This is a genomic window from Mycobacterium shinjukuense (assembly GCF_010730055.1).
Taxonomy (GTDB): domain Bacteria; phylum Actinomycetota; class Actinomycetes; order Mycobacteriales; family Mycobacteriaceae; genus Mycobacterium; species Mycobacterium shinjukuense.
The window spans coordinates 3,507,734-3,565,404 of the sequence record NZ_AP022575.1 but is presented as its reverse complement, the minus strand read 5'-3'; the positions used below and the strand labels follow the sequence as shown (position 1 = coordinate 3,565,404).

The window sequence follows — 57,671 nt, the reverse complement described above, 5'->3', positions numbered from 1 at the left end:
GCCCGATGTAAGTGTCGGCGCCCCCGCCATCGGGCCAGCACGGCGCCGACCGCGCCCACGACCAACAGAGCCAGCCACGCCAGGTGTGCCAGCACCGTCGCGCGCCGCCGCGCTGCGGGGGCCACCGGGGTGTCACCGCCGACGTGATACAGGGCAAGCTCGTCGTCGCGGTAGGTCGGGGGCAGCTTGTGCAGGGTGCGTACGGCCGCGCCCAGGTCGCCCGCGCTGTCGGATTCGACGACCAGCCACGCCACGCCGGCCGCGGCCAGCACCGATGGATCCGCCCCGGCCAGCAGCAACTGCTGCACCGCCCGGGCGTGTGCGCCCTCGCCGGGGACGGTCGCCCCGGAGATGACCAGGTCACCGGTGGCCAGCACGTCGGCGCGGATCCAGCGGGGCAGCGGATCGAGCACCGGCGCTGGCCCGGACCAGGAGAAGCGCCGCATGGTGCCGACGGGCACCACCGCCACCGCGCCCGGGTCGGCGTTGATCGCCGCTGCGACGCTGGCCCATCCGCGTGGGTAGTGCACCGGCGCGACCTTGCCGCAAACGCCCCAGGCCAGATCCGGCAGCGCCAGGATCAGCGCCAGGCAGCAGACCGTGGCCGCCACCGCCGGCCGCAGCCAGCGTCGCAGCGTTACCACCGCGCCCGCGCCGGCCAGCCCGTAGCCGGGCACCGCCAGCGCGACCCATTTCTGGCCGTCGCGCAGCACACCCAGGCCGGGCGCGGCGTCCACCACCGCGCGTAGCGCGTGCAGGCCCGGGTCGGAGGCTAGGGCCGCGGGCACCGCCACCGACCCCGCGGCCAGCGCCAGCAACGGCACCGCCGCCGGCCGCCGCGCCGCCGCCGGTGCCCCGACCGCCACCACAGCCAGCAGCACCACCGCCGACAACACCGCGAAAAGCGTTGTCCGCGACGGGGGTACGGCCTCACCGTTCCAGATCCCGCCCAGGCTGGCCAGGCTGCCGACGGTGGCCAGTCCCGGCTCGGCGCGCGGCGCGAACGCGGTGACACCGGCCGCGTTGGCCGCCGTGTCAGCGGTCACCGACGAGCCCAGCCCCGCGGCCGTCAGCCAGGGTAGGGCACCCACCAGTGCGATGGCCAATGCCGTTGTGGCACATAGCCAACGCGGCCGACCGTCGCCGGGTGCGGCCACGCAGACCAGGGCTACCGTCGCGGCGAGCAGCAACCCGGTCGGGGTCAGCCCGGCCAACGCAATCCATAACGCCAGCACGAAAAAGCCCGACGCGCCCGGCCCGCCCCCTGATCTCAGCATCAGCATCGCCGTCGCAACCCATGGCAGGCAGCCGTAGCCGACCAGCAGGCTCCAATGGCCCTGCAAGAGCCGTTCGGCCACATAGGGATTCCAGATCGCCACGGTGGTCGCAAGGAACTGGCCACCCGCGCCCGCCGCCGGCAGCGTCGTTGCGACCAGCTGCGCCGCACCCCACCCAGCCAGCCAGACGCCGAGCACCAGCAGCGCCTTCACCACGATTCCGCCGTCGATCAGATGCGACGCCAGCGCCACCGCGAAATCCTGCGGCGTCGCCCGCGGCGGCGCCGTCAGCCCCAAAGCGGTATCGGACAGATACGACCGCGGCGTGGACACCGCATCCCGCAGCAGCAGGTAGCCGGGCCTCAGCAGTGGCGCGACCACCAGCAGCGCCAGCGCCAGCGCGTACCCCGGCCGGGCCCAGCCCATCGTCGCCGGGTTAGTCCCGTTCGGCCGAATTGGGGCTGGCCGGATCCGGGGGCCCGGATGGCCCGTGTTCGGGTGGCCCGGCCCGCTCACCGGAACCCGACCGGGGTGGATCCGCGCCGCGCGAACCCGCATCACCGCCCAGATCCGGGCGCTGTGTGGGCAGCTTCTCGGTCTCGGCTTCCGCTCCGGGCACCGGTTCCTCGAGTCCGGCGCGACGGAGATAGTCGGTGTCGTCGCGGTCCAGGCCGGGGTCGATGAGCGCGCTCTCGGTTCGCAGGCTGAACGAGGCGAGCACGCCGCCGCCGACCAACCCGATCAGCCCGGCCGCGGTGAACGTGATCGGCAGCACCCGCGACCACAGGGCCAGCCGGTCGCGCTCGTCGCGAGCCGCGTTGACCTGGGTTTCGACGGTCTGTTCGGTGGAGGTGACCTTGTAGTCGGCCATCGTCACCTCGGGCTTCGACGGGTCGCGGGCGAAGTAATGGTTGGCGTGTTCGGTTTCCTTGACGATGGTGCCTGACACCGGATCCACCCAGAAGGTGCGCTGGGCCGCGTAGTAGCGGGTCATGGTGATCTGCTCGCCCGGCTCACCGGGAACGCCCCACATCGCCGCGGTGGCGGTGACTTTGCCGTCCTCGTCGCCGGCGTACAACGACGGGTACTTGATGGGAGCGACCAGCTTGCCCGCGGTGTCGTAGCCCACGTACTGCGTAAACCGGTACGTGGTCAAGCCGTTGACGTCTTCTTCGCCCTCGTAGTCGACGTCGAACGCCTTCTGCGCGATCGGGTCGAAGTAGGGATATGACTTCTTCTCGGTGTGGAACGGAAAGCGGTAGGCCAGCCCGTCGTGTCGCAACGGGATCGCGGTTGGGGGGCTTTCGTCGTTGAACCCGCGGGGCTTCTGGACCGCGCCGCCGGTGTGTGTTTCGTCGGAAACGGCGATCGCCGTCTTCCTGTTGAGGGTGACGGTGTCGACGATCGCCAGCAGCAGCCCGCTGTCCTTCTGCTTGTCGGTGCGCCGGACCGAGGTGCCGACCTGGAGCGTGACCACATCGGCGTTGGCCGGCGACTCGACACTGACCTGCTGCTGGGAGACCAGCGGAACATTTTGGTCGACGACGATGCGCTCACCGGACAGCGACGCCGAATCGAGTGCGGTTCCGGTGCCCTCGCTGATCAACGTGGCGTCGATGTCAAGCGGGATCTTGGTGATCTTGCCGCTGGTATAGGTCGACAGCAGCAGGGCGGCGATCAGCAGGGCGGCTCCGAGTCCGATGGTTCCGCATGCGGCGAACCGCAACATGACTGCTCGGTTCACGGTGCTGGTGACCTCCTTCTCCATCCACGGACTCGTCGGTCGTGACCGGCTTCGACCTGACCAAGCAGCGCGGCAAACCCGTTTGACCCTAACAGCAGAACGCCTGGCCGCGGCGTCCGAATCGGGTGTACCCCGTCGCCCGTCAACGCCGTGCAGGCACACTGTCATCGTGACCGAGGGCCAGCGCGTGGGTGGAACCCGAAGCTTTCTGCCCGCCGTCGAAGGCATGCGCGCCTGCGCGGCCATGGGCGTGGTCGTCACCCACGTCGCTTTCCAGACCGGGCACTCCGGCGGTGTGGCCGGCCGGCTGTTCGGCCGATTCGACTTGGCGGTGGCGGTGTTTTTTGCGCTGTCGGGATTTCTGCTGTGGCGCGGACACGCCGCCGCGGCACGAGATCTGGGGTCGCGCCCGCGCACCGGCCGCTACCTGCGATCGCGGGCGGTGCGCATCATGCCGGCCTATCTCGTGGCGGTGGTCGTGATCTTGTCGCTGTTGCCCGACGCGGACCATGCCAGCCCGACGGTGTGGTTGGCGAATTCGACGCTCACCCAGATCTATGTGCCGCTGACCCTCACCGGCGGCCTGACCCAAATGTGGAGCCTGTCGGTCGAGGTGGGGTTCTATCTGACGCTGCCGGTGCTCGCATTGCTGGCCCGGCGCGTTCCGGTCGGCGCCCGGGTGCCGGCGATCGCCGCCCTGGGGGTGCTCAGCTGGGCCTGGGGCTGGTTGCCGGTGGACGCCGGGCCGGGAATTAACCCGCTGAACTGGCCACCGGCGTTTTTCTCCTGGTTCGCCGCCGGAATGTTGTTGGCGGAGTGGGCCTATGGCCCGATCGAGTGGCCGCACCGGATGGCGCGTCGCCGGGTACTGATGGCCGCGGTGGCGGTGGCCGGCTATCTGGTGGCGGCCTCACCGGTGGCGGGTCCGGACGGCCTGGTTCCGGGCACTGCCACCCAGTTTGCGGTGAAGACCGCAATGGGTGCCCTGGTGGCGTTCGCGCTGGTGGCGCCGCTGGTGCTGGACCGGCCCGACACCCCGCACCGGGTGCTGGGCAGCCCCGGCATGGTGACCCTGGGACGGTGGTCCTACGGCCTGTTCATCTGGCACTTGGCGGCGCTGGCGATGGTGTTCCCGGTGATCGGAGCGTTCCCGTTTACCGGGCGGATGCCGACGGTGCTGGTGTTGACGCTGATCTTCGGCTGGGCGATCGCCGCCGTCAGCTACGCCCTGGTCGAATCGCCCTGCCGGGAAGGGTTGCGCCGCTGGGAGCGCCGCGGGCGGCAGACGTCGGTCGGTGAACGCCAAGCGGACGCGGTCGCAGCCTGACACCGGGCCACGGCGCGAGCGAGCGAAGCTCGGCGGGCTCACTCATAGGCGCCCTGGCGCTCGAAGATGCGGCGCGGGTTGTCGACGAGCATGGTGTGCAGCTGTTCGTCGGTGACGCCGCGCTGCTTGAGCGCGGGGATGACGTCGTCGTGGATGTGCAGGTAGTGCCAGTTCGGCAGGGCCACCGGCACCAGCTCTTCGGGCAGCGCGTCGAAATAGCAGTTGGCGTCGTGCGACAACACCATCTTGTCGGCGTGCCCGCGCTCGCACATCCGGGCCACGATGTTCACCCGGTCCTCGAACGGCAGGATAACGTCGACGCCGAACCGGTCCATCCCCAGGTAGGAACCGGCGGCGATGAGCTCTTCGAGGTAGCCGACGTCGGTGCTGTCGCCGGAGTGCCCGATGATCACCCGGCTCAGGTCCACGCCTTCCTCGGCGAAGATGCGTTGCTGGTCAAGGCCGCGCCGCAGCCCGGCGTGGGTGTGCGTGGAGATCGGCACCCCGGTGCGTTTGTGCGCCTGCGCGACCGCGCGCAGCACCCGCTCCACGCCCGGGGTGACGCCGGGCTCGTCGGTGGCGCACTTGAGGATCCCCGCCTTGATGCCGGTGGCGGCGATGCCCTGCTCGATGTCGCGGACGAACATGTCGGTCATGATCTCCGGGCCGTCCAGCTGCGCGCCCGGGCCGAGGTAGTGGAAGTAGAACGGCACGTCGTTGTAGGTGTACAGGCCGGTCGCGACGACGATGTTCAGCTCGGTGGCCGCGGCCACCCGGGCGATGCGCGGGATGTAGCGGCCGAGTCCTATCACGGTCAGGTCGACGATGGTGTCCACGCCGCGGGCCTTCAGCTCGCTCAGCCGGGTGACGGCGTCGGCCACCCGCTTGTCCTCGTCCCCCCAGGCTTCGGGGTAGTTCTGGGCAATCTCGGTGGTCATGATGAAGACGTGCTCGTGCATGAGCGTGACACCCAGATCAGCGGTATCGATGGGTCCGCGAGCGGTATTGAGCTCTGCCACGTCACCGATGCTAGGGCGACTCGGTGATTGGCCAACAGTGCCGTTTTGCCGGCACCTCACACACCGGCCGTGCCATTGCAGTACCGTCACCCTCGTCGTGATCCGAACCCGCTGGGAGCCACCTGATGCTGCTCAATCCCAACCGCCTGCAACGCAAATACCCGGACAGCCGCTCGGCGGAGATCATGGCTGCGACGGTGGACTTCTTCGAGTCCAGAGGGAAGGCGCGGCTCAAGCACGACGACCACGAGCGGACCTGGTACTCCGACTTCCTCGAGTTCATCGGCCGGGAGCGTATCTTCGCCTCCCTGCTGACGCCGGCCAAGTACGGCGCCGGGGATGAAACCGGGGCCTGCCGCTGGGACACCTACCGAATCAGCGAGTTCGCCGAGATCGTCGGTTTCTACGGGCTCAGCTACTGGTACCCGTTTCAGGTGACCGCCCTGGGCCTGGGCCCGATCTGGATGAGCGCCAACGAGGACGCCAAACGCAAGGCCGCCGCGCAGCTGGAGGCCGGCGAGGTGTTCGCGTTCGGCCTGTCGGAGCAGGCCCACGGCGCCGATGTGTATCAGACCGACATGATCCTGACGCCGACGGGCGGTGGCTGGACCGCCAACGGGGAGAAGTACTACATCGGCAACGCCAACGTGGCCCGGATGGTCTCCACGTTCGGCAAGATCGCCGGGAGCCCGGAAAGCCAGGATTACGTGTTTTTCGCGGCCGACTCCCAGCATGAGCGCTACCACCTGATCAAGAACGTGGTGAATTCGCAGAACTATGTGGCCAATTACGCCCTGCGGGACTATCCGGTCACCGAGGCCGACATCCTGCACCGCGGCCCCGAGGCCTTCCACGCCGCCCTCAACACCGTCAACGTCTGCAAATACAACCTGGGTTGGGGCTCCATCGGCATGTGCACCCACGCGCTCTACGAGTCGGTCACCCACGCGGCCAACCGGCATCTGTACGGGACCGTCGTCACCGACTTCTCACACGTGCGGCGGTTGCTGACCGACGCCTACCTGCGACTGATCGCCATGAAGTTGGTGGCCACTCGGGCTTGCGACTACATGCGCAGCGCGTCGGCCGCCGACCGTCGCTACCTGCTGTACAGCCCGCTTACCAAGGCCAAGGTCACCAGTGAGGGCGAGCGAGTGATCACCGCGCTTTGGGATGTGATTGCCGCCAAGGGGGTAGAGAAGGACACGTTTTTTGAGACGGTGGCCCGCGAGATCGGTCTGCTGCCTCGGTTGGAAGGCACGGTGCACATCAACATCGGGCTGCTGGGCAAGTTCATGCCCAACTACCTGTTCGCGCCCGATGCCGCGTTGCCGTTGATCCCGCGCCGCGACGACGCCGCCGACGACACCTTCCTGTTCGCGCAGGGACCCACTGGGGGCCTGGGCAAGGTGCGGTTCCACGAGTGGCGGGCGCCGTTCGACCGTTTTGCCCACCTGCCCAACGTCGCGCTGCTGCGCGCACAGGCCGACGCGTTGGCCGAGATGCTGGCCAGCGCCACCCCCGATGCGGCGCAGCAGAAAGACATCGACTTCGCCTTCGGTGTGGGACAACTGTTCGCGACGGTGCCCTACGCCCAGCTCATCTTGGAGGAGGCGCCGCTGTCGGGAGTGGACGAGGCGTTGCTGGACGAGATCTTCGGGGTGCTCGTCCGGGATTTCAACAGTTTCGCCGTCGAGCTGCACGACAAGGCCGCGACGACGGACGAGCAGGCGCGTTGTGCGATGCGAATGATCCGCCGCCCGGTGCATGACCCGTCACGGTACGCGCAGGTCTGGAAAGAACACGTGCTGCCCGCCAACGGTGCCTATCAGATGCGCCCGTGATTTGTGTCCGTAGACCGTTGCTGCGCGCGGTGTGATCTCGCCTGAGCCGTCGCCGTTGACGTTGACTGTGCGGCGGCGCACAGTAGTATGACCAGTGGTCATCGATGTGAGGAGACGCCATGCCGACGGTGACGTGGGCGCGGGTTGACCCGGCTCGTCGGGCGGCCATCGTGGCGGCCGCCGAAGCCGAGTTCGGGGCGCATGGATTCTCCAACGGCAGCCTGAACGTCATCGCCCGGCGCGCCGGGGTCGCCAAGGGAAGCCTGTTTCAGTACTTCGCGGACAAGCGCGATCTCTACGCCTACATCGCCGACGTGGCCAGTCAGCGGGTGCGTGACTACATCGAAGAGGCCATCCGTGAGCTTGACCCGACTCGGCCGTTCTTCGAGTTCCTGACCGAACTGCTCGACGCCTGGATTACCTATTTCGCTGAGCATCCACACGAACGTGCACTTCATGCCGCGGCGACGTTGGAGGCCGACACCGACGCCCGCGTCAGCGTGCGAAGCGTCATGCATCGGCACTACCTGCAAGTGCTGCGGCCGTTGGTGCGTGACGCGCAGGCGCGGGGTGACCTGTGCGCCGATGCTGACACCGAGGCGTTGTTATCGCTGATGTTGCTGATCTTCCCGCATCTGGCGTTGGCTCCCTATGTCCGCGGTCTGGACCCGATCCTGGGGCTCGACGACCCCACGCCGGAGCAGCCGGGGCTGGCCGTGCGCCGGCTGGTCGCCGTGCTGGCCGCCGCTTTTTCGCCGACACTCGCCGGCAACACCGAGGAGGTCAGATGACACGTTCGGGCTCGCTCACTGCACGGCTTAGCCGCGAGCAGACGCAAAAGCCCCCAAAACCACTGGTTTTCGGGGGCTTTTGCGTCTCTTCGCGAGCGGAACGCTAGCCGACCCAGACGGTCTTGATGTTGCAGAACTCCCGGATCCCGTGCGCCGAAAGCTCCCGCCCATAGCCTGACCGCTTGACACCGCCGAATGGCAGTTCGGGGTAAGACACCGTCATCCCGTTGATGAAGACCTGCCCGGCCTCGATGTCGTCGATGAAGCGCTGTTGCTCGGCCTCGTCGCGGGTCCAGGCGTTGGAACCCAGCCCAAAGGTGGTCGCGTTGGCGATCTCGATGGCTTCGTCAATGTCGGCGGCCCGATACACCGAGGCGACGGGGCCGAACACTTCTTCGGTGTACAGCGCCATGTCCGTGGTGATGTCGGTGATCACCGTCGGCGGGTAGAACCAACCCGGCCGGTCGAGGCGCTCACCGCCGCAACGGATCACCGCGCCGGCCGCGGCCGCGTCCTCGACCTGCTTGGCGATCTCGTCGCGGCCCTGCTCGGTGGCCAGCGGACCGACCTGGGTCTGCGGGTCGGTCGGGTCGCCAACCTTGAGTGCCGACATCGCCTCGACAAACTTCTCGACGAAAACGTCGTAAATGTCGGCGTGGACGATGAATCGCTTGGCGGCGATACAGGATTGGCCGTTGTTCTGTACCCGGGCGGTGACCGCCGTGCTGACCGCGGCGTCCAGATCCGCGGACGGCATCACGATGAACGGGTCACTGCCACCGAGTTCCAGCACGGTGGGTTTGATTTCGTCGCCGGCGATGGCGCCGACGGATTGGCCGGCCGGCTCGCTGCCGGTAAGGGTGGCCGCCGCGACCCGCGGATCGCGCAGGATGCGCTCGACGGCGTTGGAGGTCACGAGCAGTGTCTGGAAGCAACCGTCCGGGAAGCCGCCGCGGGCGATGACGTCGGCCAGGTATAACGCGCACTGCGGTACGTTCGAGGCGTGCTTGAGGAGGCCGACGTTGCCGGCCATCAGGGCCGGCGCGGCGAACCGGACGGCCTGCCACAGCGGGAAGTTCCAGGGCATCACGGCCAGCACCACCCCGAGTGGTTGGTAGCGGCTGTATGCCCGGGACGCGCCGACTTTGGCCGTGTCCACCGGCTCGTCGGCCAGCAGTGTCTCGGCATTGTCAGCGTAGTAATGAAAACCCTTGGCGCATTTGAGTGCTTCCGCCTTGGCCGACGCCAGCGTCTTGCCCATCTCGAGGGTCATCAGCGCGGCCGCTTCGTCGGCCTCGGCCTCCAGCAGGTCGGCGGTGGCGTGGGCCCACCGGGCCCGCTGGGCGAAGGTGGTGTTGCGACGGTAGTCGTGGAACCGGTGGTAGGCGCGGGCTATCGCGGCGTCGACTTCCTCGTCGGTTGCCGCGGTGAAGGTCTTGACTGTCTCCCCGGTGGCCGGGTTGATCGTGGCGATGGGCACGCTGACGTCCTTACGCTCGGGTGGGTTCGTGAAACTTCCCTATCCAGCCTGCCACCAGCCTCGCGGGAGGGAGGTGCCGCATCAATACTGCCGCTGGGCCGATGACCTAGTGGATGGATAACGACGGTTATCTGTCTCCTCGGGCTACCCGGCGGCGGCGTTCATCGCGTTGCTGGTCGGGCGCTCAGCGCAGGTCGGCCGGGATCACGGTACCCGGAGTCCCACCAGAATGTCGACCTGGTGTCGATGTTTGGTCCGATCAGCAATGCGTTCAAGCGTGGCTCTGATGCTGAAATCACTTGTGCCACTGTGGTTTCAGCCGTCGCAGGGCGCGCCCGCCGCAGCGCCGAGGCCGCCGAGTTGGGCCGCGGCGCGCGCTGACCGGCCAGCCGCTGGCGCCGGTGTTGGCGGCCAGCGCCGCCGCCCACCGCGCCGGCACGTTGGGCACCGGCCAGATCGGGGTGATTCGCCGGTTCTCCCACCGGCTGCCCGGCTGGGTCGATGCGCCCACCCGCCACTGCGCGGAGGCCACGCCGGCCAAAAAGGCACCCGGTTTCGCCCCGAACAACTGGCCGGGCTGGCCGACAAACTCGCCGACTGCCGCAACCCCGACGGGAATTACCGTGATGAGGACCGGGCCCGCCGGCGCGGCATCACCCTGGGCGCACAGGGCGCCGATGGCATGTCGGGGCTGCGCGGCTGGCTCACCCCGCAAGGCCCGGGCCACCGTGGAGGCGGTGTGGGCCAAGCTGGCCGCCCCCGGCATGGGCAACCCCGCCGACCAGGCCCCGTGCGTGGACGGCACACCGTCGCAGCGGGCCATCGACTCCGATACCCGCAGCACGGCCCAACGCCACCACGATGGGCTCAACGCCGGGCTGCGCGCTGTTGGTCTGCGGCAAGCTGGGCCAACACAACGGCCTGCCGGCCAGCATCATCGTGACCACCACGTTGGCCGAGGCGGAGGCCGCCGCCGGCACCGCCCTGACCGGCGGGGGCAGCCTGCTGCCGATGAGCGATGTGATCCGGCTGGCCCGCCACGCCCGGCACCATCTGGCGGTGTTTGATCACGGTAAGGCGCTGGCGCTGTATCACAGCAAGCGGTTGGCCTCCCCGGCCCAGCGAATAGTCTTGTACGCCAACGAGCGTGGGTGCAGCGCCCCGGGCTGTACGGTGGGCGGCTATTACTGCGAGGTCCATCATCTGTCGGCGCCGAAGCCGTCTTCTATCAAAAGTACTGCGCGACGGGAGATTTCCGGGGAGCTGACCGATCACCCGTGCCGGACCTTCCGCAGCGACACCGGCGGGACATAGTGCCCAACCAGCGTGCGATGCCACCATGCGTGATCGCGCCGCAGCTCGGCTGCCGTCGTGAACCGGTACTCGTAGAGCTGGGCCCGCACATACCGGGGCGGGGCGTCGGGGAACGGATTGTGGCGCAGCAGGCGCAGTGTCGGTGGATCGTTGCGCAATAGCCGCGTCAGCAGCGGCGTCATCCACGGCAGCGCATACCCCGGCGAGATGGCGGCGAACCACATCAGCCAATCCAACCGCAGATGATAGGGGGCCCATTGCGGTGGCAGCCGCCGCACGGCACCGGGCTTGCCCTTGAACCCGTACTCCTTCCACACCGTGTGCTCGGTGATCTCAGCCTCATCGGTGCCTTCGATCACCACCTCATGACGGATCCGCCCGATGCTGCCGAATGCGCCATAGGTGTTCACCAAATGAAAGGGGTTGAACGACATGTTCATTCGCTGGCGCGACGACGCCATGTTGCGCACCGGCCAATAGCTCAGAACCAGCACCGTCACCGTGAACGCCATCACCAGTACGGCGAACCACAGTGGCGGGCCCGAAACAGGCGAGTGCGTCGGGATCGGCACCAACGCCGCGGCCGACGCGTCGTCGATGGTGCCGCACGCCAGAATGATTGTCAGCCAGTTCAGCCAGGCGAAGTTTCCGGACGCCACCAACCACAGCTGGGTGACGATGACGATCGCCGCGGCCACGCTCGCCACCGGTTGCGGAGCAAACAACCCAAACGGGACTACCAGCTGGGCAAAATGGTTGCCCGCCACCTCAATCCGGTGCAGCGGCTTGGGCAGATGATGGAAGAACCAGCTCAGCGGCCCGGGCATCGGCTGAGTTTCGTGGTGGTAGTACAGGCATGTCAGGTTCCGCCAGCACGGGTCGCCGCGCAGCTTGATCAGTCCGGCGCCAAACTCGACCCGGAACAGCAGCCAGCGCGCCAGCCACAACGTCAGCAATGGTGGGGCAATTCGGCCGTTGCCCAGGAAGATCATCAGGAATCCGGTTTCGAGTAACAAGGACTCCCAGCCAAACCCGTACCACGTCTGCCCGACGTTGACGATCGACAGGTAGAGCACCCACAGCGTCAACCACATCAGCATCGCCGCCCACAACGGCGCAAGGTCGGCGGCACCGGCGACGATCGCCGCCGCCACCGCCGCGCCCAACCACGAGACGCCTGCGAACAGCCGATCGGAGTAGTGCAGATGAAACAGGCTCGGAGTTCGCCAGAAGGATCGCCCCTCCAAATACGCTGGGACCGGTAGCATCCCGCGTTCCCCGATGAGTGGTCGGAACTGCCGAGCAGCCGCGACGAACGCAATCAGATAGATGGTCGCCGTGCCGCGCTCCAGCAGCCATCGGCCCAGCCAGTAGTCGGGTGCCGAAAACCATCCCATGGCCGCAACTCCTCGGATGACGGCGTCTCCATGTCAACCCGCACGTCCAGTCAACCAGCCGGAAAACCGGTAGCCAAGATCGATTCAGTCCTCGCTCGAGCGGTCCACCCGACGGGCGCGCAGCACCACGGATGCGGCCACCGCCGCGAGCGAAATCAGTGCCAGCAGTTGAACGCTCGCCCAGTGCCCGGCGTAGCCCTCGACCGAACGCCATGGATGGCGGGACAACACCGCCCCGGCCAAGATCAGCCCACCCGCACTCAGCACGGCGGTCACCCCGTCGCGCAGCCGCTGTCGGTGGCGCAACGCGTACTGCAGACCAAGCGCCGCGCCGACCACCACCACCCCGGCCACGCCGGCGATCGCCGCACCGGCACCCAGCACCGCTGCCACGGCCCAGTAGCCGGGCGTCCAGGGCCGTGAAGGTGGGTCGTCGGCCTGGCGCCGCCCCCGCCACAAGGTCAGCAACGCAAGCAGCGGCAGCAGGGCCAGCCCCACCGCCAGACCCGCCCGGTACAGCGAGTTGGAGGCGAACGTCAGCGTGATGATGCCGGGGTCCCCCGCGGGCACCACCCAGCCCTGCTGCCATCCGTTGACGGCGACGGGCGTCAGCCGAACCCCGGTGCCGGTGCGCGCCACCCAACCCGGGTTGATGCTCTCCGGTATCACCAGCACCCGGGCGGTGGCCGACGCGGCCGCCCGTACCTCGCGGTGGGACGGACCCCATGCACCGGTATCAGCGGGAATAGGTGTGGCACCGGGAAATTCGTCCGCGCCTACTACAGAAAGCCGGACACCGTCCACCACAAACTCCGCGCCCGGGCTGATCAACAACTCCTGCTGCCCCGCGGGCAGCGCGATCGGATCGCCGTCGCAGGTGACCGCGGGCACCGGCTCACCGTCCAGCAGCGCGCCGACCGTGGTCCGGATCCAGGTGTGCACAAACCGGCCCGACATCGCGATGACCGGGCCGTGGTCGCAGTCGACGGTGATCTCCCGCGCTCGGTTACCGGCGGCGTCGGCGGGTGCCACCGGATTGCCGTCGGCGCCCAGCACCTCGACCTCGGCTAGCCCGGGCGGCTTGAGCTGATCGAAACCCAGCGCGTTGCGGTCGATGACGTCGTCCCAGTCGAGCAGGCTGAGCGAGACCGTGTCGGTGACGCGCGGCTGCAGAGCCAGGGTCTGAGGTCCGGAGTTCGGATTCACCGCGCGCACCTGGGGCCCGCCGCCCAGGTCGACGGCCAGCATCGTGGGGTGGGCGGGCACGGCCGACCGGCTGGGGAGCACGCGCAGTCCGGTCACCTCGGTGCGCCGGGGGAGTCGGAGCGTCAGCGTCGGCGGGGTCTTGCGTTGCACCACTCGTTGCGGCGCGGTCCACGCGGTGGCCGGGTCGCCATCGGTGGCCGCGTACGCGGAGCCGAGGATGTCGACCAGGTCGGAATCACCGTTGGCCCGGGTCGTGTCGGGCTCGGCGATCAGATCGGCCAGCTTGGGGCCCTGCCGCGGCCGCACCCACACCGTCGGGGTTACCGATACCGGGGTCGGCACGGTCAGCGTGCGGCTGAGAGTGACCGGCTCTTCGGGTGCCAGGGCCATCGACGCGGCGCAGCGCACGCTGTCGGGTCCCGGCGCACAGCCTGGTCTGCCCAACAGTTCCGAGCCCAGGTCCCAGCCCGCGATCGCCGAGCCGGGCGGCGGCCCGGGAACCAGCGCGGTATGTCGCAGCTGGACCGGATGGGCGAACCCGGACGCATCGTATTGGGTGATCGCCAGATCGGTGATACCGAACTGGACACCGGCGGACCCGTCGTCGGTGGCGGCCGCGGTGACGCGCACCCAGGGGGTTTCGCCGTACGGCAGCGCCGCGGTGAGCGGTTTGCCGGTCTCGTCGAACCGCAGGGTGGTGCTGCCGTTGGCGGTCTCGATCAGGATGCGGCGGACCTGGGCGCCGACGGCGGTCGCGCTGGGGGTCACGGTGATGACGGCGTTGCTCACCGGATGGTCGAAGTCCACCCGCAGCCACTGCCCGACGGCGGCCTGCAGCGCATTGGACACCCACGCGGTCGCCGGGTCCCCGTCGACGGCGGCGGCGGGCGAGGTCGCCGGCGCGACATCGGGCATGGCGGTGGCATCCGCGGACGAGCTGGACGCCGTGATCCGGCCCCCGGACCACCCGCCGACGACCAACGTCGCGCCCGGCGCCGGATAGTCGGGGACCCTGTTGTAGGTGTGCCGGGCGTCGCCGGGCGCCCGGATCGCCGACGAGTGCTGATCCACCCGGCCGTAGTCGGTCTCGCGGGCCACCGGGGTGTCGGTGACGGTGACCAGGGGGGCCGGCAGACCGGAGGCCCGAGCATCCGCGGTCATCAGCACCGGCCCCAGCGCTGGCTGGCCCAGCAGCCGGCGGCGTTCGTCGAGACGCAGCAGCACCTCGGGTCCGCCGTCGACGCGGGCCAGCTGGTCGACGTCGGCGAAGTAGGGCGCCCCAGGGTTGCCCGTCACCCGCACCCGGTAGATCTCGACGGCCGGATACCGCGGGCGCAGACCGCTGTCGGCCACAAAACCCGCCAGCGAACCGGGCCCGACCGGCGTGCCGAACTCGGCCTCCTTCGCCAGCCCCGGCGATCCGGCGATCGCCCTGTGCACCAGGATCGGACGCGCCGACCGCGAGGATTCGGGATCCAGGTCGTTGCGCACTACGACATAGGAAATGCCTTGGCGGGCAAGGGTATCGGCCAGCCCCGCCGACGGCCGGCCGGCAGCGAGCAGCCGTTGCACCGAGTCCAGCGCGCGGATGGTCTGCGGCGGGGTCAGCGGAATGGAGTCGCGCACGCCCCACGGGCCGTCGCCCAGCACCTGCAGTGGCTCGTCGTGGCTGGTGCCCCACACCTGGGTGGCGAACGGCGCGCCGGGGACCACCAGCACCCGCCCGGGAGTGGGCTTCGCCGCATTGTGTGCGCTGAGCCAGTCGGCGGCGTCACGCCAATATCGCGGTATCGCGCTGAACGTGCCGGGCGGGGTCAGCCGACCGGTCCACGCCAGCGAAGTGCTCACCATCAACGCCGTCAGGGCTACCACCGCCACCGCTACTCGCTTGTCGCGCTCAGGGTGAGCGAACGCACGCAGCCACACCGACCTCGGCGCGCTCCCCGGCAGCGGTATCCGACCCAGCAACCCCGCGAACCCCAGCGCCAGCGGGAGCCGGATCACCGGCCCCACCTTGTGCACGTTGCGCAGCGGAGTGCCGCCGGCGTCCAGGAATGCCTGCACCTGGTGGGCGACCGGCGACCCAAGCCCGCCGCTGTAGCCGACGGTGAGCAGCACCACCCCGGTCAGCAGCATCGTCACCAGCCGCCCGCGCGCCGGCATTGCGGGGATGGCCAGCCCGGCCAGGCCGGCCGCTGCGACCAGGCAGGTGCCTAAGACGGCCACCGATCCGGTGACCAGCGGCGCGCCCGCGGTCGCATTCGGCGCCACGAACGGCGTCCAGCTGTCGGTGCCACGTAGCACCTCCACCAGCGACGACCACTGTGTGGTCACGCCGGAGGATTCGATGAAGTCCAGGAACGGCGGGCTGACGTCGCGCAGCAGCATCAGCGCCACCACCCACCACGATGTGGCCAGCGCCAACGCCGCCAGCCACCACCCGGTGTAGCGCCACCACGACCGATTCGGCCGGTGACCGGCCCACCAGATCACCGCGGGCAGGCAACCGGCCAGCGTCGCGATGGCGTTGACCGCGCCCATCAGCGCCACCGCCAGCCCGGCTTGGGCCGCCAGCGCCCGCACCGGGCGGCCCGAAGTCCCGCGCAGCGCCAGGATCGTGGGCAACAGCACCCACGGCGCCAGCATCATCGGCAGGGTTTCCGACGAGATCGATCCCAGGGTGGTCAGCACCCGTGGCGACAGCGCGAACGCCACGGAACCGACCACCCGCGACGACGCGGTGCCGACGCCCAGCGCCTCGGCGACCCGCAGCAGGCCCCAGAAACCGGCCGTGAGCAGGACCGCCCACCACAGTCGCTGAGTGACCCACCCCGGCACTCCCAGCAGATGGCCGACCACGAAGAAGGTGCCATGTGGAAACAGGTAGCCATAGGCCTGGTTCTGCGCTTGGCCGAATGGCAGGTCGCTGTTCCACAGGTTGGTCGCACGCGCCAAAAACCGCAGCGGGTTGGCGGTGAGGTCCAGCTTGGTGTCGGGGGAGACGTGCCCGGGCGATTGGGCGAACGTCAGCGCCAACGCGACGGCGCCGACCACCAGCAACCACGTGCGTGACAACGGCGCCACCCGCGACCCGGGGGCCGCGTCTGCCTGCGGCGCCCTGGTCGCGGGGCTAGCTACGGTTGCCGTACTCGACCCGGTTGAGCACTGACGACGACGGGTCGCCCCCGGGAAGTGGCGGCTTCGTGTCCTGCTGCACCATCAGGGTGACCCCGAACGTCGCGGCCGCGCCCAGCAAGAGGCCAACCACGACGCTCGCGGCGGCGGGCACAACGATCCGGTTCATCAAGGCTCCTTCAAAGCTCCTTCAGGGCCCCGTGGCGGCTGAAAGTGCGGCAGTAGCGTCAACCTAGCAGAAGCCAAGCCACCGCCGGCGCTGCGCGTTGCACCCAGGCTCGGCCGCGAAACAGCACCGTGACAGCATGGCCGGATGGCTTTTCGACGTATTCGGGGCGCACTGGCCGTGCTCGCCGCGGCATCGGCGCTGCTGACCGCCTGCGGCCACGGTGGCACACGCGGGGCGTCGTCGACCGCCGGCGGTCCGCCCCCCGCCGGCCCCACCCCGGCGGCGGCCCCGGTGCCACGGATCTGCGCCGACCCGACGGCCGTGCCAGCGGCGCTGCCCAATCTCCGCGAAAAGCTGGCCCAGTTGTTGATGGTGGGGGTGCAGGACGCCGCCGACGCCGAAGCCGTGGTCGACACCTACCACGTCGGCGGCATCATGATCGGTAGCTGGACGGACCTGTCGATGCTGGACAACGGTGCGTTGGCCGGCATCGCCAACAGCCCTGGGCCGCTGCCGCTGGCCGTCAGCGTCGACGAAGAAGGCGGCCGGGTGTCGCGGCTGAAGTCGGTGATTGGGCATGCGCCGTCGGCGCGGGTGCTAGCCCAGACCCACACCGTCGCCCAGGTCCGCGACCTGGCGCGGGAGCGTGGCCAAGCGATGCGCAAGCTCGGCATCACGATCGACTTCGCTCCGGTGGTCGACGTGACCGACCAGCCCGACGACGACGCGATCGGCGACCGATCGTTCGGCTCGAACCCGGATGTGGTGACCGCCTATGCTGGCGCGTTTGTCGAGGGCCTGCAGGCCGCCGACGTGCTGCCGGTGCTCAAGCACTTCCCCGGTCACGGGCACGCGTCCGGCGATTCGCACAACGGCGGGGTGGTCACGCCGCCGTTGAGTGACCTGCAGCACAGCGACCTGGCGCCGTACCGCCAGCTGATCGGCAAGGCGCCAGTGGCGGTCATGGTGGGTCACATGCAGGTTCCCGGTCTTACCGGTGACCAGCCGGCCAGCCTGAGCCCGGATGCAGTGCGGTTGCTGCGCACCGGCTCCGGCTATGGTGCCCCGCCGTTCGACGGCCCGATATTCAGCGACGACCTGTCCAGCATGGCGGCGATTTCCGACAAGTACGGTGTGGCCGAGGCGGTGCTGCGCACCCTGCAGGCCGGCACCGACATCGCACTGTGGGTCACCACCAAAGAGGTGCCCGCGGTGCTGGACCGGCTAGAGCGGGCGGTGAACGCCGGCGAATTGCCGCTCTCGACGATCGACCAGTCACTCGTTCGGGTGGCCAGGATGAAGATGGTCAACCCGACGTGTGGCCGCTGACCCACCCGGAACCGCATTGCTTACTCTAGAGTCAGATTGGCGAGAGAGGCGCGCGGCGATGGCAGGTGGCACCAAGCGACTACCGCGCGCCGTCCGTGAACAGCAGATGCTCGACGCCGCCGTGCAGATGTTTTCCGTCAACGGCTACCACGAGACGTCCATGGACGCCATTGCCGCGGAGGCCAAGATCTCCAAGCCGATGCTGTACCTGTACTACGGCTCCAAGGAGGATCTGTTCGGCGCGTGCCTGAATCGTGAGATGAGCCGGTTCATCGATGTGCTGCGCATCGACATCGACATCGACCAGAGCCCCAGGGACTTGTTGCGCAACGCGATCGTGTCGTTTCTGCGTTACATCGATGCCAATCGGGCGTCCTGGATCGTGATGTACACCCAGGCCACCAGCTCGCAAGCGTTCGCCCAAACGTTGCGCCAGGGACGTGAGCAGATCATCGAATTGGTGGCCGGGCTGGTGCGGGCGAGCACCCGCAGGCCGATGTCGGACGCGGAGATCGAGATGATGGCGGTGGCACTGGTGGGTGCGGGAGAGGCGGTGGGCAACCGGCTCAGCACGGGCGACACCGACGTCGATGAGGCGGCCGAGATGATGATCAACCTGTTCTGGCGCGGCCTCAAGGGGTCGCCGGCGGATCGGGACACCGGCTCCAACCTCGCCGCGGGCTAGGGCGCATGGCGTTGCCCGCCCATGGCCGCAACCTCGACTTCTCCTGCGCGGTCGTCATCGTCGGCTTGCTGGCGGGGATCGCCGGGCTCTCGACGACGGTCGTCCTGCGCTTCGTCGAGCACCTCACCTACCACTACACGTTCGGCTCGCTGCTGGCCGGGATCACCGGCAGCGGTCCGGTACGCCGCGCGGTCGGGCCAATGGTCGGCGCGGCTCTGGCGGGGTTGGGCTGGTGGATCCTGCGGGGCCGAACCGAGGTGCCGCCGCTGGCCGGGACCATCGCCCGTCGGGAGCGGATACCGCGGCTGCCATGGAGCATCGACGCGGCGCTGCAGGTGGTGTTGGTCGGCTCCGGGGCGTCGCTGGGCCGCGAAGGTGCGCCGCGCCAATTCGCTGCGGCCCTAGCCGATGTGGGTACCCGATGGTGCAAGCGTCTGTCGCCCGCCGACCGCGAGATCCTGCTGGCGTGCGCGGCCGGGGCCGGGCTGGGTGCGGTCTACGCCGTCCCACTCGCCGGTGCGCTCTTCGCCCTGCGGGTCCTACTGAACAGCTGGCATTTGCGCGCAGTGGGAGCGGCGTTGATCACCTCCAGCCTGGCCGTCGCGGTCGGCTCGGCCATCACCCATGACCGCCCGGAATTGGATTGGCCCAGTGCGGAATCGACATATCTGCTCAGCGCGCACGCCCTGGCGTTGGCGCCGGTGGCCTTCGGGGTGGGATGGGTGTTCGACCGGATCATGGCGGCGGCGCGTCCGGCGCGCCTGATGCGGTCTGCGGTGGTGATTCCCGGTTTAGCCGCCGCGGGGTTGTTGACCGGCGTGTGTTCGCATTGGTGGCCCGAATTGCCCGGCAACGGCGAAAGCATCCTGACCGTCAGCCTCGCCTCCGACATGGGGGGAATGACACCGTCGGCGGCGGCCGTGATCCTGGTGTTGAAACCGCTGCTGACCGCGCTGTTTCTGAGGGCGGGCGGAGCCGGCGGGATGTTGACGCCGTCGCTGGCCACCGGGGCTGCGGCGGGCTCGTTGCTGGTGCTGACACTTGACGCGGTGGCCGGGACGCACCTGCACGGGCCGGTGATTTCGCTGGCCGCTGCCGCCGGGGTGCTGGCGGTCACCCAGGGCTCACCAATCTGGGCCGCGATCTTCGTCTGGGAGCTCGCCCGCCCTCCGATCTGGATGCTGGCGGTGTTTATGGTCACCGCGGTCGGCGCCCATGGATTGACGACCCTGGCCATGGGGCGTCGGCTTCCCCAGCTCGACCATCGGGCGGGATAGCGGTTACAGCGGTCGTACGGTCGCGGTCAGGTGCGGGTACCCCTTGGTGATGTTGCGCACCGCCAGATCCCAGCCGCCGTCGCCGGTAGCGATGTAAAGCCCCACGCTGGCCGGTAGCACCACCGGCTTGGCGAACCGCACCGAATAGCGCACCGCATCCGGAAGCCGAGCTTCGATGTTCGCCAATACCGCCGCGGCGCTGAACATTCCGTGCGCAATCACGGTGGGGAAGCCGAACAACTTTGCGGCGAGCGGGTTGGTGTGGATGGGGTTGTGGTCGCCGCCGACGACGGCGTAGCGGCGGATCCGTCCCGGGGTGATCCGCAGCACGGCCGCGGGTGGGGGTAGCTTGGGCGGCTTCGGTGGCGGCGGTTTGGGTTGGTCGGACAGGCTGGTGCGTTGCTGGTGCAGGAACGTCGTCACCTGGTGCCACGCCAGCTCGTTGCCGACGCTGACGTCGGTGACTAGGTCGGCGAGCAGCCCCTTGCGGTGCTCGCGCAGGTTTTCCGCGTGCACCCGCACGCTGACTGTGTCGGTGACCGCGATCGGCCGGTACTGGGTGATGTGGTTCTCGGTGTGTATCGCTCCCATCGCCGAGAAAGGGAAGTCGAACCCGGTCACCAGCGCCATCACGGACGGAAAGGTCAGGGCGAACGGGTAGGTCAGCGGCACGTTGTTGCCGTAGCGCAGACCGGTGACCGCGGCATAGGCCGCGACGTTGCCGTGGTCGATGGGCAGTTCCTCGACGGTCACCGTTCGGGTGGGCAGCCGGTCACCGCGGGGCACCCCGGGCAGCGCTCCGGCCGCCGCCCGCAGCATGTTCCTCAGGCCGCTCGGTTGGTTCACTGTGTCCTCCTCGCGCTGTGTTGGATCACGCCCCGATCATGGCTTGGCCGCAGACGCGAATGACGTTGCCGGTCACCGCGTTTGACGCCGGGCTGGCGAAGTAGGCGATGGTTTCGGCGACGTCGACGGGCTGACCACCCTGCAGCAGCGAGTTCAGTCGACGGCCCACCTCGCGGGTGGCCAGTGGGATGGCGGCCGTCATCTGGGTTTCGATGAATCCGGGTGCGACGGCGTTGATCGTGATGCCCTTCTCGGCGAGCACCGGGGCCAGCGCTTGGGTGATGCCGATCATCCCGGCCTTGGTGGCGCCGTAGTTGGTCTGTCCGCGATTGCCCGCGATGCCGGCGATCGACGACAGCCCGATCACCCGGCCGCCCTCACCGAGCGTGCCGTTGCCGACCAGCCCTTCGGTAATCCGCAGCGGCGCCAGCAGATTCACGGCGATCACGGCGTCCCAGCGGGCGTCGTCCATGTTGGCCAGCAACTTGTCGCGGGTGATTCCGGCGTTGTTGACCAGGATGTCGGCCTTGCCGCCGTAGTGGTCGCGCAGGTGCTCGGTGATCGTGTCGACCGCATCCTCGGCGGTGACGTCGAGCCACAATGGGGTGCCGCCGATTTGGCTGGCGGTTTCGGCGAGAGCCTCGGCGGCCGACTCCACGTCGACCGCGACGACACGCGCACCGTCACGGGCGAACACCTCGGCGATCGTCTTGCCGATGCCGCGAGCCGCTCCGGTGACGACGGCGACCTTGCCGTCCAACGGGCGGTCCCAGTCGGACGGGGGCGTGGCGTCGGCGGCCCCCACGTAGAACACCTGGCCGTCGACGTAGGCCGACTTGGCCGACAGCAGGAACCGCATCGTCGACTCCAGTCCGGTCGCGGCCGGCTTGGCGTCCGGCGACAGATACACCAGCGACGCGGTGGAACCCCGGCGCAGCTCCTTGGCCAGCGAGCGGGTGAAGCCTTCCAACGCCCGCTGCGCGATCCGCTGGTGGGTGCTGGCGGCAGCTTCTGGAGTGGTGCCGACAACCACCACGCGCGCACAGCGGTCCAGATTGCGCAGCACGGGCGTGAAGAATTCGAACAACCCCTTCAGTCCGGTCGGCTCGGTGATACCGGTGGCGTCGAACACCAGCCCCCCGAACGAGTCGGCCCAGCGACCGCCCAGGTTGTTGCCCACCAGGTCGTAGTCCCCGTCCAGGGCTGCGCGCAGCGGCTCGACTACCCTGCCCGGCTGGTCTGGGGGGCCCCCGATCAGCAGGGAACCAACCAGGGGCGGATCGCCCGGCCGATAGCGGCGAAGGGTCTCGGGTTGCGGAACACCGAGTTGCTTGGCCAGAAATGATCCAGGACCGGAGCTGATGACCTGGGACAACAGGTCGGACGAACGCTTGGGAGCCACTGAGCTGCCTTCCGTGTCGGGAGTGCCTTGTAGAGCAACCGTATCCACGACAAACTTACTTCAGAGTAAGAACAGTGGGTAGTATGGCCCCGACGGCCGATCCCCCAAGATCACGGAGAAGCAAAGTGGCCCCTGCTGCTCAAAACAGCCCCCAACCCAGGCGGCGGGTCGCCGTGCTGGGCGGCAATCGCATCCCGTTCGCTCGATCGGACGGCGCCTACGCCGAGGCAACCAACCAGGACATGTTCACCGCGGCGCTAGCTGGGCTGGTGGACCGGTTCGGCCTGGCCGGCGAACGGCTGGGCATGGTGGTCGGCGGCGCGGTGCTCAAGCACAGCCGCGATTTCAATCTGATGCGCGAATGCGTGTTGGGGTCGCAGCTGTCGCCGTACACGCCCGCGTTCGACCTGCAGCAGGCGTGCGGGACCGGGCTGCAGGCCGCGATTGCGGCGGCCGACGGCATCGCTGCGGGCCGTTTCGACGTGGCCGCCGCGGGCGGGGTGGACACCACCTCGGACCCGCCGATCGGGCTGGGTGACGACCTGCGCCGCACCCTGCTGAAGCTGCGCCGGTCCACGTCCAACGTGGAAAGGCTTAAGCTGGTGGGTGCGCTGCCCGCCAGCCTCGGGGTCGAGATCCCGGCCAACAGTGAACCCCGCACCGGCTTGTCGATGGGCGAGCACGCCGCCATCACCGCCAAGCAGATGGGCATCAAACGCGTCGACCAGGACGAACTGGCCGCCGCCAGCCATCGCAACATGGCCGACGCCTACGACCGGGGCTTCTACGACGACTTGGTCACACCCTTTTTGGGTCTGTACCGCGACGACAACCTGCGGCCCAACTCCAGCGTCGAGAAGCTGGCCACGTTACGCCCGGTGTTCGGGGTGAAGGCCGGTGACGCGACCATGACCGCGGGCAATTCGACCCCGCTGACCGACGGCGCCTCGGTCGCGTTGCTGGCCTCCGAGCAGTGGGCGGCCGAGCATTCGCTGGCCCCGCTGGCCTACCTCGTCGATGCCGAGACCGCCGCGGTCGACTACGTCAACGGAAACGACGGCCTGCTGATGGCACCGACCTACGCGGTGCCCCGGCTGCTGGCGCGCAACGGGCTGACCCTGCAGGACTTCGATTTCTACGAAATCCACGAGGCGTTCGCGTCGGTGGTGCTGGCGCACCTACAGGCCTGGGAGTCCGAGGAGTACTGCAAGCAGCGGCTGGGCCTGGATTCCGCGCTGGGCGCCATCGACCGGTCCAAGCTCAACGTCAACGGTTCGTCGTTGGCCGCCGGGCACCCGTTCGCCGCCACCGGGGGTCGGATCCTGGCGCAGACGGCCAAGCAGCTCGCCGAGAAGAAGGCCGAACACAAGGGTGAGGGACCCGTTCGCGGGCTTATTTCCATCTGCGCGGCCGGAGGCCAGGGCGTGGCTGCGATTCTGCAGGCCTGAACGCCGACACCGAATCAACTTCTTCACTGCAGGGTTAGCGGCGCGACCGGATGGGTATTTGGTGGTTCGGATAGCCCCGCGTTGTGGTCTGACCCGACCCCGACGACAACGCGGGGCGATCCCCAGATCGACCCCCGGTCACGTGACGGACGACGAAGGTACGGAAAGGGCCGCCGCTGGAGCGAGGGGATCCAGCGGCGGTCTTTTTGGGCCACACGCGAGATTCCCCCGGTTCAACCCGGAAACCGGGGGGATCTTGCGGTTGCGGTTGGTGTTAGAAAGCGGTCTCGTCGAGTTCCATGATGTCGTTGTCCAGCGTCTCGATCACCTCGCGAGTGCTGGTCAGCAGCGGCAAGAAGTTCTTGGCGAAGAACGAGGCCACCGCGACCTTGCCCTCGTAGAAGGACCGCTCGTCGCCGCTGGCGCCGGCGTCGAGCGCCTCGATGGCCACCGCGGCCTGACGCTGCAGCAACCAGCCGATGACCAGGTCACCGACGCTCATCAGGAAGCGCACCGAACCCAGGCCCACCTTGTAGAGGCTGGTGACGTCCTGCTGCGCGGCCATCAGGTAGCCGGTCAGCGCGGCCGCCATCGCCTGAACATCGGTCAGCGCCTTGGCCAACAGGGCGCGTTCGGTCTTCAGCCGGCCGTTGCCGGACTCGCTGTCGACGAACTGCTGAATCTGGCCCGAAACGTGGGTCAACGCCACACCCTTGTCGCGGACGATCTTGCGGAAGAAGAAGTCCTGGGCCTGAATCGCGGTGGTGCCTTCGTACAGCGAGTCGATCTTGGCGTCCCGGATGTACTGCTCGATCGGGTAGTCCTGCAGGAAGCCGGAGCCGCCCAGGGTCTGCAGGCTCTCGGTCAGCTTCGCGTAGGCCTGCTCGGAGCCGACACCCTTGACCACCGGCAGCAACAGGTCGTTGATCTTGACGGCCAGCTTGGCATCCACGCCGTGCACCGCCTCGGCGACCGCCGGGTCCTGGAATGTGGCGGTGTAGAGGTAGAGCGCGCGCAGACCCTCGGCGTAGGCCTTCTGGGTCATCAACGACCGGCGTACGTCGGGGTGGTGGGTGATCGTCACCCGCGGCGCGGTCTTGTCGGTCATCTGGGTCAGGTCGGCGCCCTGGACGCGCGACTTGGCGTACTCCAGCGCGTTCAGATAGCCGGTGGACAGCGTTGCGATGGCCTTCGTGCCGACCATCATCCGGGCCTGCTCGATCACTTCGAACATCTGCGCAATCCCGTCGTGCACCTCGCCGACCAGCCAGCCCTTGGCCGGTACGCCGTGCTGGCCGAAGGAAAGCTCACAGGTTGCCGACACCTTCAGGCCCATCTTGTGCTCGACGTTGGTGACGAACACGCCGTTGCGCTCGCCCAGCTCACCGGTCTCGAAGTCGAACAGAAACTTGGGCACGAAGAACAGCGACAGCCCCTTAGTGCCGGGGCCGGCGCCTTCGGGGCGGGCCAGCACCAGGTGGAAGATGTTCTCGAACAGGTCGCCGGAATCACCCGACGTGATGAATCGCTTGACCCCGTCGATGTGCCAGGAACCGTCCTCCTGCTGGGTGGCCTTGGTCCGGCCGGCACCCACGTCCGAGCCGGCGTCCGGCTCGGTGAGCACCATCGTCGAACCCCACTGGCGCTCGGCGGCGATCACCGCCCACTTCTTCTGCTCCTCGGTGCCTAGGTGGTAGAGGATGTTGGCGAAACCGGCGCCGCCGGCATACATCCACACCGCCGGGTTGGCGCCCAGAATGTGCTCGTGCAGCGCCCACACCAATGCCTTGGGCATCGGCATGCCGCCCAGCGCCTCGTCGATGCCGGCCTTGTCCCAACCGGCTTCCATGAACGCCTGCACCGACCTCTTGAACGACTCCGGCAACGTCACCAAGTGGGTCTGGGGGTCAAAGGTCGGCGGGTTGCGGTCACCCTCGACGAACGAAGCGGCGATCGGCCCCTCAGCCAACCGGCTGACCTCGGCGAGCATTTCGTGGGCGGTGTCGACGTCCAAATCGCTGAACTCGCCGGCACCCAAAGCCTTGTCAACGCCCATCACCTCGAACAGGTTGAAAATCTGGTCGCGGACGTTGCTGCGGTAGTGGCTCACTACGTTCCTCCTCGTTGAGAATGCCACCTGATGGTTGGGTACTCGGGCTAAGTTACCCACCAGTAACGCCGCTAAAATATATCGGCGAGATACGTCAACGCAAGTCAATGTGAGCTAACTAACCAACCGGTTGGGCTGGTGTTGATCGGCGTCCCCGGCATCCCCTTTCACCTGCGACGATGAGGGACGAACGACGGGTGTGGGCGGGACCACGGCGCGGGTAGTCGACGAGTAGGGTCGGGGACGGGAAACCCGTCCTCGGCTCAAGGGGCGACTGAAGTCCGGTGAACTCACACAGCAGGCTGACCCCGTCCTCACTGCGTGAGGCGTTCGGCCACTTTCCGTCCGGTGTGGTGGCCATCGCCGCCGAGGTCGACGGTGTTCGGGAGGGGCTGGCGGCCAGCACCTTCGTCCCGGTCTCGCTGGAGCCTCCCCTGGTCTCGTTTTGCGTGCAGAACATTTCGACCACGTGGCCCAAACTCAAACGCGTGCCGATGCTGGGCATCAGCGTGCTCGGGGAGGCTCACGACGAGGCCGCGCGCACCTTGGCCGCGAAGACCGGCGACAGGTTCGCTGGCTTGGAAACGGTTTCCACCCAATCAGGAGCGGTCTTCGTCAAGGGCACCGGTCTGTGGCTGGAAAGCGCGATCGAACAACTGATCCCGGCCGGCGACCACACCATCGTGGTACTGCGGGTCAGCCACGTGACGGTGGATCCGGAGGTGGCGCCGATCGTATTTCACCGCAGCGAATTCCGCCGGCTAGGCGTTTGAATCCGGCCTGCCCTCGTCGCCATCAGCCGCGTCACCGCACTTGCATCGATCGCCAGCTAAATCGGCGTCCCGGCGGGCCAACTTTGGATCGCCCGCCGCGCCGAGCCGGCTGTGCGAAATGTCGCTCATCGGTCAGCTCGTCATCGGCGCAGGCTTGGGTTAGCCGGGTGCTGGGCCTCATCACCCAAGTGCCCGATGCGGTGTGGCCGGTGGTCATCCTCCTGCTGCTCAATCTGGCTGCCGCCTACTCGGCGAAGCGGCTTGCTCCCGCAGACGGACAACCGAAACTAACTAGCGGCGGAACAACTTGTTGCCCAGCCACACGATCGGGTCGTATTTGCGGTCGGCGACCCGCTCTTTCATCGGAATCAGCGCATTGTCGGTGATCTTGATCTTCTCCGGGCACACCTCGGTGCAGCACTTGGTGATGTTGCACAAGCCCAGGCCGTGCACCTGCTGCGCCTGCTCGCGCCGGTCCCGCGTGTCCAGCGGATGCATCTCAAGCTCGGCGATACGCATCAGAAACCGCGGCCCGGAGAACGCCTGCTTGTTTTCCTCGTGATCGCGAACCACGTGGCAGACGTTTTGGCACAGAAAGCATTCGATGCATTTGCGGAATTCTTGCGAGCGTGCGACATCCAGCTGCGCCATCCGGTACTCACCCGGCTGCAGGTCCTTGGGTGGTGCGAAGGACGGGATCTCCCGTGCTTTCTGGTAGTTGAACGAGACGTCGGTGACCAGATCGCGAATGACCGGAAAGGTTCGCATCGGCGTGACGGTGACGATCTCGTCCTCGGCGAACGTCGACATCCGGGTCATGCACATCAGCCCGGGCTTGCCATTGATCTCTGCCGAGCAGGACCCGCACTTGCCCGCCTTGCAGTTCCAGCGCACCGCAAGATCTGGAGCCTGCGTCTGCTGCAGCCGGAGAATGACGTCGAGCACAACCTCGCCCTCGTTGACCTCGACGGTGAAATCGCGGAGATCGCCGCTGGTCTGGTCGCCGCGCCAGACCCGCATGCTCGCGTTGTAGGTCATTTGTCTCTCCGTCCTGGATGCTCGGCCAACTCCTCTTCGGTGTAGTACTTCTCCAGCTCGGAGATGTCGAAGAGTTCCAGCAGGTCGGCCCGCATCGGCACCTGCGGCTCGCGCGTGATGGCGACGTGGGAGCCGTCGGCGCCCTCGGTGGCGCGGCAGACCAGCAGGGTTTTGCGCCAGTTGGGATCCATGCCGGGGTGGTCGTCGCGGGTGTGGCCGCCGCGACTTTCGGTGCGTTGCAGCGCGGCCCTGGCCACGCACTCGCTGACCAGCAGCATGTTGCGCAGGTCGATGGACAGATTCCAGCCTGGGTTGTACTGGCGGTGCCCTTCGACGTGCACCCGTTCGTATCGCGTCCACAGCTCGCTCAATAGGGTCAACGCCCGGGAGATCTCCGCCTCGGTGCGAATGATGCCGACCAGGTCGTTCATCACGTACTGCAAGTCCATTTGGAGCGCATACGGATTCTCCGGTGCGGAGCCGTCTTTGGGCCCCTCGAAGGGGCGCAGCGCCTGCGCGGCCGCGGCGTCGACGGCCTGCTGGGATACCACCGGGCGGCTGTTCAGAGCCCGCACGTAGTCGGCGGCGCCCAGGCCCGCCCGCCGTCCGAAAACCAGTAGGTCGGATAGCGAATTGCCGCCCAGCCGGTTGGAGCCGTGCATACCGCCGGAACACTCGCCGGCCGCGAACAGCCCGGGCACTTTGGCCGCGCCGGTGTCCGCGTCGACCTCGACACCACCCATCACGTAGTGGCAGGTAGGCCCCACTTCCATTGGCTGCGCGGTGATATCGACCTCGGCTAGCTCCTTGAACTGGTGATACATCGACGGCAGCCGCCGCTTGATCTCGTCGGGCGTCAGGCGCGACGCGATGTCGAGGTAAACCCCGCCGTGGGGTGTGCCGCGGCCGGCCTTGACTTCGGCGTTGATCGCGCGGGCGACCTCATCGCGGGGCAGCAGGTCCGGGGTGCGCCGGGCCGAGTCGTTGTCCTTGAGCCATTGGTCGGCTTCTTGTTCGGTTTCGGCGTACTGGCCTTTGAACACCGACGGGATGTAGTCGAACATGAACCGGGTTCCCTCGGAGTTCTTCAGCACCCCGCCGTCACCGCGGACACCCTCGGTGACCAGGATCCCCTTCACGCTGGGCGGCCACACCATGCCCGTCGGGTGGAACTGGACGAACTCCATGTTGATCAGCGAAGCGCCGGCCCGCAGCGCCAGGGCATGCCCGTCGCCGGTGTACTCCCAGGAGTTGGATGTCACCTTGAACGACTTGCCGATTCCGCCGGTGGCGAGCACCACCGCTGGAGCCTCAAACACGATGAACCGGCCACTTTCCCGCCAGTAGCCGAACGCTCCGGCGATCCGTCCGTCGCTTTCAGGGCCGTCCTTGATCAGTTCGGTGATCGTGCATTCCGCGAAGACCTTGATCCGCGCCTCGTAGTCACCGAGTTCGGCGTAATCTTCCTGCTGCAGCGAAACGATCTTCTGCTGCAAGGTGCGGATCAACTCTAGGCCGGTGCGGTCGCCGACGTGCGCCAACCTCGGATACGTGTGCCCGCCGAAGTTGCGTTGGCTGATCCGGCCGTCTTCGGTGCGGTCGAAAAGCGCGCCGTAGCTCTCCATCTCCCAGACCCGGTCCGGCGCCTCCTTAGCGTGCAGTTCGGCCATCCGCCAGTTGTTCAGGAACTTCCCACCTCGCATCGTGTCGCCGAAATGGGTCTTCCAGTTGTCTTTCGGGTTCACGTTGCCCATCGCGGCCGCGCAGCCGCCCTCGGCCATCACCGTGTGCGCCTTGCCGAACAGGGATTTGCACACCACCGCGACCCGCAAGCCGCGTTCGCGCGCCTCGATGACCGCGCGCAATCCCGCGCCGCCGGCACCGATCACGACTACGTCGTAGGAGTGCCGCTCGACCTCAACCATGAAACCTCACTCAGCTTTTCGGTAATGACTCGATGTTTGCTGCTGGAGCTGATGGGCTGTTCAGCCGATGAACCTGACGTCTGTGATGTAGCCGTTTGACACCAGCATGATGTAGAAATCGGTGAGGGACAGCGTTCCGAGCGTGATCCACGCGAATTGCATGTGCCGGGTATTCAGCTTGCTCACCTGTGTCCAGATCCAATACCGCACAGGGTGTTTGGAAAAGTGCTTGAGCCTGCCACCGGTGACGTGCCGGCAGGAGTGGCACGAGACGGTATACGCCCACAGCAGGAGCACATTAAGCGTCAAAATGACGTTGCCCAAACCGAATCCGAAGCCAGTCGGTGAGTGAAACGCCACGATTGCGTCGTAGCTGTTGAGCAACGAGACAGCAAACGCGACGTAGAAGAAGTACCGGTGGATGTTCTGGACGATCAAGGGAAACCGAGTTTCACCAGTGTAGCGGGCACGCGGTTCAGGCACCGCACAACTCGTCGGCGACTGCCAAACCGACCGGTAGTAAGCCTTGCGGTAGTAGTAGCAGGTGATCCGGAAACCAAGCAGGAACGGTAATACCGCTGCTCCCAACGGAATCCACCACGGAAAATGGCCTAGCCAGACGCCCAGGTGGCTGGCGCCCGGTGCGCAGGACGCGCTGATGCACGGTGAGTAGAACGGTGTCAGATAGTGGTATTTCTCCACCCAGTATCCGCTGCCCCAAAATGCCCGGGTGGTGGCGTAGAGGATGAAAGCCAAGAACCCGACGTTGGTCACCAATGGGGCCCACCACCAGAGGTCGGTGCGCAGGGTCCGCTCCGAGATTTGTGCCCGGGTGGGTGAGAAAACGCCGGTTGCAGGACGGTTCGCCGTAGGTGCGCTCATCTAGTGTGATCCTCTTCGACTGTTACCTCGTCGAAGGGTACACAGCTAGCGGAAGTATCTTTCCGCCCGGGTTTGGTTGTCAGTACCGGCTGTGACCTCCGACACCTTCGTCGTCGACATCGCGCCAGAAATCGCGATCGTAGTCGGTGTCGGGGATGGCGATTTTCTCGCTGGATTGCTGCACTGTGGCGCGATCCAGGTCCAATTCGGACACGTCGGTATCGAGCAATTGGATGTCGGTGAGGATCCGATCGGCGTCGATGACGATGCGCCGCATCGCCGGGCTGTCGCCATATCGCGCCTTCAGCGCGGTGACGCAACGCCGAAGTCCGCCGACGAGGTCGTGCAGTTCGGCGAGTTCGGCAGTGGTGGACAACGCAGGCTCCCTTGGGCTGAGGTGTTATAGATCACAATACGCCTGTCGATAGTATCCACGGCCTGCGTGCCGGATCCGTGGTGGCTCGAGCGGCAACGCACCATGCTATGGCTCCGCCGGCCAGGTCGAACCCAGCTAACAGCGCCCGGATTGTGCTGGCGCTAGCTCAACCCAGTAACCCAGGTGGTCCAGCTAGCGGTGTGGGACGCCCTGGTCGGCGCGACTGGCTTGTCCTGCGCCGAGTTTGTCGCACCCACCGTGGGCAGTCATCCGTTGGCCGATTCGATCGGCAAAGCCGACAACGCTGGGCTTAGGTCCCGAACAGGGTTGCGACGGCCGCCGACACCTCATCGGCGGCCGCCGCCATTACCCCGGTGGTAGGGGGCCGCCGCAGCCACGTTGGCCGCGGCGATCATCGACCTAATCCCCGCCGACTCCGAGGCCGCCCCCACCATGTCCGGTGTCGCGGTCACAAATGACATGCGCTCTGTGCTCCCATCAACTCCGGATGGTCGGGCTGAAGCACATCGTATCCGTATCCTTTCGGCGCCCCGAGCCTTTTCAGCAAACACCGTTGTTCCGGCTGCTGCTGGTTGGGTGGTGCGGGTGGAGCGGGCGCGGGGCTCTGGGGCTTCGCCGCACGGAGGTGTCGCCGCGTGTGCCGACACGGATGTTCTCGGCCGCTGGAGACGATGATCCGGCGGGGCCAGCGGGGCCCGCCGGATCAGCACGGTCTCGAACTACGACTTCGTGATCGCGATGCGCTGTGCCGGCGTTCCAGAGTAGGCGCCGGCAACCCGGACGGTCAGCACACCGGCGTCGTAGGTCGCCGCGATGTGCTCGCTGGTGACGTGCGCGGGCAGCTGGAACGACCGGCGGAAGGACCCGTAACGGATCTCACGCAGACCGCGGCCGTTGCGCTCTTCGGCGCGCTCGTCGCGGTGTTCGCCGAAGATGACCAAACGGTCCCGGTCCAGCTCCACGGTGACGTCCTTTTCCACGTCAACGCCGGGAAGTTCGACGCGGACCACCGCGTCCTCGCCGTCCTTGACGATCTCGGCAGCCGGGTAAAATCCGCTGGTCACCGGGGCATACCAGTCAGCGATGGCAGCAGGACCGAAGAAGTCGCGCAGCCAGCGGTCGATGTCCCAGGCCGGACGCGACCACAAGGCGAGGTTACTCATCGATTTCTCCTTCTATGTCGTTGTGAGTTAACTGTGTCCGGTGCTGTCAGCGGCCGGCCACTAGGAAGAACATGAGTCGACCACGCTTAAGTTCCACCTGGGCGTTCGCGGGAAGCGAACGCCGTCACACAGATTGTTCACAGACCGTGAGGACGACGTCATGCGGGCGTCACATTGGGCGATTTCTCGGTAATTTCCCGCTTTTACCCTCGTCTTCATGGCCCCAGCCGGAACGACGCGCGCGCCCGCTGCGGCCCGCCAGGTCATCGTGGTCGGGCACGGCATGGTGGGCCACCGCTTGGTCGAAGCGCTCCGCGCCCGGGACGCCAACGGGGCTTGGCGGATCACAGTGCTGGCCGAGGAGGCCGACGCGGCCTATGACCGTGTCGGCCTGACCTCCTACACCGAAGGCTGGGATCGCAGCCGGCTGGCGCTGCCCGGCAACGATTACGCGGGTGATGACCGGGTTCGGTTGCTGTTGAACAACGCGGTCACCGAAATCGACCGCGCGACAAAGTCGGTGGTCACCGCCGACGGGCAGCGGCACCATTACGACATCCTGGTGCTGGCCACCGGCTCCTATGCCTTTGTCCCGCCGGTGCCCGGCCACGACCTGCCCGAGTGCCATGTCTACCGGACGCTGGACGACCTGGACGCCATCCGTGCCGGCGTCCAGCGTATGTTGGCTGCCGGTCACGTGGAGGCGGGGGTCGTCATCGGCGGTGGGCTGCTCGGACTGGAGGCCGCTAACGCGTTGCGCCAGTTCGGATTGCAGACCCATGTCGTCGAGATGATGCCGCGGTTGATGGCCCAGCAGATCGACGAGGGCGGGGGCGTGCTGCTGGCCAGGATGATCACCGACCTTGGCATCTCGGTTCACCTCGCGACGAGCACTAAATCGATTGAGTCCGTTGTGCATTCGGATGGGTCTAGATGGGTGCGGGTCTTGCTGAGCGACGGCGAGGTGATCGATGCCGGCGTGGTCATCTTCGCCGCCGGCATCCGGCCACGCGACGAGCTGGCTAGAGCGGCAGGGTTGACGACCGCCGAGCGTGGTGGCGTGCTCACCGACTTGTCTTGCCGGACAAGCGATCCCGATATCTACGCGGTCGGCGAGGTGGCCGCGATCGAGGGCCGGTGCTACGGTCTGGTCGGTCCCGGCTACACCAGCGCCGAAGTGGTGGCCGACCGACTGCTCGACGGTGCCGCGGAGTTCCCCGGGGCGGACCTGTCAACGAAGCTCAAGCTGCTGGGCGTCGACGTCGCCAGCTTCGGTGACGCGTTGGGGGCAGCCGAGAACTGTCTCGAGGTCGTCGTGAACGACGCGGTCAAACGCACCTACGCCAAACTGGTGCTTTCCGACGACGCCAAGACGCTGCTCGGTGGTGTGTTGGTGGGCGACGCCTCCTCGTACGGGGTGTTGCGGCCCATGGTCGGCAGTGAACTGCCCGGGGATCCGTTGGCGCTGATCGCCCCGGCCGGGTCCGGTGACGGCGCTGGGGCCTTGGGGGTTGGGGCACTGCCTGATTCGGCGCAGATCTGCTCGTGCAACAACGTGACCAAGGGCGAGCTGAAGTGCGCCATCGCCGACGGTTGTCACGAGATTCCCGCGCTCAAATCGTGCACCGCGGCCGGCACGTCGTGCGGGTCGTGCGTGCCGCTGCTCAAGCAGCTGTTGCACGCCGAGGGCGTGGAACAGTCCAAGGCGCTGTGCGAGCACTTCAGCCAGTCGCGGGCCGAACTCTTCGAAATCATCACCGCCACCGAAATCAGGACCTTCTCCGGGCTGCTGGAGCGCTTCGGCCGCGGGAAAGGTTGCGACATCTGCAAGCCCGTGGTCGCGTCCATCCTGGCGTCCACCGGGTCCGACCACATCCTCGACGGCGAGCAAGCCTCGCTGCAGGATTCCAACGACCACTTCCTGGCCAACATTCAGAAGAACGGCAGCTACTCGGTGGTGCCGCGAGTGCCTGGCGGCGACATCAAACCCGAGCACCTGATCCTGATCGGGCAGATCGCGCAGGAATTCGGGCTCTACACCAAGATCACCGGCGGCCAGCGGATCGACATGTTCGGCGCCCGCGTGGAGCAACTCCCGCAGATCTGGAAGCGGCTGGTCGACGCCGGCATGGAATCAGGCCACGCCTACGGCAAGGCGGTGCGTACCGTGAAGAGCTGCGTGGGCAGTGACTGGTGCCGCTATGGGCAGCAGGATTCGGTGCAGCTGGCCATCGATCTGGAATTGCGCTACCGCGGTCTGCGGGCACCGCACAAGATCAAGATGGGCGTCTCGGGCTGCGCGCGGGAATGCGCCGAGGCGCGCGCCAAGGACGTGGGTGTGATCGCCACCGAGAAGGGCTGGAACCTCTACGTCGGCGGCAACGGTGGCATGACTCCCAAGCACGCCCAGCTGCTGGCCAGCGACCTGGACACCACGACGCTGGTCCGCTACGTCGACCGGTTCCTGATGTACTACATCCGCACCGCGGACCGGCTGCAACGCACCGCGCCCTGGATCGAATCGCTCGAGGGCGGATTGGACCACGTGCGCGAGGTCGTGTGCGAAGACTCACTGGGCCTGGCCGAGGAATTCGAGGCCGCGATGGAGCGGCATGTCGCGAACTACAAATGCGAGTGGAAGGGCGTGCTGGACGATCCGGACAAGCTGTCGCGGTTCGTCTCCTTCGTCAACGCTCCCGACGCCGTGGACTCGACGGTCACCTTCACCGAGCGTGCCGGGCGCAAAGTGCCTGTGCCCATTGGTATCCCGCGGGTCCGATCATGAGCCACCACGGCTACGACGATGCCGGCTTGCCCGGGATCGCGCGCGGCCTGAGCAAGGAGGAACGGTGACACTTCTCAACGACGTTCAGGTATGGACGACGGCCTGTAACTACGACTACCTCATTCCGGGCCGTGGCGTTGGTGTGCTGCTCGACGACGGCAGCCAGGTGGCCTTGTTCCGGCTGGACGATGGGTCGGTGCACGCCGTCGGCAACATCGACCCGTTCTCCGGTGCGGCGGTGATGTCACGTGGCATCGTCGGTGATCGCGGCGGGCGTGCCACCGTCCAATCACCTATCCTCAAGCAGGCTTTCGCGCTCGACGACGGATCCTGCCTCGACGATCCGCGGGTTTCGGTGCCGGTGTACCCGGCGCGTGTCACCCCGGACGGCTATATACAGGTGGCCCGGATCACGACGTAGTCGATCGCCGGCCGGCATCGTCGCGGGGCTTGAACCGGATTGCCCCGCTCCTTCTCAGGCCGTTCCGGCCTGCATCGTCGCGGGGCGTCATTGGCCGATGTCGCCGACAAGGTAGCGCTGCATGGTCGGGCCGATGGCGTCGACGAGCGCGTCGACCGACAGGGAGTGCAGCGGCTCCGAGCGCACCCCGTAGCGCATGATGCCCAAACCGACGAGCTGAGAGGCGCACAACGACGCCCGGATGGCGATCTTGTCGGCACCGAGCATCTTGAGCAGCGGGTTGAACACCGGCCCGATGAACATCGCCTGCACGATCTCGGCGGTCTTGGCCAGGCCCGTGGATGCGATCGCGCTGGCGGCAAATGGGCCGCCTCCGGCAGCGTCCCAGGTGGTGATCAGCAGGTAAAGTGTGCGACGGCCTACCTGGTTGACGCTTCCGGTGACGATTTTATCGATGAACTCCGGTGTGCCGAAGGGTAACCGCAGCATCTTCGCCACCGGGTCGAGGAGCCCGCGCGAGGGCTCTTCGTAACGGGCCATGGTGTCAGGATTGCGTGGATGTGATCAAAGATCAAGCGTGGCTGGCCTCGGCGTGCCGCACCAGCAAAGCCTTGTGCTCCACGCAATTCGGCACGTGCTGCATTGCTTGGCGGCCGCATCGACGCGGCGGGACGCTGCGGAATCGGTCTGCGATCAGCCGGGCCAATCCGGGATGGGTGGCCAGCGGCGGGGTCACCAGATCGGCGCCACTGGCCCGTAGGCGTTCTTGAAAAAGGCCTTCGGCCAGCAGATAAGAGGCAACCACAACGCGACGTCCGTCCCGTCGGCGGGCGATATCGACCGCCGTTCGCACGTCTGGACTTCCGGTGGCCGCGAATCCCAGATCCACACGTGATCCGGTCAGCCTGCACAGCATCGCCCCAGTGCTGTCCAGGTCGGCGAGTGCCCGTTGATCGGATGTTCCCGCCGCCGCGAGGATCACCGAATCGTCCGGACGCCAACCGCATTCCACTAGCTGTTGGCAGAGAATCGCGGTGATCGCCCGGCTTGGCCCCAGCGGGGGCGTGACGATGACCCGGGGATGTCCACTGGCTACCACGTGAGCGGGTAGGTCGGTGCGCACATGGTAGCCGCGGGCCAGGAAGGCCGGAACCACGATGGCGGTGCGCCCCGTCCTCTGGGGCGACAGCCTGGCAAGCACCTCGCTGGGCGTGGGTCCCAACACGTCGACAAACGCAACCTGCACCGCGTGGTCGACGAGCGCGCCCACCTGCGCGGCGAGGTCACCGATCATTGCCACCCCGGCCGGTCTGCGGGTGCCGTGCGCCGTCAAGATCAGGCTCACGTGCCACCCGGCCCGGTGTCCACGGCCAGTCGGTAACCACGCTTGACCACCGTCGCAATGATGTTCCGGTCGCCCAGGGCGGTTCGCAGCCGCAGCACCGCGGTGTCCACCGCATGGGTGTCGTCGCCGTTGCCGGGCAGCACGCGCAGCAGGTTGCCGCGCGAAACGACGTCGCCCGGACGCTGGGCCAACACCCGCAGGATCGCCATTCCGGAGCCGGAGGGTATCTTGACCGAGCCGTCGACCAGCACACAGGTCCCGCGAATGTCGATCACGTGGCCGGCGGCCTTCACGCTGAATGACCCCAGCACCGGTAACTCCTCGGCAATGTGCCGGGCCAAGGCTCCCAACCGCATTCGCTCGGGCGATGACGTCGGGATGCCCCGTCGGATCAGCGGCCGCGACGTCACCGGTCCGACACACATTGCGTGCACACCGGTGCGCAGGGCTTCCACCAGCTGCTCCTCAATGTCCAACTCGCGGCCACGTTCTAGGACCGCCGCCGCTGCCGGGGCCGAGGTAAAGCTGACCGCGTCGAATTGCCGCCGGGCAATCCCGATCACCAGCTGGTCGAAGTCTCCGCCTAACGGCGTCGGCTTCCAGCGGTACACCCGGATCGGCACAACTTCGGCCCCGGCGGACCGTAACCCGCCGATGAACTCCGGGAACGGATCCCACGCGTCGGCGGCGCCATGCAGCTGCACCGCGATGCGCGACCCGGATACCCCGGATTTGAGTAGATATTCCAGAACTTCCTGTGACGATTCCGATTCGGGGGACCACTCCTCGTGCAGGCCGGCGGCGCGCAGCGCACCGGTCGCCTTCGGTCCGCGGGACACGATCCGGGCCGACGACAGCGACGCGATGAGCTGACTCGCCAGCCCCCATCCCTCGGCCGCGGCCAGCCAGCCGCGAAAGCCGATGCCGGTGTGCGCCACCAGGATGTCGGGCGGGTTGGCGATCAACGCCTCTGTGTTGCTGTGCAGTTCATCGTCGTCGGGCAACGCGATCATGTTGATCGCCGGTGCCCTGCAGACCTCGGCGCCCTGGCGGCTCAGCAACGCGCACAACTCCTCGGCGCGGCGCGCCGACGTCACCGCAATCCGATAGCCGGTCAGTGGCGCAGCGTCGGTCTGGGCCATAGGAAATGTCTATGCCGGAGAAATTTCCGCAGCGTTACAGCACAATTGCTGACGCATTGCCCTCGTTGGGGCGTCGGTAACGCGGGCACCATCCGGGACGCTTTCGGCCCCAGAACTGCGGTGGCCGCGGCCGGACGGCGAACATGCATCACCCACGTCAGAAACGCCGCAACGACATAGGAAGCCAAGAAGATCCAGTACGCGGAGGTCTCTGTGCCGCTTCTGAGGCAGGACGCGCGCAGCGCCAGGTTGATGCCCACGCCGTCGAGTGCGCCGACCGCCGAGCAGATGCCGACCAACGATCCGACATGGCGCGCGACCAATGGCGGCGTTCGGTTGCGGTGGCCTCCAGCGAGCGGCTGCGAGCCTCAAACACCGACGGGATCAGTGTGAACACCGATCTGTTGAGCGTCCCGGAGAGGATGAACAGCACGACGAAACCAACCACGTAGCCGTTCAATGTGATGGAACCCATGCCGGCGTGGCTGTCATCGGCGGCAGCCATTTCCGCTACCACGCCAACGCCGCCGCCGAGCCGGTGCTGGCGCCCAACGATCGGTCGACTGCTGTCGTGCCTCCACAAAGCCAACACCGGGGCGGTATGAAATCTCGTGTGTCACTGTGGTTTCAGCCGTCTCATGGCGCGCCCGCCGCATCGGTGAGGCCGCCGAGTTGGGGCCGCGGCGCGCGCTGACCGGCCAGCCGCTGGCGCCGGTGTTGGCGGCCAGCGCCGCCGCCCACCGCGCCGGCACGTTGGGCACCGGCCAGATCGGGGTGATTCGCCGGTTCTCTCACCGGCTGCCCGGCTGGGTCGATGCGCCCACCCGCGACTGCGCGGAGGCCACGCCGGCCAAAAAGGCACCCGGTTTCGCCCCGAACAACTGGCCGGGCTGGCCGACAAACTCGCCGACTGCCGCAACCCCGACGGGAATTACCGTGATGAGGACCGGGCCCGCCGGCGCGGCATCACCCTGGGCGCACAGGGCGCCGATGGCATGTCGGGGCTGCGCGGCTGGCTCACCCCGCAAGGCCCGGGCCAGCGTGGAGGCGGTGTGGGCCAAGCTGGCCGCCCCGGCATGGGCAACCCCGCCGACGAAACCCCGTGCGTGGACGGCACACCCAGCCAGCAGGCCATCGAGTCTGATACCCGCAGCACGGCCCAACGCCAGCACGATGGCCTGAACGCCGGGCTGCGCGCGCTGCTGGCCTGCGGCAAGCTGGGCCAACACAACGGCCTGCCGGCCAGCATCATCGTGACCACCACGCTGGCCGAGGCGGAGGCCGCCGCCGGCACCGGACTCACCGGCGGGGGCAGCCTGCTGCCGATGAGCGATGTGATCCGGCTGGCCCGCCACGCCCGGCACTACCTGGCGATCTTCGATCACGGCAAGGCGCTGGCGCTGTATCACAGCAAGCGGTTGGCCTCCCCGGCACAGCGAATCGTCTTATACGCCAAGGATCGTGGGTGCAGCGCCCCGGGCTGCGCGGTGGGCGGCTATTACTGTGAGGTCCATCATGTCACCCCGTATGCCCAGTGCCGCACCACCGACGCCAACGCGTTGACGTTTGCCTGCGGCGCCCACCACCGCATGCTGCAACCCGGGGGTTGGAGCACCCGCAAAAACGCCCGCGGCGAGACCGAGTGGATCCCACCGTCGCATCTGGTCCGCGGCCAACCCCACATCAACCGTTCCACCACCCCGAAAAACTGCTCCGCGACGGGGACGACGAGGACGACGACCCGTAGCCCGAATCCGCGGCTGGGCCACCGGCCTACGCTACGACAATACGAGTCCTAGATCGCAGTGGTCCACAATCAGCCACCCAACCGCGCAAACCTCGGGCGGCCTGACCCGACCGACAAGTCCCTGCCCACACCGCCAACCCAGGCCAGAACCTAGGAATCGGGACAAGCTGGCATAGGCCAGCAGATCATGCACGCCCAACCACTTCCACCGGCGTCCATGCCCCACCAACCTTCCCGACGCCCACACGCTCTTGGCTAAGAACTTTAAACGTAAGCCAAGCTCGCACGCGAAGCGCACTCAGGTGCCAGCGGGACAGGGACCGCGAGCGGCCGGCGCACGTAGATCGCCCAGGTCAGTATCGAGGCGGCGACGTAGGTCGCCACGAAGGCCCAAAACGCCGATGTCGCGGTGCCACTGCTCAAGTAGGACTGGCGCAGAACGAGATTGACGCCCACGCCGCCGAGCGCACCGATCGCGCCGGTAAGGCCGATCAGTGCGCCCGACATGGACCGTGACCATTGCCCACGCTCGACTTCGCTGATCGGCAGCGAGCGGCTGCGTCTTTCGAAGATTGACGGAATCATCTTGTACACAGAGCCATTGCCGATTCCAGACAGGATGAACAGGGCGACGAAGCCAACGACGTAGCCAACCATGGTCGCGGCGGGGGCCGGCCCGGCCACATGGTCGGTGAAAGTGCTAGCGCTGACCAGGATTCCAGCCGCAAGGATCATCAAGCAGAAGACGGCCAGGGTAACACGGCCGCCGCCGATGCGGTCGGCTAGCCGGCCGCCGTACACCCGAGACAGCGACCCCAATAGTGGCCCCAGGAAGGCGATCTGGGCCGCGTGCAAGGACGCCTGCGCCGCGGTCTGACCGTTGGCGATGAAGTTGATCTGCATCACCTGACCAAATGCGAAGGAGAACCCTATGAACGAGCCGAACGTGCCGATATACAGCAGCGAGATCACCCAAGTGTGCGGCTCTACGAGCACCGCACGCATGGTGCGCATTTCGATGCGGTACTCCCGCAGGTTGTCCATGTACAGCGCCGCACCGATGCCGGCGACCGCCAGCAGCACCAGGTACACGGCACACACCCAGTAGGGTTGGCGGTCGCCGACCGTTGCGATGACCAGCAGGCCCACCAGTTGAACCATCGGTACACCGAGGTTGCCGCCGCCCGCGTTGAGCGCCAACGCCCAACCTTTGAGCCGTTGTGGATAAAACGCGTTGATGTTTGTCATGGACGAAGCGAAGTTGCCGCCCCCGAGGCCCGCTAGCGCAGCACACCCCAGATACGGCCATAGTGGCAAACCGGGATTGGCCAGCAGCAGGATGGTGCCGACGGTGGGAATCAACAGCACCAGTGCCGAAAAGATAGTCCAGTTGCGCCCGCCGAATTTCGCGGTGGCAAAGGTATAGGGGAATCGCAAACACGCCCCGACCAGGGTCGCGGTGGCCCCGAGCAAGAACTTGTCGCCGGCGGAAAAGCCGTACACCGACGCGGGCATGAAGAGCACCATCACCGACCAGATGGACCAGATCGAGAACCCGATGTGCTCGGCGATCACCGACCAGAGCAGGTTTCGACGGGCGATGTACTTATTTCCGGCTTCCCAGGCCGCCACATCCTCAGGATCCCACTGCGAGATCGTGTGCGAACGGCCCACAGACGACTCCTATCCTCATTCGGTGTTATCGCCCACGCTAGGAATCCTTTGTTGCCCCGGCGCTTCTGGCAGTGACCCGGGCGTGAACTTCCGATCACCCCAGGGCCGGTGCGGGTGTGAGGGCGGGGCGGGGGTCGGTCCGTGTGGCGGGCATCACGATGACGGCTCGGCGCAGCCGCACCGATTACCAGACGGCCCCCGCGCGCCAATCGCACATCAACTCTGCGGAGGTGTCCAGGTCGACCTCGACCGGCAGCACGAACACGGTTCCGTCGTCGTCTGGCGTGCGGATCGGACCGGCGGGACTCAGCACCGACGTCGGGCCACGCCAGGGCAGCCAGCCGCGCGCGGCGTAGAGCCTGCGGGCCGGTACCGAGGAGCTGAGCGCTCCGAGCTGATAAGCCCCGCGCAGCACTTGTTCGACACCGTCCAGCAGCGCATGCACCAGTCCCTGACCGCGCCAATCCTCCCGTACTGCAACGGCTTCAAGGTAGCCGCAACGCAACGCGCTGCCCCGGTACATCAGCCGCCGCTGGACCACAGCGGCGTGCGCGATGATCGCGCCGTGATGCCAGATGAGGGCGTGCATCCCGCCCAGCGCGTGCTCCCAGTCGGCCTCGGTGAAGTCACCGGCGAACGCAGCGGCGACCATCTCACGGACACGTTGCCGGTTCTCGCGGTCGAGATCGGAGGTGTGGACCAGGCGAGCCGTGTGTACCTGGGTGTGCACGAAACCCTGTCTACCACTCCGGCTGCCGAGCGTGCGCCACAGCCTTACCGGCGGAGCGAGGCCGCGCCCAGTGCAGCCGCACGTACTGGCCCGGACGTATCTGGGCGACCTTGTCGATGTCCTCGTCGATCACCACGCCGACAACCGGGTACCCGCCGGTGATCGGGTGGTCAGGACCCAGGATCACCGGTAATCCGTTGGGCGGCACCTGAACCGCGCCACGGGTGACTCCTTCGCTGGGGAGCTGCCGATCCGGCCAGCGATGCTGGAGCGGGCGGCCCTCCAATCGCATACCCACCCGGTCGCTGCGGTTGGATGCCATCCAGATCGTGTGCACCAACGCGTCGGGATCGACAAGCCAGTCATCGCGCGGCCCCGGCACCACCAACAGCTCCACGATATGTTCGGCGATGGCGGCGACCGGGGCCTGGTCGAGTTCGGGGTAGTCGTCGGTGTGTTCGCCGATCGGCAGGACGTCGCCGGCCCGCAGCGGCGACGGGCCGATCGCCGACATTACGTCGTAACTGCGTGATCCCAGCACCGGCGGAACGCCGATGCCACCGCGCACCGCCAGGTAGCTGCGCAATCCGGCGTGCGGACTCCCGAGCGAGATCACCTGGCCGTCCCGGACATGTTGAATGCTGTTGGTGCCGAACAACTTTCCGTCGACCGAGGGGTCGGTGTCGGCGCCGGTCACCGCAATATCGACGTCGCCGCCGCGGACCCGGGCCGAGAAACCACCGAACGTGACTTCGATGGTCGCCCGGTCGTCGGGGTTGGCTACCAGCCGGTTGGCCAGGGTGTGCGAGCGACGGTCGGCGGCGCCGGACCGGCCCACCCCGAGGTGGGCGAGCCCGGCCCGGCCGAGGTCCTCTACGACGGCCAGTGGGCCGGTGCGCAGGATCTCCAGGGTGGTCACGGTTCCTCCCTACGCCGCCCGGAACCGGACCCGCATGCCCGGCGTGAGCAGCGCCGGGTTGGGTCGGTCGATATCCCACAGGACCGCATCGGTGTGGCCGATGATCTGCCACCCGGCGGGCCATCGCCGCGGATAAATACCGCTGAATTCGCCGGCCAGGGCGACCGAGCCGGCCGGCACCGACGCCCGCCGCTCGGGGCGACGCGGCACCCGCAGTCGCGGGTCGCCGTCGATCAAATACGCAAAGCCGGGCGCGAACCCGCTGAAGGCCACCCGCCATGGCGTGGCGGTGTGGGCGTTGATGACCTGTGCGGTGGTCAGGCCGGTAAGGTCGGCGACCTCGGCGAGGTCTGGGCCGTCGTAGATGACGTCGATCACCAGGTCGCTCACCCGGTTGTCCGGGCGATCCGCGGGCGTGGTCGCGGCCGCGTCGGTGTCGCGGGCGACCCGCAACTTGCGCAGTCGGTGACGGGTGACCCCTTGCAACCGCGGCCCGTCGAGCTTGACCAACACGGTGCGGGAGGCGGGGACGATGTCGACCACCCCGGGCAGCGCCGCGGCCTGCAGCGCGTCCGTCCAGGCCAATACCTCCGCGGTGCTGTCACATTGCAGCAGCAGCGCATGGTCGCCGTAGTCGAAGATCGTGCGGGCCGGCCTGTCCGCTACGACGTCCATGGAGAGATCGGTCACGCTCATTCCTCGACGGTAGCGCCGGATTTGGGAGCTGGGCCAGGGATTTTCGAGCACTGCCAGAGGTGCCTTAGCAAACGCTCATGCGCCGCTCTCAGGTGCCCCCGCAAGCGGGCGGTGCCCCCGCGCCCCCGCAAGCGGGAGGTACCCCACATCGCTTCGTCCCCCGCAAGCGGATGGTGCCCGCTGCATCCTCGCCAGCGCGGGCTCATGCGCCGCGCGATCAGCCCAAGATCTTGCCGATCTGTGGGGGTAGTTGATCGGCGACCACGGGATAGCTGAGCGGCGAGGAGAAGGCAATCGCGCCGGCCAGCTCCTTGGTGGTGAAGATGTGGCGGTCTGGCGTGGTCGCCTGCGAGACTTCGGGGTCGGCCAGCAACGCCTGCTGCTCCTCGGGGCTCTCGGTGCACCAGATCAGCAGGTCGGCAGAATCCAGGACCGATTTGATGTGATCGCGGGGGATGACGGCGCGTTGATCGGCGGCGAAAGGCTTGATGCTGTCGGCGATGACCAGACCCATGTCGTTGAGGAAGTCCGTTCGCCAGCCAGCCATGGTTGCGACCACGTTGCCTTGCCAAAGCCTGCCCTGCAGCAGCAGCGCCCTCTTGCCCATCCAGTGTGGATACTGCTGCGCCACGGCGGCGAACATGTGGTCGACGGCACCGATCAGCGATGTCATCCGATCGGCCTGAAAGACCGCCTTGCCGATCGTGGTGGCCTGGTCCTTCCAGGGCTCAAAGAACGCGTCGCCGCCCGATTGCGCCACGGTCGGGGCGATCGCCGACAGTTTCTGATAAGTATCGGCGTCGACGCCGGCGTTGATCGCCACGATCAGATCGGGCTTCAAGGCCGCGATCCGGTCGATTTGAATTCCGTCGTCCAGGTTCAACACCACCGGTTGCGCACCGCCGAGCAAGGGCTGGGCCCACGGCCACACCGCGAACGGCTGGTCGCCGAACCAATTGGTCACCGCGACGGGCACCACACCCACCGCAAGCAGGTCGTCCTGCTCGGTGTATCCGGCGCTGACGACGCGCTGGGGCGGCGCCTTGATGACGGTCTGGCCGAACAGGTGGGTGATCGTCACCGCCCCGCCGCCAGGCGTGCCCGGCGCGGGTTTGGGTGACGAGCACCCAGCCGAGACCCCGGCGGCGAGCAGTCCCGCGGCCCCGGCGACCTGCAAGAATCCCCGCCGATTCCATCCCGGTTGCATGGCGTGACAGTATCGCGCGCCCACGCGCTGCGAGCGAGGTTCCTAACCGGGGTCGGCCGGTGGGCCGTACCCACCGCCGCCGGGGGTTTCGATGACCAGCACGTCACCGGGCTGGACTTGCGTCGAATCGCAGCCGGCCAGCTCGACGGTGCTGCCGTCGGCGCGCTCCACATGGTTGCGTCCCAGGGCTCCCGGTGCGCCGCCGGCCATCCCGTACGGGGCGACTCGTCGATGACCGGACAACGTGCTCACCGTCATCGGCTCGATGAACTCGATGCGCCGGACGGCGCCGTCACCGCCGCGCCAACGACCGGCGCCGCCGCTGCCGCGCCGAATGGCGAACTCCCGCAGCAGCACCGGATAGCGCCACTCGAGCACTTCGGGATCGGTGAGCCGGGAATTGGTCATGTGCGTCTGCACCACGGACGCCCCGTCGAACCCGTCACCGGCTCCTGAGCCCGATCCTATGGTCTCGTAGTACTGGTGCCGGTCGTTGCCGAACGTGACGTTGTTCATCGTGCCCGCCCCCTCGGCCTGCACCCGCAGCGCAGCGAACAGCGCGCCCGTGATCGCCTGCGACGTCTCCACGTTGCCGGCGACCACCGCGGCTGGGTAGGCGGGTGAGAGCATCGTGTGGTCCGGAATGACGATGCGCAACGGGCGCAGGCAGCCGTCATTGAGCGGGATGTCGTCGGCGACCAAAGTGCGGAACACGTACAGCACCGCGGCATTCACCACCGAGGAGGGCGCGTTGAAGTTCGTGTCCAGTTGGGGCGAGGTTCCGGTGAAGTCGATGGTGGCGCTGCGGGCGGCGCGGTCGACGCTCACCCGGACGGCGATCGTCGCACCGGAATCCATCTGGTAGCGGTAGTGACCGTCGTCGAGCCGGTCGATGACCCGACGCACAGCCTCCTCGGCGTTGTCCTGCACGTGGCGCATGTAGGCCGACACGACGTCGAGGCCGAAGTGGGCGATCATCTTGTTGACCTCGTCGACGCCCTTCTGGTTGGCGGCGACCTGCGCGCGCAGATCCGCCAGGTTGGTGTCGGGATTGCGCGACCCGAACGGCGGTTCGGTGAGCAGCCGGCGGGTTTCCGCCTCGCGAAACCGCCCCCCGTCCACCAGGAGCCAGTTGTCGAACAGCACGCCTTCCTGGTGGATTTCGCGGCTGGTGGCGGGCATGGAGCCGGGGGTGATTCCGCCGATCTCGGCGTGATGCCCGCGCGAGGCCACAAAGAAGAGGACATCGCGGCCCGCGGCGTCGAACACCGGGGTCACCACGGTGATGTCCGGCAGGTGAGTGCCGCCGTGGTAGGGGTCGTTGACGGCGTAGACGCTGCCCGGCTTGATCTGACCGGCACGCCGGCGGACCACCTCCTTGACGGTGGTTCCCATGGAGCCCAGATGCACCGGGATGTGCGGGGCGTTGGCGACGAGGTTGCCGTCCGAATCGAACAGGGCACACGAAAAGTCGAGTCGTTCACGGATATTCACCGACTGGGCGGTGGATTCTAGCCGAAAGCCCATCTGCTCGGCGATCGACATGAACAGGTTGTTGAAGATCTCCAACAGCACCGGGTCGGCCCGGAAACCGGCCCGAGCGCCGGCGTGTGCCGCGGGCGCTGTCACGCGCTCGGCGAGCAGGTGTCCGGTGGCGGTGAGTCTGGCCCGCCAGCCGTCGTCGACGACGGTGGTGGCGTTGGCCTCGGCGATGATCGCCGGGCCGGTCACGGTGTCGCCGGGCCGCATCCGCTCCCGCTGCCGCAGGGGGGCGTGGCGCCACCGCCCGGTGGAGTAGACCCGAACGGATTCGGTGGTGTGCGGGCCGTCGGCCGACTGGTCACCCAGGTGGGACAGGTCGGGTTGGTCGGTGAGCCCGGTCGCCTCGACCGAGACCGCTTCCGCGATCAGCGGACGGTCCAGCAAGAACGAGTATGTCCCGCGGTGGCGGTCTTCGAACGCGGCGGTCATCGCGTCGAGTTCGGCCAGTTCGACGGGGATCGCGGTGTCGGTGCCCTGGTAGCGCAGATGCACTCGGCGAACCGCCCGGATCCGCTCGGCTCCGATGCCCTCGTCAAGCAGCTCGGCGCGGGCGGTCCGCTCCAGGGCGTCGGCGACCCCGGCCAACCGCGGTAGGGCGGTGGTCTCGAGCCGGATCTCCACGGCCTGCTCGCGCATCACCGTCGTGTCGGCCAGGCCGATGCCGAGTGCGGAAAGCACCCCGGCCATCGGCGGGACCAGCACTCGTTGGATTCCGAGCGCGTCGGCGACCGCACACGCGTGCTGCCCGCCGGCGCCGCCGAACGTGGTCAGCACGTACCGGGTGACGTCGTGTCCCTTTTGGACGGAGATCTTCTTGACCGCGTTGGCCATGTTGGTGACCGCGATCTGCAGAAACCCCTCGGCGACCTGCTCGGGCGAACGGTCATCGCCGGTGCGTGCCCGGATGTCGGCGGCCAGCTCGGTAAAGCCGCGCCGCACGATCTCGTCATCCAGTGGCTGGTCGCCGTCGGGGCCGAACACGGCGGGGAAGTGCGCCGGCTGGATGCGGCCGAGCATCACGTTGGCGTCGGTGACGGTGAGTGGACCGCCGCGGCGATAGCATGCCGGGCCCGGGTCGGCCCCGGCCGAGTCCGGGCCGACCCGGTAGCGGCTGCCGTCGAAGTGCAGGATCGACCCGCCGCCCGCGGCCACCGTGTGGATGTCGAGCATCGGAGCGCGCAAGCGGACCCCGGCCACCTGCGTGGTGAACACCCGCTCGTAGTGGCCGGCGTAGTGTGACACGTCGGTGGAGGTGCCGCCCATGTCGAAGCCGATGACGTGGTCGAAGCCGGCTAGCGCCGACATCCGCACCATGCCGACGATGCCCCCGGCCGGGCCGGACAGGATCGCGTCCTTGCCGCGGAAGTGCCCCGCCTCGGCCAGCCCCCCGTTGGACTGCATGAACATCAGCCGCACACCACGCGTCTGGTCGGCCACCTGGTCGATGTAGCGGCGCAGCACGGGAGACAGATAGGCGTCGACCACGGTGGTGTCACCGCGTGGGACCAGCTTCATCAGCGGGCTGACCTGCGACGACAGTGAGATCTGGGGGAAGCCGATCTGCTCGGCCAATTCGCCGATCGCTCGCTCGTGTGCCGGGTACAGGTAGCTGTGCAGGCACACCACCGCGACCGCGCGGAACCCGTCGGCGTAGGCCTGGCGCAGGTGTGTGCCCAGCGACTCGAGGTCGGGCGCACGCAGCACGACGCCGTCGGCGGTGATCCGCTCGTCGACCTGCACCACCCGCTCGTACAGCAGCTCCGGCAGCACGATCTGCCGGTCGAAGATGCGGGGACGATTCTGGTAACCGATTCGCAGCGCGTCGCCGAAACCGCGGGTGATCACCAGCAGCGTGCGCTCCCCCTTGCGCTCCAGCAGCGCGTTGGTTGCGACGGTGGTGCCCATCCGCACCGCGTCCACGTGCTCGACCGAGACGGGCATATCCTCGGCGGTCCCGAGCAGCGCACGGATGCCGGCCACCGCGGCGTCGCGGTATCGGGCGGGGTTGTCCGACAGCAGCTTGTGGGTCAGCAGCTTTCCGTCCGGCCGGCGGGCCACGACGTCGGTGAACGTGCCGCCCCGGTCGACCCAGAACTGCCACCGCGCGCCCGCCACCTGGTCCCGCCTTGCGGATCGTCCGTGGAGCGTCATACGCCGACGACGTCGACCAGGTGCTCGATAACATCGTCGACGTTGGACCGCTCGTCGCCGTCGCCGGTCGCGTGGGCTGGCTTGGCCATCGTCAGGGCGCTGGGTGCCAAGTGGGCGGGAAGTCGCTCCGCCGTGGGCGGTGATCTTTTGGCGGGCCGCATGGCCAAGGTCGGCTCGCCGACGGGAACGCCGCATCTGGTGGCGGCGAAGCACTGCCCCCGGTCCAGCCGGCGCAGGATTTCGCCGCTGCTGTTGCGCGGCCCGCGTTGGCTGGTCTCGGTGTTCACCCGATCACTGTAGCGACCTGGAAGAATGCTTCCCGTGGGCTTTCGAGTGCCGGGAAGGGAACCGTGGTGATGGACGCCGCGACCGAGCATGACTGGGTCAAGGAGGGCCTGCAGGGCGGCAGCCTCGCCGGTCCACAACCTGCGTCGGCGGCAGCACCACCGGCGGATGTCCCACCTGCGGTGGCGGCACCGGCAGCGGGGCCGGGTGCCCCGACGGCGGCAGTTGCGGCGGAGGGCTGATCAGCGGCGGAGCATACGGGGTGTGGATCTTCCTACCTGTGCCGTCGGGATACCAGACGTCGAGGGTGTCACCCCAGCCTTTGCCGCTTTGGCGCAAGCCGATCTCGGTGCCGTCGGGCAGGACACGTACTGGCCCGTCATAGTCCGGTGGGCCTGGGCAATCGGTGGCATTGCGGGTCAGGTAGTCCCACATCCGCTTGACGGTGGCGGCATCCCACAGCTCCTTGACCTTCGGTTTCGTGCCCACCCCGTCAGGGCCGCGTTTCCCCCCGTCTTGCAACGGGTCCAGCACCTTGCGGACGTCTTCGGCGTTGTTGATCAGGCGGCAGCGGACCCGGCTGCGGGTCGGGCGGGATGGGTTGGGCGGGGCGTCTTTCCACGTGTGGTTGTCGACGAGTTGGATCCCGTCGTGCTCGTCGTCACCGACGACGGTGTCGTCGATGACGCGTTCCTCCGGAAAGGTGAGGTCGTCGACGCCGCTGGTGGCGGCGGTGATCTCTGCGGTCAGCCGGTGATCGGTGGCCAGCAGGGCGCCGACCCGGTGGCGGATGAAGCTGGCGTGTCCCTGGGCCGCGGCCACACGCGCCGCCCGGTACTCGGCCGAACCGCCGCGCGAGCGGTCGGCGACCGAATAGTCCTCACCGACGTCAAAACCCTCCGCGCGGGCCTCGTCGACCGCCTCCACCACCCCCGCACTGCAGGCCCGCAGCTGCTCATCTCCGCGGCGCGCGATCCTCGCGGCCTGGTGCAACTGATCGACCCGCGGCGTGCTCTCACTGCGGCCACGGGCTGTAGTCGGCGATCAGCTGCTCCTGCGGTGGGCGCTGGTCGGTCGGGACGTGCTGGAGGTTGATCCGGATCCGGTACCAGATCGAACTCGGCCCGCGCATGCCGTCGACGAGGATATCGGCGGGCTGCAACCAGGCCGCGGCGCCGGGATACCGGCCGCGCCAGGTGTCCAGCGCCGCCATCGCCTCATCTCTGGTCTTGGTGCGGGCGATCTCGATGAGCGGCTTCGAGGACCGGCGCCGACCGTCGACGCTCCGGCCCGACCCTGTGGGTGCCTTCTGCGGCGGACCCAATTCCTCGGCCAGCGCCAGCAGCAGGTCGAGCCGGCCAACCGCGTCATCCATCCCGGCCCAGGGGTCACCCAGCTCGGCGAACCGGCCCGGCACGGTGGCCAGGGTGTACGCCGCCGGGTCGCAGTCGGCCACCTCATCCCAGTGCAGCGGTGTGGACACCCGGGCATCGGGTGTGGCCCGCACCGAGTAGGCCGAGGCGACCGTGCGGTCCTTGGCGTTCTGGTTGAAGTCGACGAACACGCCCTCGCGTTCTTCCTTCCACCACCGGCTGGTTGCCGCCCCGGGCAGGCGGCGCTCGACCTCACGCGCCACGGTCTGGGCGGCCAGGCGTACCTGGGGGAACGACCAGCAAGGGGCGATCCGGGCATAGACGTGAAAGCCCCGCGCCCCCGACGTCTTCGGCCACGCGGTCAGCCCGTAGTCCTCCAGCACCTCCCGGGCCACCAGCGCGACCTCGACGACCCGTCGCCACCCGACGCCGGGCATCGGGTCCAGGTCCACCCGCAGTTCGTCGGGATGGTCGAGGTCGGCGGCGAGCACCGGATGCGGATTGAGGTCGACGCAACCGAGGTTGATCACCCACGCCAGTCCGGCGGCGTCGTGAATGACGGCTTCGGCGGCCGAGGTGCCCGACGCGTAGCGCAGCTCGGCCACGTCCACCCAGTCCGGCCGGTTCGCGGGGGCGCGCTTCTGAAACACCGCTTCGGCCGAGATGCCCTTGACGAAACGCTTCAAGATCATCGGGCGGCCGGCCACCCCGCGCACCGCACCCTCGGCCACGGCGAGGTAGTACCGGACTAGGTCGAGCTTGGTGTGGCCGGGGCCGGGGAATACGACCCTATCGGGATGAGTGATGGTGACGCGGCGTCCGGCAACATCCAGTGACACCGGACGCGACATGCGTCCATGGTAGGGCCGAGGCATTTTCTGGCCGCGCTGCGATCCGAGTCTATTGTGAGGTTCATGCCGAACCTCAGCGACCTGGTTGGACCGACGCCAGCCAAAATCGGGGCCAAACTGCAGCAGTACATCGAACGCGGCACGGCCGAATTGCACTATCTGCGCAAGATCATCGAATCAGGCGCCATCGGGCTGGAGCCGCCGCTGAACTACGCCGCGATGGCAGCCGATATCCGCAAGTGGGGCGAGTTCGGAATGCTGCCGGCACACAATGCCCGGCGTGCGCCCCACAAGGCGGCGGTGATCGACGAAGAGGGCACGCTCACTTACCAGCAGCTCGACAACGCCGCCCACGCGGTGGCCAACGGGCTACTGGCCAAGGGGGTCCGCGGCGGCGACGGTGTCGCCATCCTGGCGCGCAACCACCGCTGGTTCCTGATCGCCAACTACGGCGCGGCCCGGGTCGGCGCCCGCATCATCTTGCTCAACAGCGAATTCTCCGGCCCGCAGATCAAAGAGGTGTCCGAGCGCGAGGGCGCCAAGATCATCATCTACGACGACGAGTACACCGAGGCCGTCAGCAAGGCCGAGCCGCCGTTGGGCAAGCTGCGGGCGCTCGGTGTCAACCCCGATGCGGATGAGCCGTCGGGCAGCACCGACGAGACGCTGGCGGAGCTGATCGCGCGCAGCAGCACCGCGCCCGCTCCGAAAGCCAGCAAGCACGCGTCGATCATCATCCTGACCAGCGGAACGACCGGCACGCCGAAGGGGGCGAACCGGCGGACCCCGCCGACGCTGGCGCCGGTCGGTGGCATCTTGTCGCACGTCCCCTTCAAGGCCGGCGAGGTGACGTCGTTGCCGGCCCCGATGTTCCACGCGCTGGGGTACCTGCACGCCACCCTCGCGATGTTCCTGGGCTCGACGTTGCTGCTGCGGCGGCGGTTCAAGCCGGCGTTGGTGGTGGAAGACATCGAGAAGCACAAGGCGACCGCGCTGGTGGTGGTGCCGGTGATGCTGTCGCGGATCCTCGATGCGATCGAGAAGATGGACACGAAGCCCGATCTGTCCAGCCTGAAGATCGTCTTCGTGTCCGGCTCGCAACTGGGTGCGGAGCTGGCCACCCGCGCCCTCAAGGACCTCGGGCCCGTCGTCTACAACATGTATGGCTCCACCGAGGTCGCGTTCGCGACCATCGCCGGTCCCGACGATCTGCAGTTCAACCCCGCCACGGTCGGACCCGTCGTCAAGGGCGTGAAGGTCAAGATCCTCGACGACAACGGCAACGAGGTCCCGCGGGGGGACGTCGGCCGCATCTTCGTGGGCAACGCCTTCCCGTTCGAGGGCTACACCGGCGGCGGCGGCAAGCAGATCATCGACGGCCTGCTGTCGTCGGGTGACGTGGGCTATTTCGACGAGCGCGGACTGCTCTACGTCAGCGGCCGCGACGACGAGATGATCGTCTCCGGCGGCGAGAACGTGTTCCCCGCCGAAGTTGAAGACCTGATCAGCGGGCATCCCGACGTGGTGGAGGCCACCGCGCTGGGCGTCGACGACAAGGAGTGGGGCGCCCGGCTGCGCGCGTTCGTGGTCAAGAAGCCGGGGGCCACCCTCGACGAGGACGCGATCAAGCAGTACGTGCGTGACCATCTGGCCCGCTATAAGGTGCCGCGCGACGTCATCTTTCTCGACGAGCTGCCGCGCAACCCGACCGGAAAGATCCTCAAACGCGAGCTGCGCAAGCTGTAATTTTGCCTTTGCGTTCCCCCGCAAGCGGGAGGTGCCCCCAGCTCGCGCGGGAGCGCGGGAGCCCTACGGGTCGCGGGGCAGGCCCAGCAGCCGCTCGGCGATGATGTTCAGCTGCACCTCCGAGGTGCCGCCGTAAATGGTGGTGGCCCTGCTGGCCAGCAGATACTCGCCCCACTTGCCCGCTGGCCGGTCGGTGTCGCCGACGGCAGCCTCGGCGCCTAAGGACGACACCGCGAACTCGGCATACCCCTGGCCGGTGCGCATCGACAGCAGCTTGGAGATCGCCGCCGACGGCATGGCGTCACGACCGGCCAACGTCATCAGGGTGGAGCGCAGGTTGAGCAGCTTGGCGGCGTGGCCCTCGGCGATCAACCGGCCGGCGCGGTGTTGGGCGACCTGGTCGAACTGGCCGTCTCGGACGAACTCGACGAACTGGTCCAGGGTGGCCAAGAAGTTGGTGTCGTTGCTGCCGATCGACACCCGCTCGGCCGTCAGGGTGTTGCGGCTGACCTCCCATCCCCGGTTCACCTCCCCGAGCACCAACTCATCCGGCACGAACACGTCGTCGAGGTAGACGGTGTTGAAAAACTCGTGACCGGTGAGCTCGCGCAGCGGCTTGACCACTACGCCGTCGCATTTCATGTCCAGCAGGAAGTAGGTGATGCCGTTGTGCTTGGGCGCCGATGGGTCGGTCCGGGCCAGCAGCGCGCCCCAGTGCGAGAACTGCGCGGCGGTGGTCCAGATCTTCTGGCCGGTGATTCGCCAGCCGCCGTCCACCCGGGTGGCCTTGGTCGCCAGGCTGGCCAGATCCGATCCCGCGCCCGGCTCGGAAAACAGCTGGCACCAGAAGATGTCGCCGCGAAAGGTGGGCGGCAGGAAGCGTTGTTTTTGTTCTTCGGTTCCGAACGCCACGATCGACGGCACGATCCAGGCCGCGATGGCGATCTGCGGCCGCTTGACCCGTCCCGCGGTGAACTCCTGGGCGATGATGATTTGCTCGACCGGGCTGGCCGCGCGCCCCCACGGCGTGGGCAGATGCGGCAGCACCCAGCCGCCTTCGGCGATCGCGACCGCGCGCTTTTCACGCGGCATCTGCTTGAGCGCGGCCACCTCGGCCCGGATCTCGACCCGCAGCCTTTCGGTGTCCGGATCGAGGTCGATGTCCACCGTGCGCATGCCCGTGGTGGTCGCTGTGTCCACCACGTGGCGCGGGTACTCCGAGGCGCGACCAAAGCAGGCGGCCAGCATGAGCGCCCGCCGGTAGTACACGCCCGCGTCGTGCTCCCAGGTGAAGCCGATGCCCCCATGCACCTGAATGCAGTCTTGCGTGCACCGCTGGGCGGCGGTTGGCGCCAACGTCGCCGCCACCGCGGCGGCGAACTCGACACCGGCGTCGTCGGCCTCGCCCGCCTCGTCCAGGGCGCGCGCGGCGTCCCACACCGCGGCGGTGGCCCGCTCGGTGTCGGCTACCATCTCCGCGCACTTGTGCTTGATCGCCTGGAACTGGCCGATCGGCCTGCCGAATTGTTCACGAATCTTGGCGTAGGCCGATGCGGTGTCGGTCGCCCACCGCGCCACGCCGACGGCCTCGGCCGATAACAGGGTGGTTACCAGCGCACGGGCGGTGGTCAGGCTTAGATTGCTCAGCACGACATCGTCGCCGACCTCGACGGCGTGGGCTCGCACCTGGGCGATGGGCCGCAGCGGATCCAGGCTGGCGACCGGCTCGATTTCGAGTTGTTCGGCGCGCAGCATGACCCACTTCTCGCCGCCGTCGATGGCCACCGGCAGCACCAGCACCGACGCCTGAGCCGCCGCGGGAACCACGCGGATCTCGCCGCGGATCACCAGCGCTGCCCTATCTCCTGCGCCATGCCGGGTGGCGGTCAGCCCGGAATCGAGCGCGTAGCAGGCGATGGCGGCCCCGGATGCCAGCTCGGCGAGCACCGTGGCCTGCGGGTCATGCGCGGCGATCAGTGCGCTGGCGATCGCCGACGGCACGAACGGGCCGGGCACCGCCCCGTAGCCGAACTCGGCCAGCACCACCGCCAGCTCAACGATGCCGAAACCTTGTCCGCCGACCGATTCGGGCAAGTGCACACCTGGCAAGCCTTGGTCGACCGCCGCCTGCCAGTACGGCGGCGGGTTGTCCAACGGGGTCTCCATCGCCGCGTGCAGCACCTCGGACGGCGCTACCCGCGCGACCAAGGCACGCACCGACTCGGCCAGGTCCTGATGCTCCGGAGTTATTGCGATCGGCATTGGTCGCCTTCCATTGCTTTCCCGGGTTCACACTCAAGCTAACAACCGGTCGGTTGGCTGACCAGACGGGCAGGGGCCTACCCGGCGCGCGGCCGACGGCGGGCGACAACCGCCGTGTAGCCAAACGCCGGCCAACGGTGTGAGCGACCACAGAAGAAGTCATCAGAGCCTGAAACTTCTACTGCCGACGTGAGCAAGCGACGACATGCCCGGCCAATCTAAGGCCTTTAGGCCCTACCCCCAAGGGGTATATTTGGAGCATGCTACGAGAGCATCCGACAAGAGATGCGGAGGTACCGCTTGTGGGCACAAAAATCTTGGGCGCACATGGCCGGCAGTCTCGATGTCCTTCTCGGAATCTGGCTCGCTATTGCACCTTGTGCCCCGGCCTACGCCCACACCGGATCGGCGTTGTGAAACGACATCATGGCGCCGGGGAAACCCAACCAGACAGCCACACATCGTGGCGTAGATCACGATCCATAGCCCGCCAGGTGACGGCTTTAGCAGAACGGAAGCCCTTGTCATGCTCACCGGCATCACTCACCGAGTCGGCACCCTAGTTGGCGCCATCCTGGTGCTATCCGGCGCCGCAATCTTGAGCGGCGGCGTAACAGCGGCCGACCCAAACCAGGACGAGCAGTTTCTGGCACTGCTCGATAGCAAAGAAATCCCTGCCCTCGAGAACGTGCCGAGCCTCATCGCCACGGCCCACAAGATTTGTCGCAAGCTGGATGCTGGCGTGCCGGTGGACGACCTGGTGGACGCAATGAGGAAGCACGCGTTCAACGTGGACTCGACCGCGCGCCTGTACCCGCCGGACCGCGTGACGACCACCATCAAACGATTCATCAGCGCGGCCGTCGAGGCCTACTGCCCACATGATCAAGGCAAGATAGCCTCCATCATGGCTAATTTCGCGCCGGGATCGAGCGAACCGACGCACCGGGTCGTCGCGTACCCGTACGACGCAGTCAACTCAGAAAACAACCTGCGGCAGCGCCCGCGGGCGTTGGGCCTGACCAACACGCCGCCGCCGAGGCAGGAACCGGCGGGCACCGGTACGGGTCGGCGGTCACACTGGATGGACGGCGGCGCTGTGGTGGCGGGCCGCTACGGGTCCGATCGGTGGGACTCTGACGCGCATGACGCGGTGCTCGCCTCGCTGATCGAAGCGGCTCCGGCGGGGCATCCCGTCTTGCCGAACCCTCCGCAGATTCCGACACCGCCGCCGCCGACGGCGCAGACCCTGGCACCACCGCCGCCGATCGTGGCTCCGCAGCCACCAAAGCGATCGCCGCCGCCGCCGCACCAGCCACCGCAACAGCCGCCGCAACAGCCGCCGCCGCAAGAGCCACCCCCGCCGCAACAGCCACCGCCGCCCCAAGCGGTGGAGCAACCTGCTGATGCTCCTCAGTCGGGGGGTGGCGTCGGCGGCGGCGGCAGTGGCGGCAACGGTGGTGGCGGTCCGGTGGAGCCGCTTCCGCCGCCGCGACCGATGCCACCGGGCTTTGTCAGGCTCGCACCGTGAGACGGGAACTGAGTCGTCGGCCGCCGCCACCGCCTGCCGTTGATCGCGTCGCGACGATCGGATCACCTCGGTTCAGGCCGCGCGGTCACTCGCCCATCGCCCTAGGGCACATCGCGGCGGCTGCGCCACGATGTTGCCCAATCGCTGGTGTCTCGCCGGAACCGAATCGGCCGGCGCGCACCTCGTCGACCAATTGATCACCGCGGTCCTGGCTCGCACAAAGGTGTACCCCCGCAGGGTACAATGACGACGTCGAAGCTGTCTGGATTCCCTTGGAATACCCGCGGCTAGTGCAGACGTGATAGGTGGTCGATTCAACTCCGCACCGCGCGGCGACGCGAGAACACACAACGGTGACGAAAATGCTGGGAGGTCGGGTGGAAACCGCATACGGGTATGTGTCGCACAAGGACAGCTACGCCAAGCGACTGCGCCGAATCGAGGGCCAGATTCGCGGCATCGCAAAGATGATCGACGAGGACAAGTACTGCATCGACATCCTTACGCAAATCAGCGCAGCCAGCAGTGCATTGCGCTCGGTGGCGTTGAACCTACTCGACGACCACCTTGACAGCTGTGTAAGCCAAGCGATTGCCCAGGGGGGAACCGAAGCTGACGTGAAACTCTCCGAGGCCTCCGCGGCTATCGCACGACTGGTTCGCTCCTGATTTGCACGCAGGGACGGGCGATTCCAACCGTTGGTCAAACGGAGAGGCACTCTTGACCTAAGTACCCTACCAGGGTATAGAATGCATGGATGACCGAGACTCAACCTTGCCAGTGCAAATCGACCGGCTGCACCTGTGGTGACTCCGCGTGTACCCAAGCAGCCGGCTGCGCGTGTGGTCATCCCGATTGCACGTGCAACGACTGATCAAGCGCCAAGAGCCGCACGCGCCGTTACGCGGCTTAGCCCAACCAGGGCTTAAGCCCAGCCAGGTGATGCGGGCAGGCCGTCAGCGCCATCGCTTGGCAATCCATTTGGCGATGATGTCAGCTTGCTCGCTACGTGCCCCCGGCGTGGTGAAGTAATGATCGGTGTCGATCGAGACCCGGGTCTTGTCGCTGCTCGCGAGTGCGTCGTAGATGCGCTGGGCATCCGACGGGAAGACGCCGGTATCGGCTTCGGCGTTGATCACCAGGGCCGGGCAGGTGATGCGGGCCAGGTGCGGCTCGGCCCGGGTTTGGGCCACCCGCAGGCTCCACATGCCCAGCCAGCCACGCAGCGTGCACGCCGCGGCGATGCCGTGTGCTGAGCGGTTCGCCTTCGCCGGCGTGCCCGCATA

General features: G+C 67.6%; 42 protein-coding genes and 5 pseudogenes (2 of these 47 running past the window's edge). 17 read left to right on the top strand and 30 right to left on the bottom strand.

Annotated elements, in window-relative coordinates; translation table 11 throughout:
* Together G6N20_RS16070 and G6N20_RS16065 are read right to left on the bottom strand one after the other, a co-directional pair.
* Positions 1 to 1,703: the 5' portion of a hypothetical protein gene (locus G6N20_RS16070; protein WP_083045765.1), read on the bottom strand. Its footprint begins 34 nt before the window's first position; only the first 1,703 of its 1,737 coding nucleotides appear in the window; the start codon lies at positions 1,701 to 1,703; its stop codon lies beyond the left edge, outside the window.
* A 10-nt stretch (positions 1,704 to 1,713) separates the two neighbouring features.
* Positions 1,714 to 3,021 (bottom strand): DUF3068 domain-containing protein, encoded by a 1,308-nt coding sequence (locus tag G6N20_RS16065; protein ID WP_158084736.1) that lies wholly within the window; start codon positions 3,019 to 3,021, stop codon positions 1,714 to 1,716.
* Positions 3,022 to 3,124: 103 nt separating this feature from the next.
* On the opposite strand from G6N20_RS16065, the gene G6N20_RS16060 reads away from it, so the two are divergent.
* Positions 3,125 to 4,348, top strand: coding sequence for an acyltransferase family protein (locus tag G6N20_RS16060; RefSeq protein WP_142271808.1), 1,224 nt, complete (start codon positions 3,125 to 3,127; stop codon positions 4,346 to 4,348).
* A gap of 38 nt (positions 4,349 to 4,386) precedes the next feature.
* Here the strand turns inward: G6N20_RS16060 and G6N20_RS16055 are convergent, their stop codons facing one another.
* Complete coding sequence (locus G6N20_RS16055; RefSeq protein WP_083045763.1) at positions 4,387 to 5,367, bottom strand: phosphotriesterase family protein; 981 nt, start codon at positions 5,365 to 5,367, stop codon at positions 4,387 to 4,389.
* A 125-nt stretch (positions 5,368 to 5,492) separates the two neighbouring features.
* Between G6N20_RS16055 and G6N20_RS16050 the strand changes: the two genes are divergently transcribed.
* Together G6N20_RS16050 and G6N20_RS16045 are read left to right on the top strand one after the other, a co-directional pair.
* On the top strand, positions 5,493 to 7,211 hold the full coding sequence (locus G6N20_RS16050; protein WP_083045762.1) for an acyl-CoA dehydrogenase: 1,719 nt from the start codon (positions 5,493 to 5,495) through the stop codon (positions 7,209 to 7,211).
* A gap of 119 nt (positions 7,212 to 7,330) precedes the next feature.
* Complete coding sequence (locus G6N20_RS16045) at positions 7,331 to 8,002, top strand: TetR/AcrR family transcriptional regulator (protein ID WP_083045761.1); 672 nt, start codon at positions 7,331 to 7,333, stop codon at positions 8,000 to 8,002.
* Positions 8,003 to 8,105: 103 nt separating this feature from the next.
* Here the strand turns inward: G6N20_RS16045 and G6N20_RS16040 are convergent, their stop codons facing one another.
* Positions 8,106 to 9,482, bottom strand: a complete 1,377-nt coding sequence (locus G6N20_RS16040; RefSeq protein ID WP_083045760.1) for an NADP-dependent succinic semialdehyde dehydrogenase — start codon at positions 9,480 to 9,482, stop codon at positions 8,106 to 8,108.
* A 401-nt stretch (positions 9,483 to 9,883) separates the two neighbouring features.
* On the opposite strand from G6N20_RS16040, the pseudogene G6N20_RS22290 reads away from it, so the two are divergent.
* Positions 9,884 to 10,137 (top strand): annotated as a pseudogene (locus tag G6N20_RS22290) (DUF222 domain-containing protein); the annotation flags it as partial.
* Positions 10,109 to 10,796 (top strand): annotated as a pseudogene (locus G6N20_RS16035) (DUF222 domain-containing protein). The pseudogenes G6N20_RS22290 and G6N20_RS16035, both read left to right, overlap by 29 nt.
* On the opposite strand, the gene G6N20_RS16030 reads toward G6N20_RS16035, so the two are convergent.
* From G6N20_RS16030 to G6N20_RS16020, 3 genes are all read right to left on the bottom strand, one after another.
* The gene (locus G6N20_RS16030) at positions 10,754 to 12,193 is read right to left on the bottom strand and encodes a lipase maturation factor family protein (protein ID WP_083045759.1); all 1,440 of its coding nucleotides are present in this window, start codon (positions 12,191 to 12,193) and stop codon (positions 10,754 to 10,756) included. The pseudogene G6N20_RS16035 and the gene G6N20_RS16030 sit on opposite strands and share 43 nt — an antisense overlap.
* A gap of 84 nt (positions 12,194 to 12,277) precedes the next feature.
* A complete protein-coding gene (locus G6N20_RS16025; RefSeq protein WP_083045758.1) occupies positions 12,278 to 16,483 on the bottom strand; it encodes an alpha-(1->3)-arabinofuranosyltransferase in 4,206 nt (1,401 codons plus the stop codon).
* 46 nt (positions 16,484 to 16,529) lie between these two features.
* The gene (locus G6N20_RS16020) at positions 16,530 to 16,703 is read right to left on the bottom strand and encodes a DUF2613 domain-containing protein (RefSeq protein WP_083045757.1); all 174 of its coding nucleotides are present in this window, start codon (positions 16,701 to 16,703) and stop codon (positions 16,530 to 16,532) included.
* A 144-nt stretch (positions 16,704 to 16,847) separates the two neighbouring features.
* Here G6N20_RS16020 and G6N20_RS16015 point away from each other — a divergent pair, with 144 nt between their 5' ends.
* The 3 genes from G6N20_RS16015 to G6N20_RS16005 are packed head-to-tail and all read left to right on the top strand — an operon-like array spanning position 16,848 to position 19,994.
* The gene (locus G6N20_RS16015) at positions 16,848 to 18,032 is read left to right on the top strand and encodes a glycoside hydrolase family 3 N-terminal domain-containing protein (protein ID WP_083045756.1); all 1,185 of its coding nucleotides are present in this window, start codon (positions 16,848 to 16,850) and stop codon (positions 18,030 to 18,032) included.
* Positions 18,033 to 18,090: 58 nt separating this feature from the next.
* Entirely contained in the window at positions 18,091 to 18,717 is a 627-nt protein-coding gene (locus G6N20_RS16010; RefSeq protein ID WP_083045755.1) for a TetR/AcrR family transcriptional regulator, read from the top strand.
* A 5-nt stretch (positions 18,718 to 18,722) separates the two neighbouring features.
* On the top strand, positions 18,723 to 19,994 hold the full coding sequence (locus G6N20_RS16005; RefSeq protein ID WP_083045754.1) for a chloride channel protein: 1,272 nt from the start codon (positions 18,723 to 18,725) through the stop codon (positions 19,992 to 19,994).
* A 3-nt stretch (positions 19,995 to 19,997) separates the two neighbouring features.
* On the opposite strand, the gene G6N20_RS16000 is transcribed toward G6N20_RS16005, so the two are convergent.
* Both G6N20_RS16000 and G6N20_RS15995 read right to left on the bottom strand, forming a co-directional pair.
* Entirely contained in the window at positions 19,998 to 20,840 is an 843-nt protein-coding gene (locus G6N20_RS16000; RefSeq protein WP_083045753.1) for a MaoC/PaaZ C-terminal domain-containing protein, read from the bottom strand.
* 25 nt (positions 20,841 to 20,865) lie between these two features.
* Complete coding sequence (locus G6N20_RS15995; protein WP_083045752.1) at positions 20,866 to 22,242, bottom strand: 3-oxoacyl-ACP reductase; 1,377 nt, start codon at positions 22,240 to 22,242, stop codon at positions 20,866 to 20,868.
* A 125-nt stretch (positions 22,243 to 22,367) separates the two neighbouring features.
* Here G6N20_RS15995 and G6N20_RS15990 point away from each other — a divergent pair, with 125 nt between their 5' ends.
* A complete protein-coding gene (locus G6N20_RS15990; RefSeq protein WP_142271800.1) occupies positions 22,368 to 23,690 on the top strand; it encodes an acetyl-CoA C-acetyltransferase in 1,323 nt (440 codons plus the stop codon).
* Positions 23,691 to 23,964: 274 nt separating this feature from the next.
* Here the strand turns inward: G6N20_RS15990 and G6N20_RS15985 are convergent, their stop codons facing one another.
* Positions 23,965 to 25,800, bottom strand: coding sequence for an acyl-CoA dehydrogenase (locus tag G6N20_RS15985; RefSeq protein ID WP_083045750.1), 1,836 nt, complete (start codon positions 25,798 to 25,800; stop codon positions 23,965 to 23,967).
* A gap of 284 nt (positions 25,801 to 26,084) precedes the next feature.
* On the opposite strand from G6N20_RS15985, the gene G6N20_RS15980 reads away from it, so the two are divergent.
* On the top strand, positions 26,085 to 26,573 hold the full coding sequence (locus G6N20_RS15980) for a flavin reductase family protein (RefSeq protein WP_083045749.1): 489 nt from the start codon (positions 26,085 to 26,087) through the stop codon (positions 26,571 to 26,573).
* Positions 26,574 to 26,579: 6 nt separating this feature from the next.
* Positions 26,580 to 26,959: pseudogene (locus G6N20_RS22005) on the top strand (hypothetical protein); the annotation flags it as partial.
* Here the strand turns inward: G6N20_RS22005 and G6N20_RS15975 are convergent.
* From G6N20_RS15975 to G6N20_RS15950, 6 genes and pseudogenes are all read right to left on the bottom strand, one after another.
* Entirely contained in the window at positions 26,865 to 27,611 is a 747-nt protein-coding gene (locus G6N20_RS15975; RefSeq protein WP_083045748.1) for a succinate dehydrogenase/fumarate reductase iron-sulfur subunit, read from the bottom strand. The pseudogene G6N20_RS22005 and the gene G6N20_RS15975 overlap by 95 nt on opposite strands.
* Positions 27,608 to 29,536 carry a fumarate reductase/succinate dehydrogenase flavoprotein subunit gene (locus tag G6N20_RS15970; protein WP_083045747.1) on the bottom strand — a complete coding sequence of 643 codons (1,929 nt, stop codon included), beginning with the start codon at positions 29,534 to 29,536 and terminating at the stop codon, positions 27,608 to 27,610. The genes G6N20_RS15975 and G6N20_RS15970 overlap by 4 nt, the downstream gene beginning before the upstream one ends.
* A gap of 60 nt (positions 29,537 to 29,596) precedes the next feature.
* Complete coding sequence (locus tag G6N20_RS15965; protein WP_083045746.1) at positions 29,597 to 30,418, bottom strand: hypothetical protein; 822 nt, start codon at positions 30,416 to 30,418, stop codon at positions 29,597 to 29,599.
* Positions 30,419 to 30,497: 79 nt separating this feature from the next.
* Positions 30,498 to 30,794 (bottom strand): hypothetical protein, encoded by a 297-nt coding sequence (locus tag G6N20_RS15960; protein ID WP_083045745.1) that lies wholly within the window; start codon positions 30,792 to 30,794, stop codon positions 30,498 to 30,500.
* A gap of 313 nt (positions 30,795 to 31,107) precedes the next feature.
* Positions 31,108 to 31,276 (bottom strand): annotated as a pseudogene (locus tag G6N20_RS15955) (PE domain-containing protein); the annotation flags it as partial.
* Positions 31,277 to 31,534: 258 nt separating this feature from the next.
* Positions 31,535 to 31,978 carry an Hsp20/alpha crystallin family protein gene (locus G6N20_RS15950; protein WP_083045744.1) on the bottom strand — a complete coding sequence of 148 codons (444 nt, stop codon included), beginning with the start codon at positions 31,976 to 31,978 and terminating at the stop codon, positions 31,535 to 31,537.
* 217 nt (positions 31,979 to 32,195) lie between these two features.
* On the opposite strand from G6N20_RS15950, the gene nirB reads away from it, so the two are divergent.
* On the top strand, positions 32,196 to 34,763 hold the full coding sequence (nirB, locus tag G6N20_RS15945; RefSeq protein WP_083045743.1) for a nitrite reductase large subunit NirB: 2,568 nt from the start codon (positions 32,196 to 32,198) through the stop codon (positions 34,761 to 34,763).
* A gap of 64 nt (positions 34,764 to 34,827) precedes the next feature.
* Entirely contained in the window at positions 34,828 to 35,184 is a 357-nt protein-coding gene (gene nirD, locus G6N20_RS15940; protein WP_083045742.1) for a nitrite reductase small subunit NirD, read from the top strand.
* Positions 35,185 to 35,271: 87 nt separating this feature from the next.
* On the opposite strand, the gene G6N20_RS15935 is transcribed toward nirD, so the two are convergent.
* From G6N20_RS15935 to G6N20_RS15925, 3 genes are read right to left on the bottom strand one after another with little or no spacing between them, the layout of a single operon-like run.
* Entirely contained in the window at positions 35,272 to 35,724 is a 453-nt protein-coding gene (locus G6N20_RS15935) for a TetR/AcrR family transcriptional regulator (RefSeq protein ID WP_083045741.1), read from the bottom strand.
* A gap of 31 nt (positions 35,725 to 35,755) precedes the next feature.
* On the bottom strand, positions 35,756 to 36,529 hold the full coding sequence (locus G6N20_RS15930) for a sirohydrochlorin chelatase (RefSeq protein ID WP_083045740.1): 774 nt from the start codon (positions 36,527 to 36,529) through the stop codon (positions 35,756 to 35,758).
* Positions 36,526 to 37,671, bottom strand: a complete 1,146-nt coding sequence (locus tag G6N20_RS15925) for a uroporphyrinogen-III synthase (RefSeq protein ID WP_083045739.1) — start codon at positions 37,669 to 37,671, stop codon at positions 36,526 to 36,528. Before G6N20_RS15925 ends, G6N20_RS15930 begins: the two co-directional genes overlap by 4 nt.
* Positions 37,672 to 38,292: 621 nt before the next feature.
* On the opposite strand from G6N20_RS15925, the pseudogene G6N20_RS15920 reads away from it, so the two are divergent.
* A pseudogene (locus G6N20_RS15920) lies at positions 38,293 to 39,470 on the top strand (HNH endonuclease signature motif containing protein).
* A 212-nt stretch (positions 39,471 to 39,682) separates the two neighbouring features.
* Here the strand turns inward: G6N20_RS15920 and G6N20_RS15915 are convergent.
* From G6N20_RS15915 to G6N20_RS15875, 9 genes are all read right to left on the bottom strand, one after another.
* Positions 39,683 to 41,092 (bottom strand): nitrate/nitrite transporter, encoded by a 1,410-nt coding sequence (locus tag G6N20_RS15915; RefSeq protein ID WP_083045738.1) that lies wholly within the window; start codon positions 41,090 to 41,092, stop codon positions 39,683 to 39,685.
* A gap of 184 nt (positions 41,093 to 41,276) precedes the next feature.
* The gene (locus G6N20_RS15910; protein WP_083045737.1) at positions 41,277 to 41,822 is read right to left on the bottom strand and encodes a GNAT family N-acetyltransferase; all 546 of its coding nucleotides are present in this window, start codon (positions 41,820 to 41,822) and stop codon (positions 41,277 to 41,279) included.
* A 10-nt stretch (positions 41,823 to 41,832) separates the two neighbouring features.
* A complete protein-coding gene (locus tag G6N20_RS15905) occupies positions 41,833 to 42,741 on the bottom strand; it encodes a 5-oxoprolinase/urea amidolyase family protein (protein WP_083045736.1) in 909 nt (302 codons plus the stop codon).
* Positions 42,742 to 42,750: 9 nt separating this feature from the next.
* Positions 42,751 to 43,437, bottom strand: a complete 687-nt coding sequence (locus tag G6N20_RS15900) for a 5-oxoprolinase subunit B family protein (RefSeq protein WP_083045735.1) — start codon at positions 43,435 to 43,437, stop codon at positions 42,751 to 42,753.
* 217 nt (positions 43,438 to 43,654) lie between these two features.
* The gene (locus tag G6N20_RS15895; RefSeq protein ID WP_083045734.1) at positions 43,655 to 44,644 is read right to left on the bottom strand and encodes an ABC transporter substrate-binding protein; all 990 of its coding nucleotides are present in this window, start codon (positions 44,642 to 44,644) and stop codon (positions 43,655 to 43,657) included.
* A gap of 42 nt (positions 44,645 to 44,686) precedes the next feature.
* Positions 44,687 to 48,301 (bottom strand): hydantoinase B/oxoprolinase family protein, encoded by a 3,615-nt coding sequence (locus G6N20_RS15890; RefSeq protein WP_083045733.1) that lies wholly within the window; start codon positions 48,299 to 48,301, stop codon positions 44,687 to 44,689.
* Positions 48,302 to 48,333: 32 nt separating this feature from the next.
* Positions 48,334 to 48,624, bottom strand: a complete 291-nt coding sequence (locus G6N20_RS15885; RefSeq protein ID WP_083045732.1) for a hypothetical protein — start codon at positions 48,622 to 48,624, stop codon at positions 48,334 to 48,336.
* Between the two features lie 97 nt (positions 48,625 to 48,721).
* Positions 48,722 to 49,552: a hypothetical protein gene (locus tag G6N20_RS15880; RefSeq protein WP_163663095.1), complete on the bottom strand. Its 831-nt coding sequence runs from the start codon at positions 49,550 to 49,552 to the stop codon at positions 48,722 to 48,724.
* Between the two features lie 85 nt (positions 49,553 to 49,637).
* Positions 49,638 to 50,870, bottom strand: a complete 1,233-nt coding sequence (locus G6N20_RS15875; protein WP_142271799.1) for a DNA polymerase domain-containing protein — start codon at positions 50,868 to 50,870, stop codon at positions 49,638 to 49,640.
* A gap of 39 nt (positions 50,871 to 50,909) precedes the next feature.
* Here G6N20_RS15875 and fadD2 point away from each other — a divergent pair, with 39 nt between their 5' ends.
* The gene (gene fadD2 / locus G6N20_RS15870; protein ID WP_083045729.1) at positions 50,910 to 52,592 is read left to right on the top strand and encodes a long-chain-fatty-acid--CoA ligase FadD2; all 1,683 of its coding nucleotides are present in this window, start codon (positions 50,910 to 50,912) and stop codon (positions 52,590 to 52,592) included.
* Between the two features lie 63 nt (positions 52,593 to 52,655).
* On the opposite strand, the gene G6N20_RS15865 is transcribed toward fadD2, so the two are convergent.
* Positions 52,656 to 54,854: an acyl-CoA dehydrogenase gene (locus G6N20_RS15865; protein ID WP_083045728.1), complete on the bottom strand. Its 2,199-nt coding sequence runs from the start codon at positions 54,852 to 54,854 to the stop codon at positions 52,656 to 52,658.
* A 526-nt stretch (positions 54,855 to 55,380) separates the two neighbouring features.
* Here G6N20_RS15865 and G6N20_RS15860 point away from each other — a divergent pair.
* Both G6N20_RS15860 and ricR read left to right on the top strand, forming a co-directional pair.
* Positions 55,381 to 56,385 carry a DUF732 domain-containing protein gene (locus G6N20_RS15860; RefSeq protein ID WP_083045727.1) on the top strand — a complete coding sequence of 335 codons (1,005 nt, stop codon included), beginning with the start codon at positions 55,381 to 55,383 and terminating at the stop codon, positions 56,383 to 56,385.
* 362 nt (positions 56,386 to 56,747) lie between these two features.
* The gene (ricR, locus tag G6N20_RS15855; protein ID WP_083045726.1) at positions 56,748 to 57,053 is read left to right on the top strand and encodes a copper-sensing transcriptional repressor RicR; all 306 of its coding nucleotides are present in this window, start codon (positions 56,748 to 56,750) and stop codon (positions 57,051 to 57,053) included.
* 288 nt (positions 57,054 to 57,341) lie between these two features.
* Here the strand turns inward: ricR and G6N20_RS15850 are convergent, their stop codons facing one another.
* Positions 57,342 to 57,671, bottom strand: partial view of an alpha/beta fold hydrolase domain-containing protein gene (locus tag G6N20_RS15850; RefSeq protein ID WP_083045827.1) — the end only. It continues 804 nt past the right edge of the window; the window shows 330 of its 1,134 coding nt (coding positions 805–1,134); its start codon lies off the right edge, out of view; the stop codon is at positions 57,342 to 57,344.

What these genes read in the sequence shown, in the direction of transcription:
- G6N20_RS16050 (WP_083045762.1), top strand. Translation starts at nt 5,493, where the DNA reads ATGCTGCTCAATCCCAACCGCCTGCAACGCAAATACCCGGACAGCCGC.
- G6N20_RS16045 (WP_083045761.1), top strand. Translation starts at nt 7,331, where the DNA reads ATGCCGACGGTGACGTGGGCGCGGGTTGACCCGGCTCGTCGGGCGGCC.
- G6N20_RS16030 (WP_083045759.1), bottom strand. Translation starts at nt 12,193, where the DNA reads ATGGGATGGTTTTCGGCACCCGACTACTGGCTGGGCCGATGGCTGCTG.
- G6N20_RS16020 (WP_083045757.1), bottom strand. Translation starts at nt 16,703, where the DNA reads ATGAACCGGATCGTTGTGCCCGCCGCCGCGAGCGTCGTGGTTGGCCTC.
- G6N20_RS16015 (WP_083045756.1), top strand. Translation starts at nt 16,848, where the DNA reads ATGGCTTTTCGACGTATTCGGGGCGCACTGGCCGTGCTCGCCGCGGCA.
- G6N20_RS16010 (WP_083045755.1), top strand. Translation starts at nt 18,091, where the DNA reads ATGGCAGGTGGCACCAAGCGACTACCGCGCGCCGTCCGTGAACAGCAG.
- G6N20_RS16005 (WP_083045754.1), top strand. Translation starts at nt 18,723, where the DNA reads ATGGCGTTGCCCGCCCATGGCCGCAACCTCGACTTCTCCTGCGCGGTC.
- G6N20_RS15975 (WP_083045748.1), bottom strand. Translation starts at nt 27,611, where the DNA reads ATGACCTACAACGCGAGCATGCGGGTCTGGCGCGGCGACCAGACCAGC.
- G6N20_RS15970 (WP_083045747.1), bottom strand. Translation starts at nt 29,536, where the DNA reads ATGGTTGAGGTCGAGCGGCACTCCTACGACGTAGTCGTGATCGGTGCC.
- G6N20_RS15965 (WP_083045746.1), bottom strand. Translation starts at nt 30,418, where the DNA reads ATGAGCGCACCTACGGCGAACCGTCCTGCAACCGGCGTTTTCTCACCC.
- G6N20_RS15950 (WP_083045744.1), bottom strand. Translation starts at nt 31,978, where the DNA reads ATGAGTAACCTCGCCTTGTGGTCGCGTCCGGCCTGGGACATCGACCGC.
- nirB (WP_083045743.1), top strand. Translation starts at nt 32,196, where the DNA reads ATGGCCCCAGCCGGAACGACGCGCGCGCCCGCTGCGGCCCGCCAGGTC.
- G6N20_RS15935 (WP_083045741.1), bottom strand. Translation starts at nt 35,724, where the DNA reads ATGGCCCGTTACGAAGAGCCCTCGCGCGGGCTCCTCGACCCGGTGGCG.
- G6N20_RS15925 (WP_083045739.1), bottom strand. Translation starts at nt 37,671, where the DNA reads ATGGCCCAGACCGACGCTGCGCCACTGACCGGCTATCGGATTGCGGTG.
- G6N20_RS15900 (WP_083045735.1), bottom strand. Translation starts at nt 43,437, where the DNA reads ATGAGCGTGACCGATCTCTCCATGGACGTCGTAGCGGACAGGCCGGCC.
- G6N20_RS15895 (WP_083045734.1), bottom strand. Translation starts at nt 44,644, where the DNA reads ATGCAACCGGGATGGAATCGGCGGGGATTCTTGCAGGTCGCCGGGGCC.
- G6N20_RS15875 (WP_142271799.1), bottom strand. Translation starts at nt 50,870, where the DNA reads ATGCCTCGGCCCTACCATGGACGCATGTCGCGTCCGGTGTCACTGGAT.
- fadD2 (WP_083045729.1), top strand. Translation starts at nt 50,910, where the DNA reads ATGCCGAACCTCAGCGACCTGGTTGGACCGACGCCAGCCAAAATCGGG.
- G6N20_RS15865 (WP_083045728.1), bottom strand. Translation starts at nt 54,854, where the DNA reads ATGCCGATCGCAATAACTCCGGAGCATCAGGACCTGGCCGAGTCGGTG.
- G6N20_RS15860 (WP_083045727.1), top strand. Translation starts at nt 55,381, where the DNA reads ATGCTCACCGGCATCACTCACCGAGTCGGCACCCTAGTTGGCGCCATC.
- ricR (WP_083045726.1), top strand. Translation starts at nt 56,748, where the DNA reads ATGCTGGGAGGTCGGGTGGAAACCGCATACGGGTATGTGTCGCACAAG.